Origin of the sequence: Streptomyces lydicus (assembly GCF_000717345.1) — a bacterium.
Lineage (GTDB): Bacteria > Actinomycetota > Actinomycetes > Streptomycetales > Streptomycetaceae > Streptomyces > Streptomyces lydicus.
Genome location: NZ_JNZA01000022.1, coordinates 1 through 57,671, shown reverse-complemented (window position 1 = coordinate 57,671; position 57,671 = coordinate 1). Strand labels below are relative to the sequence as shown.

Genomic DNA, 57,671 nt, shown 5'->3' with positions numbered 1-57,671 from the left:
ACCAGGCCCAGGCGGTCGGTGTGGGCCACCAGGTTGCCCTCGCCGTCCCACTCCCACGTCTCGGTCGCCCCGTCGGCGTACTCCCGCCACGCCGGCTTGCCCTCTGCGGTCCAGCCGAAGCGCTCGGTGCGCCCGCCGGCGTCGGTGAAGGCACTGACCCGGCCGAACGCGTCGCGCGCGACGACGGTGGTGTGGCCCAGCGGATCGGTGACCGCCAGCGGCAGGCCGGCCGGATCGCTCGCCACCCTGCGGGTGTGGCCCAGGGCGTCGGTGACCGCGGACAGCCGGCCCTGCTCGTAGGCGAAGGCGGTGACGGCGCCGGCCGGGTCCGTGGTGCGGATCTGGTTGCCGCGGGCGTCGTACTCGTGCCGCCAGGTCGCGCCGTCCACCTCGACGATCTCGACGGGCAGGCCCAGCGCGTTGTAGGCGGCGCGGGTCGTGCGGCCGTCCGGGCGGGTGACGGCGGTGAGGTTGCCGTCGTCGTCGTAGCCGTAGCTGCTGGTGTGCCCGAGCTCGTCGGTGACCGAGGCGAGCAGGTCCGGGCCGGTCCAGGTGCGGTGCGTGCGGTGGCCCTCGGCGTCGGTCCAGCCGGTGAGGCGCCGCTGCTCGTCGTAGTGGTAAACGGTGGTGCGACCGAGGGAGTTGGTGTAGCTGTTGGCGCGGTTGAGACGGTCGTAGGAGAGCGTGCAGGAGAGGTAGCCGTCCGAGCCGGTGCCCCGTACGCAGCGGTCCGCGCCGTCGTACTCCCAGCGGTACCAGCCGCCGTTGCGGTCGACGCGCTCGACGACGCGGCCCGACTCGTCGTACGCGAACTGCGTGGTGTGGCCGAGCGCGTCGGTGACCCCGGTGAGGCGGCCGTCGTCGTAGCCGTAGCGCCGCAGCACCGTGCCGGCCTCGCCGTCCTCGGTGCCGAGGAGGCGGAGTGCCACGACGCGGCCGCCGTCGGTGTCGACGGCGATGCGGTAGCCGCCGCTGTGCCGGATCTCGAACGGGGTGCCGTCGTCATCGCGCCAGATGTCGACCCGGTGGCCGTTGCGGTCGGATAACGCCTGGAGGGGGAGGGTGATCCGGCCGGCCGCGGCGTCCGCCGGGGTCACCGAGGCCGGCAGGAAGTGCAGGGTGTGCCCGGTACCGCGGTCGGTGACGAGGATCTCCCCGGCCGGCGTCCCGTCCCAGCGCAGCTCCCGGTGGGGGCCGTGGTGGGGGAGGACGGCGGCGTCCGGGGCCGGTACGTCGTAGGAGAGCAGCATGCCGTCGGCGGTGGCGAGGACGAGGCCCCGCTTGTCGGCCTCCAGGCGCTGGTCCAGGGTGGAGGCCCAGGAACCGCCGAACCACTGGCCGCACCGGTAGGACGACAGGTGGGTGCGCTCGACGACGAGATCGAGCAGGCCGGGCAGGCGCACGTCGGTCTCGGTGAGGATCATCTCGCCCGACACCAGGTCGATGGGGTCGCCGCCCTTGCAGCGGCCGCCCGCGGGCTTGGACGATCCCAGCCCGTCCCGGTTCACCCCGTCCCGCAGTGAGGGGTCGGAGGAATCCGGCCGGCCGGAACCCGGGCCCTTCAAGGGGCCCTTGGGGCCGCCGCCCTCCGGCCCGGACGAGGGGTGCGGTGACGAGGAGGGGGAGGTGTGCGGGGCCTTGGGCGTGTCACCGTGCCGGCCCTTGAGTATGTCGTCCAGGTGCGACGCGTGCTTGGCGTCGGTCTCGGCGTGGTTCTTCGCCACCTGCCGCAGGCGGTCGCCGGTGTCGTGGTAGAGGTTCTTGACGGCCTTGCCGGCGTCCTCGCCGAGCGTTCTGCCGAGCCGCAGGGCGCCGTCCTCCAGCGCCTTGACGATACGGTTCGTCACGCGAAACTCACCCCGCTCAGCTTGCTCTTGAAGTCCTCGGCGTGCGCCGCCACCGTCTCGGCGTGCTTGCTCAGCGCCTGCGAGCGTGCGTGCAGTTCCTCGGGGTGGACGGAGAAGTGCTCTCCCGCGCCACCGCCGGCGGGGACGCCCAGGGCCTTGGCGGTGTTCTGGAAGACGAGCCCGCTCACCGCCTTGCCCACCACTTCGACGAGCGGGGTGATGGCGGCCTCGATCACCTGGCCGATGACGTACTGCTCCAGCTGCTGTTCCAGATAGCTCGTCGCCTTGCGGGCCGCCGCGATGATGCCGGCCTCCGCGACCTCGGCGAGCCCGAAGGTGAAGGCCGCGGCGGCCTGGTCCGCGATGAACGTCAGGGCCAGCGCCACGAGTTCACCGATGGCCGCCGCCTTCATGCCCACGATGACTCCGGCCGCGGCGTCCAGGGCGGTCGCCACCGTGTGGCACGCGGTCACCAGTTCATTCATGTGACCCGACGACATCTGGCCCCACTTGGCCATCAGGGCGTCGTAGGAGGCCCCCTGGTAGATCTCGGACAGCTGCTCCACCGACGAGGTGGCGTCCTGGTGGCTCTGCTGGACGTTGTTCCCGAAGTCCCTGACGTGATCGGCGAATTCGCGGACCTTGTCCTCGTTGACGTTCGGCCAGTGGACGCCGATGAAGTCGAGGAACGACACCACCGCGTCGGGTAGTTCGAGTGCCACGGGTCCCCCCGGATGAGATCTCGTCAGCCCCGTCGTTGAAACGTAGCGCCACGGATCAAAGGGGAGGTCATCGGATAGTCAGGTTTCGTCCAGGGTCGCGTCTTTGCCCTGGCCGACTCGGGGCCCCCTTGCCGGAGGAGGATGCGGAGATCACCACCCTCCGCGCTGCCTCACGCGCTGACCTCGCCGGAGCTCAGTGCACGAAGAGCTCGGCGAATACGAGGGCGACGGGGAGGCCCACGAGCCCGGCAGCCATGAGCCAGCCGATCCTCTGTGACGACTTGGCGGCCACCTTGCGGCAGAACCAGGCAGCGGGCCCCAGGTAGACCACGAGGAAAAAGACGACAACGAAACCGGCCCCTGAACCCATCAGTTCCTACCTTCTGCCCGCCACCCACACGCGTCGCCATGTCGCCCTGATGCGGGGCGAGCGTGATTGCTCCGCTGTCGAACGACCCCGACACCGGGAGCGTTCCCGGGAACACCGCTACCCAGAAGCCCCAGAAATGCCGTCAGCCCCCTTCCGTCCCGCGTCGGTGCGGGTCAGAAGGGGGCTGGCGGTACGCGGTTCGTCAGATGTCGCGGAAGATCTCGATCTGGGCTCCGATGGAGTTCAGGCGTTCTGCCAGGTCCTCGTAGCCGCGGTTGATGACGTAGACGTTGCGCAGGACGGAGGTGCCCTCGGCGGCCATCATGGCGAGGAGGACGACGACCGCGGGGCGCAGGGCCGGGGGGCACATCATTTCCGAGGAGCGCCAGCGGGTGGGGCCGTCGACCAGGACGCGGTGCGGGTCGAGCAGTTTGACCTGGGCGCCGAGGCGGTTGAGGTCCGTGAGGTAGATGGCGCGGTTGTCGTAGACCCAGTCGTGGATGAGGGTCTGGCCCTGGGCGCTGCCCGCGATGGCCGCGAAGAAGGGGACGTTGTCGATGTTGAGGCCCGGGAAGGGCATGGGGTGGATCTTGTCGAGGGGGGCCTGGAGTTTGGAGGGGCGGACGGTCAGGTCGATCAGCCGGGTGCGGCCGTTGTCGGCGGCGTACTCCGTGCTGCGCTCGTGGTCCAGGCCCATCTCCTCCAGGACGGCCAGCTCGATCTCCAGGAACTCCACCGGTACGCGGCGGATCGTCAGTTCGGACTCGGTGACAACTGCCGCAGCCAGCAGGCTCATTGCCTCGACCGGGTCCTCGGAGGGCGCGAAGTCCACATCGCGTTCGATGTGTGCGGCGCCGTGGACGGTGAGGGTGGTGGTGCCGATGCCGTCGACGCGTACGCCCAGCTCCTCCAGGAAGAAGCACAGGTCCTGGACCATGTAGTTGGAGGAGGCGTTGCGGATGACGGTGACGCCGTCGTGCCGGGCGGCGGCCAGCAGCGCGTTCTCGGTGACGGTGTCGCCGCGTTCGGTCAGCACGATCGCGCGCTTGGGGGAGACCTCGCGGTCGACCTCGGCGAGGTAGGTGCCGTCGGTCGCGGTGATCTCCAGACCGAAGTGGCGCAGTGCCGTCATGTGCGGGGTCACGGTCCGGGTGCCGAGGTCGCAACCGCCCGCGTACGGCAGCTTGAAGTGGTCCATCCGGTGCAGCAGCGGACCGAGGAACATGATGACGCTGCGGGTGCGGCGGGCCGCCTCGGTGTCCATCGAGTCGAGGTCGAGCTCCGCGGGCGGGACGATCTCCAGGTCGTTGCCGTCGTTGATCCAGCGGGTGCGGACGCCGATGCTGCCCAGCACTTCGAGGATGCGGTAGACCTCTTCGATGCGGGCCACCCGGCGCAGGGTGGTGCGCCCCGCGTTCAGCAGCGTGGCGCACAGCAGCGCGACACAGGCGTTCTTGCTCGTCTTCACGTCGATGCTGCCCGACAGGCGCCGGCCGCCGACGACCCGCAGATGCATCGGCCCGGCATAGCCGAGGGACACGATCTCGCTGTCGAGTGCCTCACCGATTCGGGCGATCATCTCAAGGCTGATGTTTTGATTCCCGCGCTCGATGCGGTTGACGGCGCTCTGGCTGGTGCCCAGCGCCTCCGCGAGTTGGGATTGCGTCCAGCCACGGTGCTGGCGCGCGTCGCGGATGAGTCGGCCGATGCGTACGAGGTAGTCGTCTGCCATGCGGCGACCGTATCTCAGATATGAGATGGGTGCGCAATTGCCGGCAACCGGGTTGTTCTCCTACTATGCGAACAACTGAGAGGTGGTCACCCGGCTCATGAAGAGTTCTCCGCACCCCGCTCCACGGTCAACCGGCCGTCTGCGGCAGCTGATTGCCGCCGTCCCGTTCCTCGCCGCGCTTGCGGCGACGGTCGTGGTCTATGTATCGGTTTCCGCCCGTTTGCCCGATCCGCTCGCCACGCATTTCGGCGCGGATGGGCGAGCCAACGGGTTCACCTCCCCGCAGGGCTTTCTGACGGGATGCCTCGCCGTGCTCCTCGTGCTCGGCATCGGCTTCGGTCTGCCGGCCGGGCTGCGGGAGCCCTCGGCCGGCACGCCCTGGCTGATCGCCGGCGGCTTCGCCACGGCCGCCGCGCTCGGTTATCTCATATGTCTGACCCTGCTCGGCAACGCCGGTGCCCCCGACGGCGCGGCCGTCCGGCTGCCGCTGTGGCAGATGGCCGTGGCGCTCGGGCTCGCCGTGCCGGCCGGCGCGCTGGGGCGGTTGCTGGCCGGGCCCGCGCCCCGTCCCACCGAGCAGGCCGAGGGCGAGGCACCCCGGCTCGACCTTCCGGGTGCGACGGCCGCCGGCTGGTCACGCACCATCAGTTCACCGCCGCTGGTCGCGCTGGGCGTCCTGGTGTGCGGTGGCGGGCTCGTCAGCATCCTCGGCGGCGAGGTGCTCGCCGGCGTCATGCTCCTGCTGACCGGGGCGGTGGCCGTCGCCGTCACCTCCGTCCGGGTGACCGTCGACCGCCGGGGACTGACCCTGGCGCCTACGCTGCTGTCCGCCTCCCGGATCCGCTTCCGGCGCATCGCACCGGACCGGGTGGCCGAGGCCACCAGCCGCCGGATCGACGTCTTCGCGGAGTTCGGCGGCTGGGGCTACCGCGTCCGGCCGGAGCGCAGCGGCCTCGTCCTGCGCTCCGGCGACGGCCTCGTGCTGCGGCTCACCGGCAGCCGCCGCTTCATGGTGACGGTCGACGACGCGGCGACCGCCGCCGCACTGCTCAACACGTATGCGGACCGCGCGCGTACGCGGCAAGGAGGCTGACGTGCTCTTCCGGGTCGATCCCGGGTCGTCCGTACCGCTCGGCGACCAGATCGCGGCGTCGGTCCGCGGGGCCATCGCCGACGGCACGGTGCACACCGGGGAGCGGCTGCCGGCCGCCCGTGAACTCGCCGCGTCCCTCGGTGTGAATGTGCACACCGTGCTCCGCGGCTACCAGCGCCTCAAGGAGGAGGGCCTGATCGAGCTCCGCCGCGGGCGCGGCGCGGTGGTCACCGGCGCGGCCTCCCCGGCCCGCGCCCGCCTGGGCGAGACGGCCGAGCGGCTGATCGCGGAGGCCCGCCACCTGGGGCTGTCCGACGAGGAGATCGTGACGGTCGTACGGCTGGGGCTGGCCGGGCGCTGACCGGCGGCGCCGTGCGCCCCGTACCGTCCGTGTCAGTCCGGCGCGCGCAGACCGCGTACCTGGGGCGAGAGCAGCGCGGCGGCCGAGGCCAGCACGATCAGCGCCGCGCAGCCGGCCAGCGCGTGGCCGACGCCGATCCGCGCCGCGACCGGCCCGGCGACCAGCAGTCCGAGCGGCGCGAAGGCCAGGGAGCCGAACCAGTCGTACGAGCTGACGCGGGAGAGCGCCTCCTCCGGGACCTCCCGCTGGACGGTGGTCGCCCACAGCACGCCGAAGATGTCGGAGGCGACGCCCGCACCGCACATGGCCAGCGCGATCAGCGGCACCGGCGCGCGCGCCGCGAGCAGCGCGAGCGGCGCGGCGAGCGGGAACGTGGCGACCACGGCGACGAGTACCGGCCGGCGGACCCGGATGCGGGCGGCCAGCCCGGCGCCCGCCACGGTGCCCAGCGCCTGCGCGGCGACGATCAGGGACCAGGCGCGCGCCCCGCCCAGATCGCGTTCGGCCGCCAGCGGACCGAGCACCCCGGCGTTGGCATTGAGCGCGGCGACCACCACCGCGTACTGCGCCACCACCACCCACAGCCACTGGCGTCCGCTGAACTCCCGCCAGCCGTCGCGGAGTTCGGTCCACCCCGACGTCCCCGTACGGGCCCGCGGGGGCAGCCGGAGACCTCGGATGAGGGCCGCGCTCACCAGGAACGACGCGGCGTTGAGGGCCAGCGCCCAGCCGGCGCCGACGAGTGCGACGGTCACCCCGGAGAGCGCCAGCCCCAGCAGCATCGCGCCGTTCATCCCGACCCGCAGCAGCCCGTTCGCCTGCTGGAGCCGTCCGGCGGACACCAGGAGCGGAACGACGCCGTCCATCGCGGGGGAGAACAGCGCGGTGGCGGTGCCCGCGAGCACCGCCAGCAGACAGAGTGCCGACAGCGGCGCGTGCCCCGTCAGCACCATCGCGGCGAGCCCCGCGTAGGCGGCGGCGCCGACGAGATCGGCGACCACCATCAGCCGGGAGCGGGACATCCGGTCCGCGATCACCCCGCCGACGAGGACGAACGCCAGCTGTGGCACCGCCTGACACGCCAGCACCAGCGACAGCTGCCCCGGTCCGGCTCCCGGCAGCGCCAGCACCGCGAAGGACAACGCGACCCGGGCGAAGCCGTTCCCGAGGACGGAGAGGGTGCGGGCGGCGGCGAGCAGCACGAACCGGCGTTCGCGCCAGAGGCCGGGCGGGGCCGCGGACGGCGGGGGAGGCGTCCGGGACGAGGACGAGGACGAGGATGGGGAGGGGGGTGGGGACGGGGATGACGAGGACGGGGAGGCGGGCGCGGGTTCCGGTAAGGCCGTCACGGCCGTCAGCGTAGGAGCCGGTGCGTCGGTCGGCCAGACCGTGCCGGGGCGGTGGCCGCGGGCCGCGACCGGGCGGCAGCCGTCGTGGAGCGTTGGCCTAGATTGACCGGGTGACCAAGCGCCCTTCCCCCGACGCCTCCCCCCGCCCCCGCCTCCTCGCCCGCCCCCGCGCCCTCGCGCTCGGCGCCGTGCCCGCCGTCGCCCTGCTGGCCGTCGCGGCATTCGCGCCGCTGCCGTACTCCGTCGCGCAGCCCGGGCAGACCACCGACGTGCTCGGGGTGTACCGCGGCACCGAGGTCATCTCCGTCAGCGGCGCTCCGGTGCGCAGGACGAAGGGTCAGCTGCGGATGGCGGCGATCCGGGCCACCGGGCCGCATGTCGGTGCGAGCCTGGGGGAGTTGGCGGACGGCTGGTTCCGTACCGACCGTGCCGTGATGCCCAGGGAAGCGGTGTTCCCGTCCGGCAAGTCCGACGAGGCGGTCGCGCGGCACAACACCACCCAGATGAAGTCCTCGCAGCACGCCGCCACTTCGGCCGCGCTCCGGCTGCTGAAGCAGGACCCGCGGCGGGTGAAGGTGAAGCTGACGCTCGACGACGTGGGCGGCCCCAGCGCCGGCCTGATGTTCTCGCTCGGCATCGTCGACAAGCTGGCCGGCGACGGCAGCGGCGGCGATCTCACCGGCGGCCGCACCATCGCCGGGACGGGGACGATCGACGCCGACGGGACGGTCGGCCCGGTCGGCGGGGCGGCGCTGAAGACCCGGGCGGCCGAGCGGGACGGGGCGAGCGTCTTCCTCGTGCCGAAGGCGGAGTGCGCGCAGGTGCAGCCCGCCCCGGCGGGACTGCGGCTGGTGCCCGTCTCCACCCTCCGGGACGCGGTCCACGCCCTGCGCGCGCTGGCCGGGGGCGGCCGGGTCCCCAGCTGCTGACGAACCCGGGCCGGCCGCTCGCCCGTTGGCCGCCTCGTGCCCGCCCGCGGTGGCTCACTCGTCGAGGATCGTGAGGTCCACCCGACGCAGCCGCGCCGGGTCGGCCAGGATGTTGATCTCGACGATCCTGCCGTGCGCGACGGTGAAGCCCATCACCGAGAACGGCTGCCCGTCCTGCGTGGTGACCAGCCCCGGGCCGCCGTTGACCAGCGCCGGCCGCCCCGCCAGGGCGAACCGGGAGAAGGTCAGCGCCTGTTCGGCCACCGCCCGCGCCCCGCGCACCAGCTTGGTCAGCCCACCGGACGCGGCCCCGGCGTCGGCGCGCAGCAGCACGTCCGGGTCGAGGACCGCGAGCAGGGCCTCGAAGTCCCCGCCGCGCGAGGCGGCGAGGAAGGCGTCGACGACCTCCCGCCGGCGCGCCGGATCGGGGTCCGAGGCCGGGACGTTGCCCTGGACGCGGCGACGGGCCCGGCTGGCGAGCTGGCGGGCGGCGGCCGGTGTGCGGTCGACGATCGGCGCGATCTCGTCGAAGGGCATCGCGAACATGTCGTGCAGGACGAACGCGAGCCGTTCGGCGGGGGACAGCGTCTCCAGGACGACGAGCAGCGCCAGCCCGACCGAGTCGGCCAGCAGCGCCTGGTGCTCCGGGTCGGCAGGGTCCGCACGGAGCACCACCGGTTCGGGCACCCGCACCTCGAGCGGGTCCTCGCGCCGGGCCTTGCGCATCCGCAACTGGTCCAGGCACACCCGGCCGACGACCGTCGTCAGCCAGCCGCCCAGGTTCTCCACCTCGTCCGCACCGGACCGGTTCAGCCGCAGCCAGGCTTCCTGGACGGCGTCCTCGGCCTCGCTGAGCGAACCCAGCATCCGGTAGGCCACCGCCCGCAGATGGCTCCGGTTCTCCTCGAACCTCTCCGCCAGCCACTCGTGGTCGTTCATGTCTCTCCTGCTCCCCGTCGAGGTCCGTCACGGTATTGACGGCCGCCGGCGGCCCGATGTGACACGTCAGCCCGCCCAGCCGCTGACCGGGTAGTCGACGTAGCCGCCCGCCTCCCCGGTGTAGTACGTCGCCGGATCGCCGGTCGCCAGCTCGCGGCCCAGGGCGAAGCGGGTGACGAGGTCGGGGTTGGCGATGAAGTGGGTGGCGTACGAGACGGCGTCGGCGAGTCCCGCCTCGATGACGGCGTTGCCGGACTCCTGGTCGAAGCCGTTGTTCGCGATCAGCGGGCCGTGGAACCGCTCCCGGTAGCGGGCGATCGCCGCGAGGTCGGGCCCGGCGCCGGGAGCGGCGGGGTCGGGCCCCCGCAGGTGGAGGTACGCCACGGGGTGGTGGTTCAGCTCCGACACCAGGGCGTCGTGGTCGGCCGGCGCCGCGGCGTCGGCCCGGAAGAGCTCTCCCGCCGTCCAGTAAGGCGACAGCCGGACCCCCACGCGGCGACCCTCCCAGGGCGCGGCGACCGCCTCGACGATCTCCAGCAGCAGGCGATGCCGGCCGGCCCGGTCACCGCCGTAGGAGTCCGTACGCCGGTTCAGCCGTGGGCTGAGGAACTGCGCGATCAGGAACGAACCCAGCGCACCGATCTCCACCCCGTCGAACCCCGCGCGCCGGGCGCGGGCCGAGGCGGCACCGAAGTCCGCGATCGTGGCCGCGATGTCGGCCGGGGTCATCTCCCGCGGGGTGACGGTGTCCCGGAACCCGCTCGCGGTGTAGGACCGCTGCCGCGGGTTGACCGCCGACGGCCCGGCGGGCAGCTCGCCGCCCAGGTGGTCGGGGTGCGAGGCGGCACCGGTGTGCCACAGCTGCACCGCGATGCGCCCGCCGAGGGCGTGCACGACGTCGGTGACCCGCCGCCAGCCGGCGACCTGCTCCTCGCGGTAGAGGCCGGGGACGTTGACGAAGCCGATCGCCCGCTCGCTCACCCAGGTCCCCTCGGTGATGATCAGTCCCGCGCCGGCCCGCTGCGCGTAATAGGCGGCGTGCAGTTCCGTCGGCACCAGCCCCTCGTTGGTCGCCCGGCCCCGCGTGGTCGGGGCCATCACCACGCGGTTGGGCAGGCGGAGGTCCCCGAGCTCCGTGCCGCGCAGCAGCGGCTGGACGTGGGGGGTGGTCAGGGTCGCGGTCATCGTTGTCACCTCGGTCGGTTCGGGTACGTCATGCAGTCGACGGAACCCGACGAGGAAAGGTGACCGATGGACGAGCAGCAGGGGCTCGCGGCACGGTTCGAGGCCCAGCGGAGCCGGCTGCGCGCCGTCGCCTACCGCATGCTCGGCTCGCCCACCGAGGCGGAGGACGCCGTGCAGGAGACCTGGCTGCGGCTCGCCCGCACCGACGACGCCCGGGTCGACAACCTGCCCGCCTGGCTGACCACCGTCGTCTCCCGGGTCTGCCTCGACATGCTGCGCGCCCGCACCGCACGACGGGAGGAGCTGACCGGGCAGGAGCTGCCGGAGCGGGCCCCGGACGCCGGCGACGGGAGCGACCCCGAACACGAGGCGTTCCTGGTCGACGCGGTCGGCCGGGCGCTGCTGGTGGTCCTGGACACGCTGGCCCCGGCCGAGCGGGTCGCGTTCGTCCTGCACGACCTGTTCGCGGTGCCGTTCGACCGGATCGCCCCCATCGTGGAGCGCACGCCGGTCACCACCAAGAAGCTCGCCAGCCGCGCCCGCCACAAGGTGCGGGGCACCCCCGCGGTGCCCGCCGCCGAGCTGAACCGGCAGCGGAGGGTCGTCGAGGCGTTCCTCGCCGCCGCCCGCGGTGGCGATCTGGGCGAGCTGCTCGCGGTGCTCGCCCCCGACGTCGTACGCCGGGTCGATCCCGCCGCACTGCGGGCGGGCGGGGCCGCCGAACTCCGCGGGGCGCGGGCGGTGGCCGAGGAGACGGTGCTGCTCGCCCGCAACGCGCGGTTCGCCGCACCGGCGCTGGTCGACGGCACCGTGGGGCTGGTCGTGGCCCCGCACGGCCGGCTGCTGTTCGCGCTCACCGTCACCACCGAGGACGGGCGGGTCACCGCCTATGACGTGATCGCCGACCCCGCCCGCCTCCGGGGACTGGATCTCGCCGTCCTGGACGGGTGACCCGCTGCCCGGCCACCCGGCCGGACCGCAGCCTAGGCTCGGGGGCATGACTGCTTTTTTACCGCTGCTGCTCCTCGCCGGCGGCCTCGTCGTGGTGCTGGCCTGCCTGGCGTGGCTGGCGAGGTACGTGCGCCGGCGCGGGGCGGCCGGCGCCGGCATCGGGGCGGCCATGGCCGCGTACGACGAGGCGTTCCGGGTGACCGCGCACGAGTCCCACCACGAGATCCGGGCACAAGCCGAACGCAAGGCGCCGCTGCTGTCGCCCGACGATCACTGGCGGCCGGGCGACGGGCCGGCCGGCCGTCCGGGCGCGGGCCGGCGGCGGCCGCTGCCGGCGCCCCGGCGCGGCCGGGGAGGGCTTCGGCGCCTGGCGCGGCGGGTCCGGCGCGGCCGGTGAGCGGGCCGGGCGGGCGGCGCGGGAGTCCGGGTGTGACCTGACCGGGGAAGTCAGGGCATGACCCGGCCGCGACGATGTACTAGAGTTATCTCGACATCGAGATATCTGCCGAGGCGCACCGCAGCCGCGCTGCATCATCGGTCCGGCGGTAAGGGTTACCTAACTTAGCCTTACCTTAGCGGATCGGCGACCCGTCGTGGCGGCAGGATGTGGTGGAACGCGCACATATATGAAGGAGACTGTCGTGTCGGCGAACAGCTTCGACGCCCGCAGCACGCTGCGCGTGGGCGACGAGTCGTACGAGATCTTCAGGCTGGACAAGGTCGAGGGCTCTGCTCGCCTTCCCTACAGCCTCAAGGTTCTTCTGGAGAACCTGCTCCGCACCGAGGACGGCGCGAACATCACCGCCGACCACATCCGGGCACTCGGTGGCTGGGACTCGCAGGCCCAGCCCAGCCAGGAGATCCAGTTCACGCCGGCCCGCGTGATCATGCAGGACTTCACCGGTGTGCCGTGCGTCGTGGACCTCGCGACCATGCGTGAGGCCGTGAAGGAGCTGGGCGGCGACCCGGCGAAGATCAACCCGCTGGCGCCGGCCGAGCTGGTCATCGACCACTCCGTGATCGCCGACAAGTTCGGTACGAAGGACGCCTTCGGCCAGAACGTCGAGCTGGAGTACGGCCGCAACAAGGAGCGCTACCAGTTCCTGCGCTGGGGCCAGACCGCCTTCGACGAGTTCAAGGTCGTCCCCCCGGGCACCGGCATCGTCCACCAGGTGAACATCGAGCACCTGGCCCGCACCGTCATGGTGCGCAACGGCCAGGCGTACCCCGACACCCTCGTCGGCACCGACTCGCACACCACGATGGTCAACGGCCTGGGCGTGCTGGGCTGGGGCGTCGGCGGCATCGAGGCCGAGGCCGCGATGCTCGGCCAGCCGGTCTCCATGCTCATCCCGCGCGTCGTCGGCTTCAAGCTGACCGGTGAGCTCAAGCCGGGCACCACCGCCACCGACCTCGTGCTCACCATCACCGAGATGCTGCGCAAGCACGGCGTCGTCGGCAAGTTCGTCGAGTTCTACGGTGAGGGCGTCGCCGCCACCTCGCTCGCCAACCGCGCCACCATCGGCAACATGTCGCCGGAGTTCGGCTCCACCGCCGCGATCTTCCCGATCGACGACGAGACGCTGAAGTACCTGAAGCTGACGGGCCGCGACGAGCAGCAGGTCGCGCTGGTCGAGGCGTACGCCAAGGAGCAGGGTCTCTGGCTCGACCCGGCCGCCGAGCCCGACTTCTCCGAGAAGCTGGAGCTGGACCTGTCGACGGTCGTCCCGTCGATCGCCGGCCCGAAGCGTCCGCAGGACCGCATCGTCCTGGCCAACGCCGCCGAGCAGTTCAAGATCGACGTCCGCAACTACGTCGACTCGGTCGACGAGGCGGGCCAGGAGTCCTTCCCGGCCTCCGACTCCCCGGCCGTCGCCCCGAACGGCGCCCCGTCCAACCCGGTCACCGTGACCGCCCCCGACGGCTCGACGTACGAGCTCGACCACGGCGCCGTCACCGTCGCCGCGATCACCTCCTGCACCAACACGTCGAACCCGTACGTGATGGTCGCCGCCGCGCTCGTCGCGAAGAAGGCCGTCGAGAAGGGCCTGACCCGCAAGCCGTGGGTCAAGACCACGCTCGCCCCGGGCTCGAAGGTCGTCACCGACTACTTCGACAAGGCCGGTCTCACCCCGTACCTCGACAAGGTCGGCTTCAACCTCGTCGGCTACGGCTGCACCACCTGCATCGGCAACTCCGGCCCGCTGCCGGAGGAGGTCTCCAAGGCCGTCAACGACCACGACCTCGCCGTCACCTCGGTCCTCTCCGGCAACCGGAACTTCGAGGGTCGCATCAACCCCGACGTCAAGATGAACTACCTGGCGTCCCCGCCGCTGGTCGTCGCGTACGCCCTCGCCGGTTCGATGAAGGTCGACATCACCAAGGACGCCCTTGGCGTCGACCAGGACGGCAAGCCGGTCCACCTCGAGGACATCTGGCCGACCGAGGCCGAGGTCAACGACGTCGTGGCGAACGCCATCGGCGAGGACATGTTCAACAAGTCCTACCAGGACGTCTTCGCGGGCGACGCGCAGTGGCAGGCGCTGTCGATCCCGACCGGCAACACCTTCGAGTGGGACGCCGAGTCGACCTACGTCCGCAAGCCCCCGTACTTCGAGGGCATGCAGCACGAGCCGGCCCCGGTCTCCGACATCTCCGGCGCCCGCGTCCTCGCCAAGCTGGGCGACTCGGTCACCACCGACCACATCTCCCCGGCCGGTGCGATCAAGGCCGACACCCCGGCCGGCAAGTACCTCACCGAGCACGGTGTGGAGCGTCGTGACTTCAACTCCTACGGCTCGCGCCGAGGCAACCACGAGGTCATGATCCGCGGTACGTTCGCCAACATCCGCCTGCGCAACCAGATCGCGCCGGGCACCGAGGGCGGCTACACCCGCGACTTCACCCAGGCCGACGCTCCGGTGTCGTTCATCTACGACGCCTCGCGCAACTACATCGAGCAGGGCATCCCGCTGGTCGTCCTGGCCGGCAAGGAGTACGGCTCCGGCTCGTCCCGCGACTGGGCCGCCAAGGGCACCGCGCTCCTGGGCGTCAAGGCCGTCATCGCCGAGTCCTACGAGCGCATCCACCGCTCGAACCTCATCGGCATGGGCGTGCTCCCGCTCCAGTTCCCGGAGGGCGCCAGCGCCCAGGCCCTCGGCCTGACCGGCGAGGAGACCTTCTCCTTCACCGGCGTCGAGGAGCTGAACAACGGCACCACGCCGCGCACGGTCAAGGTCACCACCGACACCGGCGTCGAGTTCGACGCGGTCGTCCGCATCGACACCCCCGGTGAGGCGGACTACTACCGCAACGGCGGCATCATGCAGTACGTGCTGCGCAGCCTCATCCGCAAGTAAGTCGTCCCCGCGACGCCGGACGGGCCGCACTCCCTCGACCGAGGGGGTGCGGCCCGTCCGCGTACCGGTGGCCGGACGGCCCCGCCGTCAGAACATCAGGCGGTAGCTGCCGAACGAGCCGTGCGCCTTGACGGGCTTGGCGTACGGAGCGGACTCCTTGCCGGTGCCCCGGTAGATGTACAGGGTGCCGTTGCCGGCGCGGGCCAGCAGATCGGCGATGCCGTCACGGTTCACATCGCCGCTGGAGTGCAGGTAGTTGTAGCCGTTCCAGCCGCCGCCGATCTTCTTGCGGGCGGCGAACGGCGTCGTGGCGTTGCCGGTGCCCTTGTAGAGCCAGAGCACCCCGGCCTTGTCCCTGGCCACGAGGTCGGCACGGCCGTCACCGGTGAGGTCGCCCTGGCCGGCGAGTTGGGTGTAGCCGCCCCAGCCGGCGCCGACGCGCACCCGCGGGGTCACCGTGCCGTCGGGACGGGCCAGGTAGACCCAGAGCACGCCCGCCTTGTCGACGGCGAGGATGTCCGACTCCTTGGCGCCCGCGACGTTGCCGGGGGAGAGGACCTTGGAGTAGATCTGCCAACCGCCGCCGATCCGGCGGGTCTTCACCGTGCCGTCGGCGCCGGTGTAGGTGAACGACAGCTTGCCGTCGTTCATCCAGTAGTAGGTGGCGTCGCCGTAGCCGTCCTTGTCGTTGTCGACCTGGGCCGCGGCCTTGAGGTACTTGAAGTCCCCGATGTCGTCGCCGTCGAAGATCTTGTCGCGGGGGCCGAAGTCCCCCGTGCGGTCCGGCGCGTACATGAAGAGGCTGCCGTCCCTCTCCACGCCGTCCAGGACGAAGAAGAACGGGGTGTTGTACACCGTTCCGGACGCCGCCGTGCCCCGGTCGGGGGTCGCCACCGCCGCGAGGCGGGAGGCGTCGGACGGCGTGGGGCTGTCGGCCAGCGCGGTGGCCGCGGCGGAACCCGCCAATGTCGTGGCGAGCGCAACGGCCGTGAGGCGGGCAAGGACGCGTCCGCGCCGACGGCCGAAGGGAAGTATCACCTGATGTCTCCCAGTATTCAGACAAGAGACGTGACGCGCCCCCATAGGGGACGCGTCACGTGATCAGCTGAATAGTTCCACAGGAACTCCACCAGTCAATCGGTTTACGGCGTTCCGAGCAGCTCGATCTCCGCCAGGGTGCCCGACGGGCCGTCGCTCACCAGGCGGTAGTGCCGGTACCGGCCGGGGTGGGCGATGCCGAACACCCGGGTCTGCCGGTCCCAGGTGAACTTCTCGCCGGAGCGGCGGTCCAGTTCCTGCCAGTGCCGGCCGTCGGCGGAACCCTCCAGCCGCCAGGCGGCGGGGGACGCGGCGCGGTCGGCCGAGGTCAGGGTGTACGACGCGACCCGGGCGGGACCGGAGAGGTCGGCTGCGGCGGTGGTGAACGCGGCAGAGGTGTCCGAGGTGTTGTCGAAGAGCGGCCCGGCGGCCGGGTCGGACACATCGGCCGGCGGCGTGGGCACCTTGTCGTCCTTGGTGAGCGAGGTCGGGGCGGCGCCCGGGCCGCTGCCCCAGGCGGACGGCTCGGGGCCCATGGTGAATTCCAGGGTGCCGCCGCCGGCCAGCAGCCGGTGCGGCAGCGCGGTGGAATTCCACGGCTTTCCGTTGAACCGGAGCCCCTGGACGTAGATGTTCCGCGCGCTGTTGCGGGGCGCCTCGATGGTGAGGTCCCGGCCGTTCTCCAGGTGGACGGTGGCCTTCGTGAACAGCGGTGAACCGACCGCGTATTCACCCTGTCCCATCACCAGCGGGTAGAAGCCGAGCGAGCTGAAGACGTACCACGCGGACATCTCGCCGTTGTCCTCGTCGCCCGGATAGCCCTGGCCGATCTCGCTGCCGAGATAGAGCCGGGAGAGCGCCTCACGGACCTTCTCCTGGGTCTTCCAGGGCTGCCCCGCCGCGTCGTAGGTGTAGGCGATGTGGTGCGAGGGCTGGTTGCTGTGCCCGTACATGCCCATACGGGTGTCGCGCGCCTCGGTCATTTCATGGATCACACCGCCGTAGGAGCCGGCGAATTCCTTGGCGGCGGTTTCCGGCGTGGAGAAGTAGGCGTCCAGCTTCTTGGCCAGACCGGCCCGGCCGCCGTAGAGGTTGGCCAGCCCGCGGGTGTCCTGCGGCGCGGTGAAGGCGAAGGTCCAGGCGTTGGTCTCGGTGTAGTCGTTGCCCCAGACGCGCGGGTCGAACCGGTCCGGGGAAAGGCGCCAGTTGCCCCGGGCGTCCTTGCCCTGGAAGAAGCCGACCTTGTCGTCGAAGAGCTTGACGTAGTTCTGGGCCCGGCCCAGGAAATACGCCGACTCCTCCTTGTAACGGGGCTTTTTGGTCTTCTCGTACAGTGCCTGGCCCATACGGGCGATGCCGAAGTCGTTGAGATAGCCCTCCAGCGCCCATGACATGCCCTCATGGGTGTCGGTGCTGGTATAGCCGAGGAAGGGGGAGGTGGTCATGCCCTTACGGCCGACACCGGAGTTCGGCGGGGCGACGGTGGCGTTCTTGACGGCCGCGTCATAAGCCGCCTCCGCATCGAAGCGCACACCCTTGACATAGGCGTCGGCAAAGGCCACATCGGAGCTCGTACCGGTCATCAGGTCCGCATAGCCGGGCGACGACCAACGCGAGATCCAGCCGCCGTCCTTGTACTGCTGGACGAATCCGTCGACCATCTTCCCGGCCCGCTTCGGGGTGAGCAGCGAATAGGCGGGCCACGTCGTCCGGTAGGTGTCCCAGAAGCCGTTGTTGACGTAGATCTCCCCGTCGACGATCTTCGAACCGGTCCGCGTCGGGGTGTCCTCACCGGTCTGCGGCGAGAACGGGCTGGCGTAGCGGCCGCGCGAACCGACCTTCTCGAAGCCGGAGTTCGGGTAGAGGTAGAGCCGGTAGAGGTTGGAGTAGAGGGTGGTGAGCTGGTCGCGGCTCGCGCCCTCCACCTCGATCCGTCCCAGCAGGTCGTCCCACTGCGCCTGCGCCCGCTTCTCGACGCCGGCGAAGGTCGCCCCGGCCGGGATCTCCCGGGCGAGGTTCGCCTTCGCCTGGTCGACGCTGATCAGCGAGGTGGCGATCCGCATGGTCACCGTGCGGTCGGCGCCCGGCTTGAAGCGGAGGTAGCCGGTGACCCCCTCCCCGTCCCCGCCCCCGCCGCCGGTGACCGGCGCGTCGAAGACGCCGTAGACGAAGAGCCGGGTGGCGCCGACGGACAGCCCGCTGCGGACGTCCGAGAAGCCGGTGACGACGCCGCGCGTGGTGTCGAGGCTCAGGCCGCCCTTGTCGTTGACGTTGTCGAAGATCAGGCTCGCCCGGTCGCCGGGGAAGGTGAAGCGCATCAGCGCGGCGTGGTCGGTCGGGGTGATCTCCGTCTTGAGCCCGTTGTCGAAGGTCACGCCGTAGTAGTGCGGCTTCGCGATCTCGTTCGCGTGGTGGAACGGCAGCGCCCGGCCGGTGCGCGAGGTGTCCGGGGTGCCGTCCGCGACGGACGGCATGACCTGGAACGTCTGCCGGTCGCCCATCCACGGGCTGGGTTCATGGCTGGCGCTGAACGCCTGGAGGGTGGGGAGGTTGTCGGCGTTGTTCTTCCGCGCGTACTCGTAGAGCCAGTCGGCGGAGCCCGCGTTGGTCACCGGGGTCCAGAAGTTGAAACCGTTGGGGACGGCGGTGGCGGGGAAGGTGTTGCCGCGCGAGAAACCGCCGCTGGAGAGGGTGCCGCGGGTGGTGACGGCATAGTCGGAGAGGTGCGCGAGCGGCTTCTCCAGGGGCTTGGGGCCGATGGTGACGTCATCGAGCCAGCCGCGGAAGGCCGGTGCGGTCGCGGGGGCCTTGGGTGCGTCGTAGGCGAGCAGGATCCGGTCGATCGTCTTGCCGGCCGCGACCGCGCCGATCCGCGACTCGCGGTTGTTCCACTGGTTGACGTACAGCGTCTTCGACGCGGCCTGGCCCTGCGGGGTGAGCGGGGCGCCGTGCTGGTCCACGGCCGGCAGCTCGCTGAGGTAGGTGCCGTCGGTGAAGGCGAGGTCGACGGCGACGTGCGTCGCGGGATAGGCCAGATCGGTTTTGGCCATCTCCGGAAAGAGTTTGTACGAGAGCGAAGTCGACCCGGTGACCGGCGTGTTGACGTCGAAGATCTTGTTGTACGAGTAGCCCCGGCCGCCCGCGGTGTGGGTGCCGGCGTAGCGCAGCGCGTGGCCGCCGGTGAAACCCGCGTGCGCCTTGGCGGTGGGGGAGTCGGCGGGACCGGTGTCGGGCCGGGTGGTCATGCCCGGGGCCGCAGGGGTGGTTTCCGGGGTGACGCCGGAGGTCTTCGGCCTGCCGTCGGGGCCGGTTTCGACGGTGTCGGTCCAGTCCGGCCGCGGGTCGCCGGACTCGAAGGAGGAGCTGAACTCCGTCTCGCCGGAGGGCTTTTGGGGCGGGGCGGCCCGGGCCGGGCCGGGGGCGGTGAGGACGAGCAGAGCGGCCGCCACGAGGGCGGCCGGGCGGGTGATCCCCCGCAGTGGACTGTGCCGGTGTCTGAGCCGCACGCGGTCCCTCTCAACCAGATTGACATCGTTGTCAGTTGAATGACGCCACGATAAACAGAGATAAGTAAGGGGGGTGGGGACTTTGGTGTCAAGGGTGTCGCTGCGATCGATGGGCCGGCCGTGTCCCCGGGTGATCCGGCGGGGTGACGGCGGGTAGATCCCCCGCATGTCGGGGAGGTCTCAACTAGGGAAAGACTGCCGTCCAACCCTGCATTCGATCTTGCCCCTGCTACGGGAAGTGGACTATACCTGTCGGCGTCCGAGCGGCCGTACGACCCAGGTCGCGGGGAACCGGGGGGAAGATGCGGAACGCGTGAATCCGCCGCATTTCTCCAGCGCGCCCGGTGCACATCCCGTACAACTCAGCTTCATCTGACCCGCGGTGCCGGGGTGGCTCCGGTACACCGCCTGAGTCCTGAAGAAGGCGAGGACTTGAGCATGGGATCCACCTCAGAATTCAACCGTCGTGATCTGGTCAAGCGGGCCGCGGCCCTGGGCATCATCGCCGTACCGGCAATGGGAACGCTCTCGGCGTGTGCCACCGGAGGCGGCGGCGGGGACGCGGACAACGGCACCAAGAACAAGGGCGCGACCTCGGCGAAGAACCCGCTCGGTGTGAAAAAGGGCGTCGCGATGGAGGCGTTCATCTTCAAGGGCGGACTGGGGGACCAGTACGCGAAGGACGCCGAGGCCGACTACAACAAGACCTATGGCGTCACGGTCAAGCACACCGGTACCCAGCAGGTCGGCCCGAAGCTTCAGCCGCGTTTCGCCGGCGGCAATCCCCCGGACCTCATCGACAACTCCGGGGCCGATCACCTGGACATGAACAAGCTGTCCGCACAGGGCCAGTTGCAGGACCTGACGCCACTCCTCGATGCGCCGTCGCTGGACGACCCGAAGAAGAAGGTCCGGGACACGCTCTACCCCAGCACCCTGGAAAAGGGCAAGCACAAGGACGCGTTCGACGTTCTCTACTACGCGTTCACCGTCTACGGCTCCTGGTATTCCAACAAGCTGCTGAAGGACAAGGGCTGGGAGTACCCGGCCTCGCTGGACGACATGGTCAAGCTCTGCGCCGAGATCAAGAAGGCGGGCGTCGCGCCCTGGACCTACCCGGGCAAGTACCCCTACTACGTCCACTTCAATTTGTTCTCGCAGATCGCCAAGATCGGCGGGCTCGACAAGTGGATCGCCATCGACAATCTGGAACCCAAGGCGTGGACCTCGAACGACGCGGTCAAGCAGGTCGTCGAGCACTATGAGGAACTGGCCGCCAAGGGCTACTTCCTCCAGGGCAGCCAGGGCCTGACGCACATTCAGTCGCAGACCGCCTGGACCCGCGGCAAGGCCGTCTTCATCCCCAACGGCTCGTGGGTGGAGAACGAGGCCGCGCCGACCACGCCCAAGGACTTCGACATGGCCGTCGGCCCGCTGTTCAACGGCGGCAGCGGCGACAAGATGCCGCACGGCACCGTACGCGCGGAGCCCAGCGAGCCCTTCATCGTGGCCAAGGGCGGCAAGAACCCGGTCGGCGGAATGGAAATGCTGCGCATTCTGCTGTCCAAGAAGCACTCGCAGAATTTCGCGACGAAGGTCAAATCGCTCACCTCCGTGCAGGGCGCGACCGACGGAATGCAGCTCTCGCCCGGTCTCTCCTCGGCCGCCAAGGTCGTCAAGGAGGGTGGCCAGAACCTGCTCATGATCCAGTTGCAGGAGTGGTACCCGAAGCTGACGGACGAGAAGCTGGGCGGACTCACCAGTCAGCTGCTGACCGGTGACCTGAAGGCCGCGGAGTGGATCAAGAAGGCCCAGCAGTACGCGGACGAATTCGCCAAGGACGACTCCGTGACCAAGTTCCACCGCGAGGGCTGACCGAGCCGCCACCGCTCGACGAGGGAGGGCCGGGGAGCACCATGCGACACGGCAAGTACCGATTCATCGTGGGGTTCCTGGCCCTGCCTTTGCTGATCTACGCGATCTTCGTGATCTCACCGTTCGTCCAGGCATTCCAGATCTCGACCACGGAATGGAGTGGTCTGCGCGGCACCGCCAAGAGCATCGGTCTGGACAACTACGGAAAGCTGCTCCACAGCGACGAGTTCTGGAACGCCCTCAAGCACAACGTCATCATGCTGGTGCTGGTCCCGATCGCCACCCTGGCGCTGGGGCTGTTCTTCGCCTTCATGCTGAACGTCGGCGGACGGGCCCGCCGCGGCGCGGTCATCACCGGCGTCCGCGGGGCGTCCTTCTACAAATTCGTCTACTTCTTCCCGCAGGTCATCTCGATCACCATCATCTCGGTGATCTGGTTCAACATCTACAATCCCGACCCGCACGACGGCATGCTCAACTCGCTGCTCGGCTCCCTCGGTCTGGATTCGCTGCAGAGCTCCTGGCTCGGTGAGCGCAGCATCGCCCTGGCCTGCATCATGGTGGTGATGGTCTGGGCGAATGTCGGCTTCTACGTCGTGCTCTTCTCCGCCGCCATGGCCTCCATTCCCCGGGAGATCTACGAGGCGTCCCTGCTGGACGGCGCGAACCGCCTGCACACCTTCTTCCGGATCACCCTTCCGCTGCTGTGGGACACCGTGCAGACGGGCTGGGTCTATATGGGCATCATCGCGATGGACGCCTTCGCACTGGTGCAGATCATGTCGGTCAACATGGGCGGCCCGGACGGCGCCACCGACGTCGTACCGCTCCGGCTGTACCAAACCGCTTTCCGCGACAGCCAGTTCGGCTATGCGGCGGCGATGGGTGTCGCCATGCTCGTCGTCACGCTGTTGTTCGCCGTTCTCACGATGCGCTTCGCGCGCCGTGAGCGGATCGAGTTCTAGGGGCAGGGGCGCATGACGACACAAACCAACCCGGTGGAGAAGCTGCCGGCGGCCGGCGGGCAGCCCTCCGCCGGCCGGAAGAACGCCGGGACGTCCCGCGGGCGCGCCGAGGGCGGCGTACTCAATGTCTTCTCGCACGGCATGCTGGTCGTGTGGGCGCTGATGGTGGGCATGCCGCTGCTGTGGGTGCTGTGGAGCTCGTTCAAGAGCAGCGGCGACATTCTCACCACGCCCTGGTCGCTGCCGGACAAGCTGCACTTCGAGAACTGGGTCAATGCCTGGGACAAGGCGAACATCGGCAAGATGTTCCTCAACACCCTGATCGTGGTGGGTGGTTCGGTCACCGGCACGATGGTGCTCGGCTCCATGGCGGGTTACGTACTGGCGCGGTTCACCTTCCCCGGAAACCGCTTCATCTACTACCTGTTCGTCGCCGGCATGTCCTTCCCGGTCTTCATGCTGGTCATCCCGCTGTTCTTCGTGATGCGGGACTTCCCCGGCATTCCGCTGCTCGCCACGTACCAGGGCCTGATCGCGGTCTACATCGCCTATTCGCTGCCGTTCACCGTCTTCTTCATGACCTCCTTCTTCCGCACCCTGCCGAGCTCGGTGGCGGAGGCGGCGATGATCGACGGTGCCTCGCACGCCAGGACGTTCTTCCAGGTGATGCTGCCGATGGCCAAGCCCGGCCTGATCAGCGTCGGCATCTTCAACTTCCTGGGGCAGTGGAACCAGTACCTGCTCCCGATGGTCCTCAACCAGGACGAGGACAAGTACGTGTTGACCCAGGGCCTGGCCAACATCGCGCTCCAGCAGGGCTACGAGGGCGACTGGGGCGGGCTGATGGCCGGCATGATGATCGCGATGCTGCCGGTGCTGATCGTGTACTTCATCTTCCAGCGGCAGGTGCAGGCGGGACTGACGGCCGGCGCGATCAAGTAGGGCCGGGACCGCCGGCACGGGGCGCCGGTCGTCCCGCGCCGCCCCGGCACCTTCCTCCGGGCGCGTTCCACGCGTCCCCCGGGTCGGCTCCGCGGTGACGGAGCCGACCCGTCCCGGTTTCCCCACCGGCCGATCCGATCATGGGGGCTCAACGCCTTGACGAGACTTCCCGGCTGGCGTTCTGCTTAGAGTTCACATGTTGAATCGAGGGCCGCCCCCCGAAGGCGTGGGTGCGGCCGGTGGGCGGTCGTGGTACCTCCCCCAGCCGCTGCTGGGAGGTGCCCCGGGCCCCAGACGGGAGTGGATGAGTCGATGGAGACTCCGGGCTCGCAGTCCTCGCTGCACCGGGCCAATCTGGAGCGGGTCGTGCGCGCGGTGCGTATGGCGGGCTCACTCACACAGGCGGAGATCGCCCGGAGCACGGGGCTGTCCGCGGCCACCGTCTCCAATATCGTTCGCGAACTGAAGGACGGCGGGACCGTTGAGGTCACCCCGACCTCGGCCGGCGGACGGCGGGCGCGCAGCGTGTCGCTCTCCGGTGACGCGGGGATCGTCGTGGGCGTCGATTTCGGCCACTCCCACCTGCGGGTGGCGGTCGGCAACCTCGCCCACCAGGTGCTCGCCGAGGAGGCCGAGCCGATCGATGTGGACGCCTCGGCCGCCGAGGGCTTCGACCGGGCGGAAGTGCTGGTCAACCGGCTGATCGAGGCGATCGGCATCGGTCCGGGCAAGGTCATCGGCGTCGGCCTGGGCGTGCCGGGACCCATCGATGTGGAATCCGGGACGCTGGGCTCGACCGCGATCCTGCCGGGCTGGTCGGGGACGAACCCCGGCGAGGAGCTGTCCGGGCGCCTCGGGGTGCCGGTCCACGTCGACAACGACGCCAACCTCGGCGCGCTCGGCGAGCTGGTGTGGGGCGGCGGCCGCGGGGCCGCCGACCTGGCGTACATCAAGGTCGCCAGCGGTGTCGGCGCCGGCCTGGTGATCAGCGGGCAGATCTACCGCGGACCGGGCGGCACCGCGGGCGAGATCGGGCACATCACGCTGGACGAGTCCGGCCCGGTGTGCCGCTGCGGGAACCGCGGCTGCCTGGAGACCTTCACCGCGGCCCGGTACGTCCTGCCGCTGCTCCAGCCGAGTCACGGCCAGGACCTGACCATGGCGCGGGTGGTCCAGCTGGCCCGTGAGGGGGACCCGGGGTGCCGGCGAGTGATCGCGGACGTAGGACGTCATATCGGTAGCGGTGTGGCGAATCTGTGCAATCTGCTCAATCCCAGCCGAGTGGTGCTCGGCGGGGATCTCGCCGATGCCGGGGAGCTGGTGCTCGCGCCGATCCGGGAGTCGGTGTCGCGGTACGCGATCCCCAGCGCGGCACGGCAGTTGGGCATCGTCACCGGCACGCTCGGCGGCCGGGCCGAGGTGCTGGGCGCGCTGGCGCTGGTGCTGAGCGAGATGGGCGATTCGACCCTGCTCGGCGGCGTACAGGGCGTGGACGCACCCACCCCGGCATGAGCGCGCTGCGTTCACGCAGCTAACGCATGGCACCGTTGTCATCTCGTTAAGGATTTACTCCTTGACGGTCGGCTGGCGGCCGAGTTGACTTCCAGCCACCTCGGCCGCAACGACGCGGCCTCGTCAGGGAGGCAACCCCAATGAACGTTTGGACGCGTCGCGTCGTCATAGGCACCGCTGCTGTCTCGATGGCGCTCTCCGTGGCCGCCTGCGGCAAGGCCGGCGACGGAGCGAAGGCCGGCGGTGGCGACAACAAGACCATCGGCCTGCTCCTGCCGGAGAACAAGACCACGCGTTACGAGACCTTCGACCGTCCGCTGATGGAGGCGAAGATCAAGCAGCTGTGCAGCGACTGCACGGTCAAGTACAACAACGCGGCGCAGGAGACCGAGACCCAGAAGAAGCAGTTCGACGCGCTGATCACCCAGGGCGTGAAGGTGATCATTCTGGACGCGGTCGACTTCAAGGCGACCAAGTCGTGGGTGAACCAGGCCGCCAAGAAGGGCGTCAAGGTCATCGCCTACGACCGACTGGCCGAGGGCAATATTTCGGCCTATGTCTCCTACGACAACGAGAAGATCGGCCGCCTGCAGGGCCAGGCGCTGGTCAAGGCGCTCGGCGACAAGGCCAAGGACAGCAAGGTCGTCATGATCAACGGCTCGCCGACCGACCCGAACATGCCGTTCTTCAAGAAGGGCGCCCACAGCGTCCTCGACAAGCAGGTCAAGAAGATCGCGTACGAGCAGGACATCCCGGACTGGTCCTCGGACGAGGCCAACCGCAAGATGGGCGCGGCCCTCGACTCGCTCGGCAAGGACGGCTTCCAGGGCGTCTACTCCGGCAACGACGGCATGGCCGGCGGCATCATCACCGCCCTCAAGCAGAAGGGCGTCAAGGTCCCGGTCGGCGGCCAGGACGCCGAGCTGGCGGGCCTGCAGCGCCTCCTCAAGGGCGAGCAGGCGTTCACGATCTACAAGCAGATCAAGCCGCAGGCCGACTCCACCGCCGAGATCGCGGTCAAGCTGCTCAAGGGCGAGAAGATCGACTCCCTGACGTCCACCAAGGTCGACAGCCTCAGCGGCGAGGTCAAGGGCATCCCCGCGAAGCTCTACGACGCGCAGATCGTGACCAAGGACAACATCGCCTCCACGATCATCAAGGACAAGGTCTACACGGCGAGCCAGATCTGCACCGGCGACGTCAAGAAGGCATGCGAGGCGGCCGGCATCAAGTAAGGCCCCGGCCGCCGGCTCCCCGCCGCCGGCCCCCGGCCCCCCGGCCCCTTCCGGCCGCGGCCCGCGCCGCCCCGTCCCGGGCGCGGGCCGCCCGGCCACCCCACTTCGCAGAGCCCCCGCTCTTCGCACCACCATCCCCGCCGTTGTGACGGCGGCGAAGGAGATGATTCACGTGTCCGCTACGCCTGTGCTGGCGTTGCGCGGAGTCTCCAAGCGGTTCGGCGCCGTCCAAGCACTCACGGACGTCACCCTGGAGATCCACCCCGGTGAGGTGGTCGCCCTCGTGGGCGACAACGGCGCCGGCAAGTCCACCCTGGTCAAGACCATCTCGGGCGTCCACCCGGTCGACGACGGCACCCTCGAGTGGGAGGGCGAGGCGGTCCACATCAACAAGCCGCACGACGCCCAGCAGCTCGGCGTCGCCACCGTCTACCAGGACCTCGCGCTGTGCGACAACCTCGACGTGGTTGCCAACCTCTTCCTCGGCAACGAGACCCGCACCGTCGGTGTCCTGGACGAGATCGCCATGGAGAAGCGCGCCAAGGAGCTGCTGGACACGCTGTCCATCCGCATCCCCAGCGTCCGGATCCCGGTCGCCGCGCTCTCCGGAGGCCAGCGCCAGGTGGTGGCCATCGCCCGCGCGCTGATCGGTGACCCGAAGGTCGTCATCCTCGACGAGCCCACCGCCGCCCTCGGCGTCGAGCAGACCGCGCAGGTCCTCGACCTGGTCGAGCGGCTGCGGGAGCGCGGCCTGGGCGTCATCCTCATCAGCCACAACATGGCCGATGTGCAGGCCGTCGCGGACCGGGTCGCGGTGCTGCGGCTGGGCCGCAACAACGGTGTCTTCGACGTCGAGGGCACCTCCCACGAAGAGATCATCGCCGCGATCACCGGCGCCTCGGACAACGCCGTGACCCGCCGCAAGGCGCGCACGGACCAGGTGAAGAAGGAGGTCGGCGCGTGAGTGACCTCACCAAGCAGCCCGCCGACGAGGAGACCGCAGCGGCCGAAGGGGCCGCCGCCGACGCCCCTCAGCCCGCCGCCGACGCCACCCAGCCGGCCGCCGTCGACCCCCGGCTGCTCGTCCGCGAGCAGGGCTTCGCCGGCTACCTCAACGACTTCAAGCGCCGGGTGCGCGGCGGTGAGCTCGGCTCGCTGCCGGTCGTCATCGGCCTGATCGTCATCGCGGTCGTCTTCCAGCTCAAGAACAGCAGCTTCCTGTCCGCGGACAGCCTCGCGAACATCGGTGTCTACACCTCGGGCCTCGGCATCATGGCCGTCGGCATCGTGTTCGTACTGCTGCTCGGCGAGATCGACCTCTCCGTCGGTTCCGTCGCGGGCGTCGGCGCGGCCGTCTGGGCCGTGCTCAGCGTCACCCACGGCGTCAACGACTGGCTCGCGGTCCTGATCGCCGTCGTGGCGGGCGTGGCCATCGGCGCCCTGCACGGATTCTTTTTCGCCAAGATCGGTGTGCCGGCCTTCGTCGTCACCCTGGCCGGTTTCCTCGGCTGGAGCGGTCTGCAGATCTGGATGATGGGCAAGGAAGGCTCCATCAACACGCCCAGCGGCAGCGTGGTGGAGAACCTCACCGGCTACTACTTCGAGGACAAGGCCGCCGCGTACGGCCTCGCGCTGGTCGCGGTGCTCGCGTACGCCGCCTCCCAGCTGCTGGACAGCAAGCGCCGCAAGACCGCCGCGCTGCCCTCCCGGCCGATGAGCGAGATCCTGCTGCGCACCGGTGTGGTCGCGGTGCTCTCCTTCGTGGTCGCCTACGTCCTGAACGAGCCGGAAGGTGCCCGCGGCCTGCCGCTGGCGCTGGTCCTGTTCCTCGCGGTGCTGGTCATCGCCGATTTCGTGGTCCGCCGTACCTCCTACGGCCGGCAGATCTTCGCGGTCGGCGGCAACGCCGAGGCGGCCCGCCGGGCCGGCATCAACGTGAACAAGATCCGGATCAGCGTGTTCGCGATCTCCGGCATGCTCGCCGCCTTCGGCGGACTGTTCATCGCCAGCCTCTCCGGTGGCGCCACCAAGAACCTCGGTTCCGGCAACACCCTGATGAACGTCATCGCGGCGGCCGTCATCGGCGGCACCAGCCTCTTCGGCGGCCGCGGCAAGATCTGGTCCGCGCTGCTGGGCATGCTGGTCATCCAGTCCATCCAGCAGGGCCTCAACCTGCTCGGTATGGCCAGCGAGATCCAGTACATGATCACGGGCGCGGTGCTGCTCGCCGCCGTCGTGATCGACTCCGTGTCGCGGCGCACCCAGAAAACTGCTGGGCGCACCTGACCGCAGGCTGTCGTGCGACTGCGGCAGCGCCATGAGGCGCACCTGACCGCAGGCTGTCGTTCGGCTGCGGCAGCGCCATGGGGCGCACCTGACCGCAGGCTGTCGTGCGACTGCGGCAGCGCCGACGGACGACCTGACATCCCGGCCCCCGGGCGCGCCTGACCCGCGCCCGTAGCCCGTCCGACGGCACCGGCCCCCACCGGCTCGATCCGGTGGGGGCCGTCCGTGTGTGCGGCCGGGGCGCGGGCGGCCGAAAGCCGCTGTCACCCGAGTGACATACATCGCAAGGCCCGGGCGTCGCCGCAGCGGACGCAACATTAGACTCATCTGATCGGCAGGCTCGATCACAGCAGCAAGCTCGACGACACAGCAGCAAGGAGGCAGGGGTGGCGTTGCTTTCCCGCATCAGGGGACCGCGCGATCTGGACCGTCTGGGCCCGGAGCAGCTCGAGCAGCTGGCGGGGGAGATCCGTACCTTCCTTGTCGACGCGGTCTCCAAGACCGGCGGACACCTCGGGCCGAACCTCGGCGTGGTCGAGCTGACCATCGCCCTGCACCGGGTCTTCGACTCGCCCCACGACCGGGTCCTCTTCGACACCGGCCACCAGTCGTACGTGCACAAGCTGCTCACCGGCCGTCAGGACTTCTCCAGGCTGCGGGCCAAGGGCGGGCTGTCCGGCTACCCCTCGCGGGCGGAGTCGGCGCACGACGTCATCGAGAACAGTCATGCCTCGACGGTGCTGGGCTGGGCCGACGGTCTGGCGAAGGCGAACCAGGTGCGCGGCAAGGACGACCACGTCGTCGCCGTCATCGGTGACGGCGCGCTGACCGGCGGAATGGCCTGGGAGGCGCTGAACAACATCGCGGTCGCCAAGGACCGCCCGCTCGTCATCGTCGTCAACGACAACGAGCGCTCCTACGCGCCCACCATCGGCGGCCTGGCCAACCACCTCGCCACCCTGCGCACCACCGACGGCTACGAGCGCTTCCTCGCCCGCGGCAAGGACATCCTGGAGCGCACCCCAGTCGTCGGCAAACCCCTCTACGAGACGCTGCACGGCGCCAAGAAGGGCCTGAAGGACTTCATCGCCCCGCAGGGCATGTTCGAGGACCTGGGCCTGAAGTACGTCGGCCCGATCGACGGCCACGACCTGGTGGCCCTGGAGTCCGCGCTCCAGCGCGCCAAGCGCTTCGGCGGCCCGGTCATCGTGCACTGCCTCACCGAGAAGGGCCGCGGCTACAAGCCGGCCGAGCAGGACGAGGCGGACCGCTTCCACGGCATCGGGGTCATCCACCCGGACACCGGCCTTCCGGTGTCCGCCGGCGGCGCCAGCTGGACCTCCGTCTTCGGCGACGAGATGGTCAAGCTGGGCCAGGAGCGCGAGGACATCGTGGCGATCACCGCCGCGATGCTGCAGCCGGTGGGCCTGGGCAAGTTCGCCAAGGCGTTCCCGGACCGGGTCTACGACGTCGGCATCGCCGAGCAGCACGCGGCGACGTCCGCCGCGGGCCTGGCCACCGGCGGTCTGCACCCGGTCTTCGCGGTCTACGCCACCTTCCTCAACCGCGCCTTCGACCAGGTCCTCATGGACGTCGCGCTGCACAAGTGCGGCGTCACCTTCGTCCTCGACCGGGCCGGCGTGACCGGTGACGACGGCGCCTCGCACAACGGCATGTGGGACATGTCCCTCCTGCAGGTCGTCCCGGGGCTGCGGATCGCCGCGCCGCGCGACGCCGACCAGGTGCGCGCCCAGCTGCGCGAGGCCGTCGACGTCAAGGACGCGCCGACCGTCGTGCGCTACTCCAAGGGCAAGGTGGGGCCGGCCGTCGAGGCGGTGCGCCGGGTCGGCGGCATGGACGTGCTGCGCGAGCCCGCGGAGAGCGTCAAGCGGCCGGACGTGCTGCTGGTCTCCGTCGGCGCGCTCGCCCCGATGTGCCTGGAGATCGCCGGCCTCCTCGACAAGCAGGGCATCTCGACGACCGTCGTGGACCCGCGCTGGGTCAAGCCGGTCGACGAGGCGCTGCCCGGCCTGGCCGCCCGGCACCGCGTGGTGATCACCGTCGAGGACAACTCCCGTGCGGGTGGCGTCGGTTCGGCCGTCGCGCAGTCCCTGCGGGACGCCGGTGTGGACCTGCCGCTGCGTGACTTCGGCATCCCCGAGCGGTTCCTCGACCACGCCTCGCGCGCGGAGGTCATGGCGGAGATCGGGCTGACCGCCCCGGACATCGCCCGCCAGGTGACCGGCCTGGTCGCCAAGATCGACGGCCGGTACGACGACTCCGCGGACGCCTCCGGGACCGCCGACACCAAGGGCGCGGCGGAGCCGGCCGAGGTCGCCCGCGACTGATCGGCGCACGCCGGCGATGGGCCGGGCGGTCATCCGTACGGATGTTCCGCCCGGCCCATCGGCATACCGGTGACCACACTCCATCGGGTGAATCACCCCTGCCCGGAGGCCCGCCGAAGCTGACTGTTTCCCGACATTGCGGAGACTCGGTCAGTTCAGGAGAGTTGCGAGGGTCGTCCAGGCGGAGGTTCGCCCATGAGCACACAGCACGGCACACCACACCAATCACATCGCGATCGCGGTCTGTTCCGGACGAAAACGGTCGAACAGTCGATCCTGGACACCGAGGAACCGGAACACACACTCAAGAAGTCCCTGTCGGCGCTCGATCTCACCGTCTTCGGCGTCGGGGTCGTCATCGGCACCGGCATCTTCGTCCTCACCGGGAAGATCGCCAAGGAGCAGGCCGGGCCCGCCGTCGCGCTGGCCTTCGTCGTCGCCGGCGTGGTCTGCGCGCTGGCGGCGCTGTGCTACGCGGAGTTCGCCTCCACCGTTCCGGTCGCCGGATCGGCCTACACCTTCTCGTACGCCTCGCTGGGTGAACTGCCGGCCTGGATCATCGGCTGGGACCTCATCCTGGAACTCGCGCTGGGCTGCGCGGTGGTCGCCGTCGGCTGGTCCGGCTACATCCGCTCCCTGCTGGACACCGCCGGCTGGCACCTGCCGGGCGCCCTGGCCGGCACCCACGAGGGGCACGTCGGCTTCGACCTGCTCGCCTGCGTCCTGGTGCTGGCGCTGACCGCCATCCTCGTGCTCGGGATGAAGCTGTCCTCGCGGGTGACCGCGGTGGTCGTCGGGATCAAGGTCACCGTCGTCCTGCTGGTCATCATCGCCGGCTCCTTCCTGATCAGCGGAGCCAACTACGAGCCGTTCGTGCCGCCCAGCCGGCCCAGTGCGTCCGGCGGCGGGCTGGCCGCGCCACTCGCCGAGCTGATCTTCGGCTTCACCCCCTCCAACTTCGGCACCATGGGCATCTTCGCCGCGGCCGCCGTGGTGTTCTTCGCGTTCATCGGCTTCGACATCGTGGCCACCGCGGCCGAGGAGACCCGCAACCCGCAGCGCGACGTGCCGCGCGGCATCCTCGGCTCGCTGGCCATCTGCACGATCCTCTACGTCGCCGTGTCGATCGTCGTGACCGGCATGGAGAAGTACACCAGGCTCTCCACCGACGCGCCGCTCGCCGACGCCTTCAAGGACCTCGGGCACCCCTTCTTCGCGGATGTCATCAGCTTCGGCGCCGCCGTCGGACTGACCTCGGTCTGCATGATCCTGCTGCTCGGCCAGAGCCGGGTGTTCTTCGCGATGAGCCGGGACGGGCTGCTGCCGAGGGTCTTCTCGCGCGCCCACCCCACGTACGGCACGCCGTACCGGTCGACCATCGCACTGGGCGTCGTCGTTGCCGTGGTGTCCGGCTTCACCTCGATCGACGTACTGGCCGAACTGGTCAACATCGGCACGCTGTTCGCGTTCGTCGTGGTCGCCGTCGGCGTCATCCTGCTCCGCCGCTCCCGGCCCGATCTGCCGCGTTCCTTCCGCACCCCGTGGGTACCGGTGGTGCCGCTGCTGTCGGTGTGCGCGTCGGTGTGGCTGATGCTCAATCTGCCCGCCGAGACCTGGGTGCGGTTCGCGGTCTGGATGGTGGCCGGCTTCGGCGTCTACTTCGTGTACGGGCGGTCGCACAGCCGGCTCGGCCTCCGCGGCCGGCAGGCGGGCAAGGGCTGAGCCCGTACGCCCCCTCCGTTACACCCCTGACCGGCCCCGTACGCCATGGTGTGCGGGGCCGGCGCGTACCCGGGCGCCCTACGCCGTGTCGTCGCGCTGCCCGGCGCGCCCCTCGTGCCCGCCGCCCCCGCGCCCCCACACCGCCCGCGGCCCGGTCACCCGCGCGCCCAGCGCCTGCACCCGCTCGCGCAGCTCGCGGTCCGCGGTGACCACCAGGCAGTCCCGGTCGCGGCACTCCTGCGCCACCAGCTCCACGATCCGGTCGTCCCCGCTGCCGGCCGCCGGGACCACCCGTACGCCGTCGACGGACTGCACCGCGCGCGCCGCGCCCTCCACCACGAGCACCATCTCCAGGGGCGGTTCCACCAGGCCGGGAAGCCCGTCCGTGACGAAGCCGGGCAGCGCGTCGCGGAGTCGCTCCGCGGCGCCGTGCCGGTCCCGCCACCAGCCGTCGGGAACCGAGCCGACGACGTTCGCGGCATCGACGATGACCAAGGAATCCATGGCCCCACCCTGCCACGCCCGCGCACACGAAAAGCGCGGGCCGGCTCCTTCGAGCCGGCCCGCGCCTGGTGTCCGCAGTGGCGCCGCGTTACGCGGGCACGCTCGCCACGCCGGGGGCCAGGAACTTCTTGCCGGTCACCCGCTCCGACACGCCCTCACGGTCCAGGTACGGCGTGATGCCGCCCAGGTGGAAGGGCCAGCCGGCGCCGGTGATCAGGCACAGGTCGATGTCCTGCGCCTCGGCGACGACACCCTCGTCGAGCATCAGCCCGATCTCCTGGGCGACGGCGTCGAGCACGCGGTCGCGGACCTGCTCCTCGGTCAGGACGACATCGCCCTGCTTGAGGAGCGCGGCGACCTCCGGGTCCAGCTCCGGCTTGCCGGAGTCGTAGACGTAGAAGCCGCGCTTGCCCGCCTTGACGACGGCCGCGAGGTTCGGGGAGACCGTGAAGCGCTCCGGGAAGGCGCGGTTCAGGGTCTCCGAGACGTGCAGGCCGATCGCCGGGCCGACCAGCTCCAGCAGCACCAGCGGCGACATCGGCAGACCGAGCGGCTCGATGGCCTTCTCGGCGGTCTCGACCGGGGTGCCCTCGTCGATGACGTTCTGGATCTCGCCCATGAAGCGGGTCAGGATGCGGTTGACGACGAACGCCGGGGCGTCCTTGACCAGCACCGCGGTCTTCTTCAGCTTCTTGGCGACACCGAAGGCGGTGGCCAGAGAGGCGTCGTCGGTCTTCTCGCCGCGCACGATCTCCAGCAGCGGCAGGATCGCGACCGGGTTGAAGAAGTGGAAGCCCACGACCCGCTCGGGGTGCTTGAGCTTCGACGCCATCTCGCTGACGGACAGCGAGGAGGTGTTGGTGGCGAGGATCGCGTGCGCGGGCGCCACGGCCTCGACCTCGGCGAACACCTGCTGCTTGACGCCGATCTCCTCGAAGACCGCCTCGATGATGAAGTCCGCGTCGGAGAAGCCCTCGGCCTTGTCCAGCACACCGCTCACCAGGGCCTTGAGGCGGTTGGCCTTGTCCTGGTTGATGCGGCCCTTGCCGAGCAGCTTGTCGATCTCGGCCTGGACGTAGCCCACGCCCTTGTCGACGCGCTCCTGGTCGATGTCGGTCAGCACGACCGGCACCTCCAGGCGGCGCAGGAACAGCAGGGCGAGCTGAGAGGCCATCAGGCCGGCGCCGACGACGCCCACCTTGGTGACCGGGCGCGCCAGGTTCTTGTCCGGCGCACCGGCCGGCCGCTTGGCGCGCTTCTGCACCAGGTTGAACGCGTAGATACCGGCGCGCAGTTCGCCGCCCATGATCAGGTCGGCGAGCGCCTGGTCCTCGGCGTCGAACCCGGCCTGGAGGTCACCGCTCTTGGCGGCGGCGATGATGTCCAGCGCGCGGTACGCGGCCGGGGCGGCGCCGTGCACCTTGCCGTCGGCGATGAAGCGGCCCTTGGCGACGGCCTGGTCCCAGGACTCGCCACGGTCGATCTCGGGGCGCTCGACGGTCACGTCGCCCTTGAGGACGTTCGCCGTCCAGATCAGCGACTGCTCCAGGAAGTCCGCACCCTCGAAGAGCGCGTCCGCGATGCCGAGGTCGAAGACCTGCTGGCCCTTGAGCTGCTTGTTCTGGTTGAGCGAGTTCTCGATGATGACCGAGACGGCCTTGTCCGCGCCGATGAGGTTCGGCAGCAGCGCACAACCGCCCCAGCCCGGAACCAGACCGAGGAACACCTCGGGCAGCGAGAAGGCCGGCAGCGCCTTGGAGACCGTGCGGTACGAGCAGTGCAGACCGACCTCGACGCCACCGCCCATGGCGGCGCCGTTGTAGTACGCGAACGTCGGCACGGCCAGGCCCGAGAGGCGCTTGAAGACCTCGTGGCCGCCCTTGCCGATGGCCAGCGCGTCCTCGTGCCGCTTCAGCAGCTCGACGCCCTTGAGGTCGGCGCCGACCGCGAAGATGAACGGCTTGCCGGTGATGCCGACGCCGACGATGTCGCCGTCCGCGGCCTCCTTCTCGACCTGGTCGAGCGCGGTGTTGAGGTTCGCGAGCGAGCCCGGGCCGAAGGTGGTCGGCTTGGTGTGGTCGAAGCCGTTGTCCAGCGTGATCAGGGCGAACTTGCCCGCGCCGTACGGCAGGTCGAGGTGGCGGACGTGCGCCTGGGTGACGACCTCGTCGGGGAACAGCTCGGCCGCACCCTTCAGGAGTTCGGCGGTGGTGGTGGTGCTCACTTGTTGCCTCCGTCGAAGTGCGGGTTCTCCCAGATGACCGTCGCGCCCATGCCGAAGCCGACGCACATGGTGGTCAAGCCGTAGCGGACCTGCGGCTGCTCCTCGAACTGGCGGGCCAGCTGGGTCATCAGCCGGACACCGGAGGAGGCCAGCGGGTGACCGAAGGCGATGGCGCCGCCGTACTGGTTGACCCGCGCGTCGTCGTCGGCGATGCCGTAGTGGTCGAGGAAGGCGAGCACCTGCACGGCGAACGCCTCGTTGACCTCGAACAGGCCGATGTCGCCGATGCCCAGGCCGGCCTTGGCGAGCGCCTTCTCGGTCGCCGGGATCGGGCCGTAGCCCATGACCTCCGGCTCGACGCCGGCGAAGGCGTACGACACGAGGCGCATCTTGACGGGGAGGCCGTTCTCCCGGGCGAAGTCCTCGGAGGCGATGATCGAGGCGGTGGCGCCGTCGTTGAGCCCCGCGGCGTTACCGGCCGTGACCCGCCCGTGCGTGCGGAACGGGGTCTTCAGCCCGGCGAGGTTCTCCAGGGTGGTCCCCGGACGCATCGGCTCGTCAGCGGTCACCAGACCCCAACCGGTCTCGCCGACCTCGGCGTTGGTGTTGCGCACCGAGATCGGGACCAGGTCCTGCTGGATCTTCCCGTTCGCGTACGCCTTCGCCGCCTTCTCCTGCGAGCGCACGGCGTACTCGTCGGCGCGCTGCTTGGTGATGTGCGGGTAGCGGTCGTGGAGGTTCTCCGCGGTCATGCCCATGAACAGGGCCGACTCGTCGACGAGCTTCTCGGAGACGAACCGCGGGTTGGGGTCGACGCCCTCACCCATGGGGTGACGGCCCATGTGCTCGACACCGCCCGCGATGACGGCGTCGTACGCGCCGAAGGCGATGGAGCCCGCGGTGGTCGTCACGGCGGTCAGCGCGCCGGCGCACATGCGGTCGATGGAGTAGCCGGGCACGGACTGCGGCAGGCCCGCGAGGATGCCGGCGGTGCGGCCGATGGTCAGGCCCTGGTCGCCGATCTGCGTGGTGGCGGCGATGGCGACCTCGTCGATCTTCGCGGGGTCCAGATCCGGGTTGCGGCGCAGCAGCTCCCGGATGGCCTTCACGACGAGATCGTCGGCGCGGGTCTCGTGGTAGATGCCCTTCGGGCCCGCCTTGCCGAACGGGGTGCGGACGCCGTCGACGAAGACGACGTCCCTAGCGGTACGAGGCACGTTGGCTCTCCTCCAGGTGCGGGGTGGCACTGCTGCGTGGCGCCCCCAGGGACGCTTCACACCGACATGCTACTTACGGGTAACCAAGCTGCACACCCCCACCGGCCGGAGCGGTGAAGGTCACACCGGACGGAGGCGCGGACAGCCCCGTGGTGACGGCGTGAGCGACGAGCCCGGTCGATCGAAATGGGCCGAATACCGTCGGGTCTTGGCGTAAATGGCCCTATTCGCCACTTAAAGTGCCCGTATGGATACGAAGAGGAGTCGTGTGGCGGCGTTCCCCGGGCGGTCGGCGGCAGTCCGCGCGATCGGCCTGCTCTGCACGGTCACCGCCGCGAGCGCGCTGCTGACCGGCTGCGGAAGCGAGCGCGCCGACGAGACCGGAAGCCGCGGCAGCGCCGCGCCCCCACGGGCGGTGCCCGCCTCCGGCCACCCCCGGCCGAGCGCCTCGCTCACCGCCGACCAGGCGAAGCGGAGGGCGCTGATCCCGGCGGCGAAGGTGGACTACGCCAAGGCCCTGCGCGCGGCGGTGGCGGCCGTCCCGGCCTCCGAACCGATCGCCGCCGAACTCCGGGGCACGCCCGCCAAGCCCTACTGGGAGACCGCGGTGGCCACCGCGGACGGCACGGTGAGCCAGGTACGCGTCGACGCGGTCTCCGGCAAGGCGGCCCAGCCGCACGCCTCGTCGGACGACGCCGACGACAAGCAGCAGCTGGCCGACCGGCTGACCAAGGCCACCGTCACGGCCCAGGAGGCGGCCCAGACCGCCACCGACAAGACCAAGGGCACGGTCAGCGCCATCGAGCTGGGCAACGCCGACAACGGCAGCGACGCGGTGGCCTGGTCCGTGGACGTCGTCACCACCGACGACTGGAACAAGACGAACTACGAGATCGACGCGACCAACCGCAAGGTGCTGCGGATGCACGTCGACCAGGACTGACGGCACCGCGCAGTCCTGGCCGGGCACGCACCGTACGGGCGCCGGGCCGGCTGTGTCAGCCGGCGTCCGGGTCCGTGCGCAGGGCCTCGGTGAGGAGCGGGGCGACCTGCTCGATCTGCCAGAGGCGGGCACCGTGGCCGGCCAGGACCGCGGCGACCGACTCCTCGGTCGGCGCGGCCGGCGGCTCCCAGCACAGCCGGCGCACGGTGTCCGGGGTGATCAAGTTCTCCTGCGGGAGGTTCAGCCGCTCGGCGAGCGCGGTGACCGCCGCGCGGGCGGCCGACAGCCGGGCCGCGGCGACCGGGTCCTTGTCGGCCCAGGAGCGGGGCGGCGGCGGGCCGTTGAGCGGCTGACCGGGCTGCGGCAGCTCGCTCTCGGACAGCGCGCGGGCGCGGTCGACGGCGGCCTGCCACTGCTCCAGCTGGCGACGGCCCATGCGGTGGCCGAAGCCGGGCAGTCCGGCGAGGGCGTGGCTGTTCGGCGGCAGGGACAGCGCCGCCTCCACGATCGCGGAGTCGCTGAGTACCTTGCCGGGCGAGACGTCGCGCCGCTGGGCCACCTGGTCGCGGGCCGTCCACAACTCCCGTACGACGGCCATCTGGCGGCGCCGGCGGACCTTGTGCATGCCGGACGTACGGCGCCAGGGGTCCTTGCGGGGGGGCGGTGGGGGAGCGGCGGCGATCGCCGCGAACTCCTGCCGGGCCCACTCCAGCTTCCCCTGCTGCTCCAGCTCCTCCTCCAGCGCGTCGCGGAGGTCCACCAGCAGCTCGACGTCGAGCGCGGCATAGCGCAGCCACGGCTCGGGCAACGGGCGGGTGGACCAGTCGACGGCGGAGTGGCCCTTCTCCAGGGCGAAGCCGAGGACGTTCTCGACCATCGCGCCGAGTCCCACCCGGGCGAAGCCGGCCAGCCGGCCGGCCAGCTCGGTGTCGAACAGCCGGCTGGGGACCATCCCTATGTCACGCAGACACGGCAGGTCCTGGGTGGCGGCGTGCAGCACCCACTCGGCGTCGCCGATCGCCTCGCCCAGTGCCGACAGGTCGGGGCAGCCGACCGGGTCGATCAGCGCGCTGCCGGCGCCTTCCCGGCGCAGCTGGACGAGGTAAGCGCGCTGGCCGTAGCGGTAGCCCGAGGCCCGCTCGGCGTCGACGGCCACCGGGCCCGTACCGGCCGCGAACGCGGCCACGACCTCGGCGAGCGCCTCTTCCGTGGCGGTCACCGGGGGGATGCCCTCGCGGGGCTCCAGGAGAGGGACCGGCGCCGGTCGGGGATCCGGAGGCGATTCTCCGGCTGCTCGCAGTGTCGTGTCTGCTGCGGTCTTTTGGGCGTCGGTCACCAGTCAAGGGTATCTGTGTATGCACGTCGCCCGTCGAGGGAACGTTCCCTCGACGGGCGAGCGGGTCGTGCAAAGGGTCAGTGGATGATGCCGGTACGCAGGGCGACCGCGACCATTCCGGCCCGGTCGCCGGTGCCCAGCTTGCGGGCGATCCGGGCGAGATGGCTCTTCACGGTCAGCGCGGACAGCCCCATCGAGACGCCGATGGCCTTGTTCGACTGGCCCTCCGCCACCAGCCGCAACACCTCGACCTCGCGGCCCGACAGTTCGCGGTAGCCACCCGGGTGCCCGGGGGCGCCCGGCGGACGACGCTGCATGCGGGCCGCGTTGGCGCCGATCGGGGAGGTACCGGGGCGGCCGGGGATGCCCAGGTTCGTACGGGTACCGGTGACGACGTAGCCCTTGACGCCGCCGGCCAGGGCGTTGCGTACCGCGCCGATGTCGTCGGCCGCGGAGAGTGCGAGGCCGTTGGGCCAGCCGGCCGCCCGTGTCTCGGAGAGCAGGGTGAGGCCGGAGCCGTCGGGAAGGTGGACGTCGGCCACGCAGATGTCGCGCGGGTTGCCGACGCGGGGACGGGCCTCCGCGATGGACGACGCCTCGATCACGTCCCGTACTCCGAGCGCCCACAGGTGGCGGGTGACGGTGGAGCGGACGCGAGGGTCGGCCACGACGACCATGGCCGTCGGCTTGTTCGGGCGGTAGGCGACCAGGCTCGAAGGTTGCTCGAGGAGAACAGACACCGGGCCTCCTGGGGGGAGTGGCGGGGGGGGACGGAAGCCGGCTTGGGGGAGCCGGAATGATCCGTGTTTGAAGGGTCACTGACCTCTTCGGCAGCAATACGGCGGGACTTTAGACTTTGATCACGATTTAGTTAGGGGCAATTCGGGCAAATCGGATGGGTGATCGATCACGTCTGGGCACGGAGTGCATACCGAGGTGATCAGAGCCGTACGCGAAGGTGATCAAGGTGGGCGCGGCCCGACGGTGCGCCGCTCCGCTCAGCGCGGCTGCGCACCGCGCCGCTGCGGCAGCGGAACCACCCCGCCGCGCGGCGCCGTGTCGACCGTGGCCGGCGGCAGCCCCGCGACCTGGCACAGCAGATCGCACCACGCCGACAGGTGCGCGGCCATGTCCGGCACCCCGCCGGGGCCTTCGGCCGGTGTCCAGGACGCCCGGATCTCGATCTGGGTCGCCGGCTCGCGCGCCGCCAGCCCGCCGAAGTAGTAGGACCCGGCCCGGGTCACCGTGCCGCTCGGCGCGGCGTAGCGCACCCCGCGGGCGTCCAGCGCACCCGTCAGCCACGACCAGGACACCTCCGGCAGCAGCGGATCGGCGCCCATCTCGGGCTCCAGCTCCGCCCGCGCCAGGGTCACCACCCGGAACGTGCCGTGCCAGGCGTCGTCCCCGGCCGGGTTGTGCAGCAGCACCAGCCGCCCGTCCGCCAGGTCCTTGTCCTCGCCGTCCGGCCCCGCGCCGTGCTCGACGACCGCCGCCTCCAGCGCGTACGCGAACGGGGCGAGCCGCTTCGGCGCGGGCGTCGGGTCGATCTCGATCTCCGGCCGCAGTCGTGCCGTGCGGAGTGCCTCGACCGCCTGACGGAAGGGGATCGGCGCCTCGTCCGCGCTGTCCGTGAGGTGTTCATGAGCCGCAGCCATGCCCGGAAGATTAGGCGGAAGACGCCCCGCATACGGGGAGGACACCCGGTGCGCGCGTCGCCCATTCGGAGGTGCCCGGGGGCGCATGCGAAGATTTGGGCCGTGAGCGCCAACGACATCCCCCGAGCCGTCAGCCGCGATCGAGCAGGGGAGACCCCGATCGCGGGCCAGCAGCAGACCGGTACGTACGACTCGGCCTTCCTCAGGGCCTGCCGGCGCGAGCCGGTGCCGCACACCCCGGTGTGGTTCATGCGCCAGGCCGGGCGCTCGCTGCCCGAGTACCGCAAGGTCCGCGAGGGCATCGCGATGCTGGACTCCTGCATGCGGCCCGACCTCGTCACCGAGATCACCCTCCAGCCGGTACGCCGCCACGGTGTCGACGCCGCGATCTACTTCAGCGACATCGTCGTGCCGCTCAAGGCCATCGGCGTCGACCTCGACATCAAGCCCGGCATCGGCCCGGTCGTCGAGAACCCGATCCGCACCCGCGCCGACCTCGACCGGCTGCGCGCCCTGGACCCGGCCGACGTCCCGTACGTCACCGAGGCCATCGGCCTGCTCGTGCGCGAACTGGGCGCCACCCCGCTGATCGGCTTCGCCGGCGCGCCCTTCACGCTCGCCAGCTACCTCGTCGAGGGCGGCCCGTCCCGCAATCACGAGCGCACCAAGGCCCTCATGTACGGCGACCCGCAGCTGTGGGCCGACCTCCTGGACCGCCTCGCCGACATCACCGCGTCCTTCCTGAAGGTCCAGATCGACGCCGGCGCGAGCGCCGTCCAGCTCTTCGACTCCTGGGTCGGCGCGCTCTCGCCCGCCGACTACCGCCGCTCGGTGATGCCGGCCTCCGCGAAGGTCTTCCGGGCCGTCGAGGGCCGCGGCGTACCGCGCATCCACTTCGGCGTCGGCACCGGCGAGCTGCTCGGCCTGATGGGCGAGGCGGGCGCCGACGTGGTCGGCGTCGACTGGCGGGTCCCGATGGACGAGGCGGCCCGCCGCGTCGGCCCCGGCAAGGCGCTGCAGGGCAACATCGACCCCGCGGTCCTCTTCGCGCCCCGCGAGGCCGTCGAGACCAAGGCCCGCGAGGTGCTCGACGCCGCCGCCGGCCTGGAGGGCCACATCTTCAACCTCGGTCACGGCGTCCTGCCCAGCACCGACCCGGAGGCGCTCACCCGCCTCGTCGAGTACGTCCACACGCAGACGGCGCGCTGAGCGGAACTGCGCCCGACCCCCGGGGCGTCGTGGACAGCGTGAACGCCACCCCCGACGCCCCGATAGCGGAGCTCGCCGCCGCCTGGGAAGAGATCCGCACCGAGTACTACGCGGACCACGACACGGAACTCGTCCTGGCAGCCGCCCGTGCGCTCGCCGCCGACCCCGGTGGCGAGCGCGCCTGGCTGTGGACCCTCGGACTGCTGATGACGGCCGACTACGTCAGCCTCCAGGACGCTTCCGACGGCACCGCGGCGGCGGTCCTCGACGCCCTGCGCGCCACCGACCGCGCGCTCCGTGCGGGCCCCTGCGGGCATGACGCGCACCCGTACGAGGACGGTCTGGAGTTCCAGTTGGAGGGGCTCGCCGAGTACCTCCCGATGCTGGACGACGCCGCCGCGGCCGCCGCGTACCCGCAGCGGGACCTCTGGGATCCGCCGGAGGTGTGGCGTTGTCCGCGCAATGTGGCCGGGTACGCCCGGGTCGCCATCGACATCCTCGCGCCGGGGACCACCGACGGCATACCGGCCCGGCTGTCCACCGCCGAGCAGGAGGAGGTCCAGGACCTGGCCTCCGTCCTGCACGGCTTCCCGGCCCCGGGGGTCAGCGTCACCTGGACGCTGTCGCACTACGGCAAGGCCCTCGCCTGCGCCACCGGGGACGCCGAACGCGCCGGACTGGTGGTCATCGCCACCGCCCTGTCCTGGTACATCGCCACCTCCCCGCTCGCCTCTCCGGGACCGCTGGACGAGCTGAGCGCGGGGCTGGCGTCCGTGCCGGCGCCGCGCGGCCGGCCGGACTGCGGGCACGGCGCGGCCGGGCACCCCGTGCTCCCCACCGTCCCGGAGGACGCCCTCACGGCCGGGATGTGCCTGAAGAGCCCGCACGCCCGGCAGCTCCTCGCGGAGCACGGCGGCCGGTCCGCCGGGCTGCCGCTGGAGAACTGGCTGTGCCCGGCGTTCGTGGCGGGGCTGGCCCGGGACGCGCTGACGCGCGTGCGCGTGGCCCGCGAGCAGCAGTTCGGCCCGCGCCGGGCCGGCCACTAGGCCGTGTCTTTCGGATCAGGTCGGGTCAGCCGCCGGCGGCGCGTACCGCGCTCGATGCCTTGCGGGCGGCGACCAGGACGGGGTCCCAGACCGGGGAGAACGGCGGGGCGTAGCCGAGGTCGAGGGCGGTCATCTGCTCCACCGTCATGCCGGCCGTCAGCGCGACCGCCGCGATGTCCACCCGCTTGCCGGCGCCCTCGTGGCCGACGATCTGCACCCCGAGCAGCCGGCCGGTGCGGCGCTCGGCGAGCATCTTGACGTGCATCGGACGGGTGCCGGGGTAGTAGCCGGCCCGGCTGGTGGCCTCGACGGTGGCGGTGACGAAGCGCAGACCCGCGGCGTGTGCCTCACGTTCCAGCAGCCCGGTCCGGGCGATCTCCAGATCGCAGACCTTGCTGACGGCCGTGCCGACCACGCCGGGGAAGGTCGCATAGCCGCCGCCCACATTGGCGCCGATGACCTGGCCGTGCTTGTTGGCATGGGTGCCCAGCGCGATGTGGCGGGTGCGGCCGGAGACCAGGTCGAGGACCTCGACGCAGTCGCCGCCCGCCCAGATGCTGTCGTGGCCGCGGACCCGCATCGCCAGGTCGGTGAGCAGCCCGCCGGCGTCGCCCAGGGGCAGCCCGGCCGCGGCGGCCAGCGCGGTCTCCGGGCGCACGCCCATGCCCAGTACGACGACGTCCGCGGGGTACTCGGCGTCCTCGGTGGTCACCGCGCGGGCCCGTCCCTCGCCGTCGGTCAGCACACCGGTGACGGTCGCCCCGCGCACCGTCTCGATGCCCATCCCGCACATCGCCTCGTGGACCAGCGCGCCCATGTCCGGGTCCAGGGTGGTCATCGGCTGCGGGCTCTGCTCCAGGACGGTGACCTCGTAGTCGCGGCGGATCAGCGCCTCGGCCATCTCCACGCCGATGTAGCCGGCGCCGACCACCACCGCCCGGCGGCCCGCGGACTTCTCCAGGGTGTCCAGCAGCGCCTGACCGTCGTCGAGGTTCTGCACGCCGTGCACCCCCGGCGCGTCGATCCCCGGCAGGTCGGGCCGGCGCGGCCGGGCGCCGGTGGCCAGCACCAGCTTGTCGAAGCCGGTCCAGTACTCCCGGCCGCCGTCGTCCAGCGCCCGGGCCCGCACCCGGCCGCGGTCCAGGTCGAGTTCGGTGACCTCGGTGCGCATCCGCAGATCGATGTCGCGGCTGCGGTGCTCCTCGGCCGTACGGGCGATCAGCGCGTCCGGCCCGTCGACCACGCCGCCGACCCAGTACGGGATCCCGCACGCCGAGTACGAGGTGAAATGGCTGCGCTCGAACGCGGTGATCGTGAGCTCGTCGGGCTTCCTCAGCCGCCGCGCCTGCGAGGCTGCCGCCATTCCCGCCGCGTCGCCCCCGACGACCACCAGCCGCTCCGCCGTCATGCCGTACGCCCCTTCGCGAGGTGTGAGATGCCCTGTCGAAATGCCCTGTTGCCTTGAACTGTCGACATGTCTGTCCGTATGCCGTGCCGTGAAAAGCGGTGCTGTTCCCCGGGATTCTGCCCGCGGACGGTCGTGACGCCTCAGAACGGGTAGGCGGCCGGGGTGGCGCGCACCGTGGTCCAGCGGGTTTCGGTGAAGGCGTCGAGGTTGGCGTCGCCGCCGAAGCGGGACCCGGTGCCGGAGTCGGCGAGGCCGCCGAAGGGCGCGATCGGTTCGTCGTTGACCGTCTGGTCGTTGATGTGCAGGAGGCCGGTGGGGATGCGGTCGGCGAGGTCGAGGGCGCGGGCGGTGTCACGGGTGACGATGCCCAGCGCCAGGCCGTAGCCGGAGTCGCCGGCGAGGGCGACCGCCTCGTCCAGGGTGTGGAACGCGCGCACCGGCGCCACCGGGCCGAACACCTCCTCGCCGTAGGCGGCGCTGGCGCCCACCGAGCCCGCGCCGTAGCCGGCACCCGCGTCGGCCAGCACCGTCGGGCGGTAGAAGAGGTCGCGGTGCCGGCCGCCGGCCGCGACGCGTACGCCGGCCGCCGCGCTGCTGCGCACCAGCTCGTGGATCCTTTCGAGCTGGCCGCGGTCGATGACCGGGCCCAGGTGCACCTGCTCGCGGTAGGGGTCGCCGACCGCGAGGGAGTCGGCCTTGGCGGCCAGCCGCTCCACGTACTCGTCGTAGAGCGAGGCGTGCACGAGGTGCCGGCCAGCGGTCATGCAGACCTGGCCCTGGTGGAAGAACGACGCCCAGGCGGCGGTCGACATCGCGGCGTCCAGATCCGCGTCCTCCAGGACGAGGAAGGCGCTGTTGCCGCCCAACTCCAGGTGGGCGCGCTTGAGATGGCGGGCGGCCAGCTCGCCGACGCTGCGGCCAGCGGCGGTCGAGCCGGTGAAGGACACGACCCGGACCCGCGGGTCCTCGACCAGCGCCCGCCCGGCGTCCGCGCCGCCGGGCAGGACGTGCAGCAGCCCCTCGGGGAGCCCGGCCTCGGCGAAGAGCGCGGCGAGGGCGTGGCCGCCGCAGACCGCGGTGCGCGGATCGGGCTTGAGGACGACGGCGTTGCCCAGCGCCAGCGCGGGGGCGACCGAGCGCACGGCGAGGACGAGCGGGGCGTTGAAGGGAGAGATGACGCCGACGACGCCGGCCGGCACCCGGGTCGTGTACGACAGCCGCGGCGTCGCGGAGGGGAGCACCTGGCCTAGCGGGCGGTGGGCGAGCGCGGCGGCCTCGTAGCACTCCTCGGCCGCCGTACGGGTCTCGAAGTCGGCCTTGCCCCGGATGCTGCCGCCCTCCCGGATGATCCACTCGCCGATCTCCGGCTCGTGTTCCCGGATCAGGTCGCCGGCCCGGCGCAGCACCGCGGCCCGCTCCGCGTACGGGGCCCGGGCCCAGGCGCGCTGTGCGCCGGCGGCGGCGACCGTGGCCCGCTCGACGTCCACGGCCGCGGCGAGCGTGAAGCCGCCCAGCACCTCGCCCGTCGCGGGCTCGACCGCTTCGGCCGCACCGCCGTGCAGGGAGCGCCAGTTCGTCGGATCGAGCAGGGCCATGACGCCAACCTCCGGACCGGGACAGAAAGTTGATGGATGAACAAGTGTAGGGGCCCGGCATCCCGCCCCGCCGCGGGACTTCCGGAACCGGCCCCTCCGGTGCCGGCGCGGCGGCTCAGCGCTCCAGTACGAGCGCCAGCCCCTGCCCGACGCCGATGCAGAGCGCGGCGAGACCGGTGCCCGCGCCGAGTGCGGCGAGCTGGTGGGCGACCGCACCCGCCAGCCGGGCCCCGGACGCGCCCAGGGGGTGGCCGATGGCGAGCGCGCCGCCGCGCGGATTCACCACCCACGGGTCGAGCTCCGGCCACTGTCCGATGCAGCCCAGCGCCTGGGCCGCGAACGCCTCGTTCAGCTCGAACGTCGCGATGTCGGTGAAGCCGCGGCCGGCCCGTTCCAGCGCGCGCCGAACCGCCTCCACCGGGCCCAGGCCGAACAGCTGCGGCTCGACTCCGGTCACCGCACTCGCGCGGATCCGGGCCAGCGGCTCCCGCCCGGTGGCCCGCAGGCCCTCCTCGTCGACCAGCAGCAGGGCCGCGGCACCGTCGTTGAGCGGCGAGGAGTTGCCGGCGGTGACCGTGCCGCCGGCCGTACGGAAGACCGGCTTCAGCTTGGACAGCGACTCCAGCGAGGAGCCCTCACGGATCGTCTCGTCCCGGCCGAGATCGACACCGGGCACCGGCACCACCTCGGCGTCGTAGTGGCCCTCCCGCCAGGCCCGTACCGCCTTCTGGTGGCTGGCCAGCGCGAAGACGTCCTGCTGCTCCCGGGTGATGCCGTGCTGGTCGGCGATCAGCTCGGCGCCCTCGCCGAGCGCCACCGTCCACTCCGGGCGCATCTGCGGATTGACCATCCGCCAGCCCAGCGTCGAGGAGAACATCTCCTGATGGCCCGCGGGATAGGCCCGTTCGGGCTTGCGCAGCACGTACGGCGCGCGGCTCATCGACTCCACGCCGCCCGCGACCGCGATGTGCGCGTCGCCGTGCGCGACGGCGCGGGCCGCCTGGATGACCGCCTCCAGGCCGGAGCCGCACAGCCGGTTCACGGTCACCCCGGGGACGGTCACCGGCAGCCCCGCCAGCAGCACCGCCATCCGCGCCACGTTCCGGTTGTCCTCACCGGCGCCGTTCGCGTCGCCGAAGCAGACGTCGTCGATCCGCGCCGGGTCCAGGTCCGGGGTGCGGTCCACCAGGGCCTTCAGCACATGGGCGGCGAGATCGTCGGGCCGGACCCCGGCCAGGGCGCCGCCGTACTTGCCGACAGGCGTCCGTACCGCATCGACGATGTACACATCCCGCAGACGTGGGTCGGTCATCAGGCGCTGTCCTCGCTGTCCCGGCTCGGCGGTCGGCGGGCGGTACGAAGATCGCCACCCGTCGAACCGAGTCTTTGCCCGCCGGACTCCGCTGTCAACGGGGTCGCCGGTCATCCCCGTTCGCCGCGACGGTGCTGTCGGCGCCCTCGCCGCGGGCCTCGGGCCGCCCCGCGCGGAGCATGATCCGGCCACCGCCCGCGCGGGCCGCTCTGAGAGAGTGGGGGCATGAGCGAGTGCTGCCAGCGAGTCATCGAGGGGTGCGCGCCGCGCGCATGCGGCGCCGGGCGCGGCGAGGTACCGGCATGAGCGCGGCACACCCCGGCCCCGGACCCGCCCCCACCGGACACGTCGTCGTCATCGGCGCGGGCATCTCCGGGCTGGCGGCGGCGCACCGCCTGCTCGACGGCGGTGCCCGGGTGACCGTCCTGGAGGCCGCGGACCGGCCCGGCGGCAAGCTGCGCAGCGGCGAGATCGCGGGCGTACCGGTCGACCTCGGGGCCGAATCGATGCTGGCCCGGCGGCCCGAGGCGGTGGAGCTCGCGCGCGCCGTCGGCCTGGGCGACCGGCTGCAGCCGCCCACCACCGCCACCGCCTCGCTGTGGACCCGCGCGGCGCTGCGCCCGATGCCCAAGGGTCACGTCATGGGCGTGCCCGGGGACCTCGCCCCGCTCGCCGCCGCCGGCGTGCTCTCCCCGGCGGGGCTCGCCCGCATCGAGGAGGACGCCCGGCTGCCGCGCACCGAGGTCGGCGAGGACGTCGCCGTCGGCGAGTACGTCGCCCGGCGGCTGGGCCGCGAGGTCGTCGACCGGCTCGTCGAACCCCTGCTGGGCGGCGTGTACGCCGGCGACGCCTACAAGATCTCGCTGCGCGCCGCCGTGCCCCAGCTGTTCGAGGCCGCCCGCACGCACCGCTCGCTGCTCGACGGCGTACGGAGTATCCAGGCGCGCGCCGCCACCGCGGCCCCGCTGACCGGTGCCGCCGCGACCGGCCCGGTCTTCATGGGCATCGACGGCGGCATCGGGACGCTGCCGGGCGCGGTCGCCGACGCGGTACGGGCCAAGGGCGGCGAGATCCGCACCGGCACGCCCGCCACCGGACTCCGGCGCACCCCCGACGGCTGGCACCTCGACGTCGACGGCGGCCGGCTCACCGCCGACGCGGTCGTCCTCGCCGTCCCCGCGCCCGCCGCCGCCCGCCTCCTCGCGGACGTCAGCGCGCCCGCCGCCGGCGAGCTGGGCACCGTCGAGTACGCCTCGATGGCCCTGATCACCATGGCCTTCCGGCGCGCCGACCTCGACCGGCAGCTCACCGGCAGCGGTTTCCTCGTCCCGCCCGTCGACGGCCGCACGATCAAGGCGTCCACCTTCTCCGCCAACAAGTGGGGCTGGCTCGGCGACGCCGACCCGGACCTCTTCGTCCTGCGCACCTCCGTCGGGCGCCACGGCGAGGAACAGGACCTGGCCCGGGACGACTCCGAGCTGGTCGCCCTCTCGCTGGCCGACCTGCGCGAGGCGGTCGGGCTGACCGCCGCGCCGGTCGCCTCCCGGGTCACCCGCTGGGACGGCGGGCTGCCCCAGTACCCCGTAGGACACCTGGAGCGGGTGGCCCGTATCCAGGACGCCGTCGCCGGGCTGCCGGGTCTGCGGGTGTGCGGCGCGCTGTACGAGGGCGTCGGCATCCCGGCCTGCATCGCCTCCGCCCGCAGGGCCGCCGACGACATCCTCGGCACCCTGCGCCCGGCCACCGTCCCCGGCGAGTGAGAATGGACGACATGACAGACGCTTCCACTCCCGCTTCCGCGCCGCAGGCCCCCGCGGCGCCCGAGAAGGCTCCGAACGCCGGCAAGAAGGCCAAGGACCTCAACGAGGTCATCCGCTACACCCTGTGGTCGGTGTTCAAGCTGCGCGACGTCCTCCCCGAGGACCGCAGCGGCTACGCCGACGAGGTCGAGGAGCTGTTCGCGCAGCTCGCCGCCAAGGACGTGGTGGTCCGCGGCACGTACGACGTGTCCGGTCTGCGCGCCGACGCCGACCTCATGATCTGGTGGCACTCGGAGAGCTCGGACGCCCTCCAGGAGGCGTACAACCTCTTCCGCCGCACCCGGCTCGGCCGCGCGCTCGCGCCGGTGTGGTCCAACATGGCGCTGCACCGCCCCGCCGAGTTCAACAAGTCGCACATCCCGGCCTTCCTGGCCGATGAGCAGGCGCGCAACTACGTGAGCGTCTACCCCTTCGTGCGCTCCTACGAGTGGTACCTCCTCCCCGACGAGGACCGCCGCCGGATGCTCGCCGACCACGGCAAGATGGCCCGCGGCTTCCCGGACGTGCGCGCCAACACCGTGCCGTCGTTCTCGCTCGGCGACTACGAGTGGGTGCTCGCCTTCGAGGCCGACGAGCTGTACCGCATCGTCGACCTCATGCGTCATCTGCGCGGCTCCGAGGCGCGGATGCACGTCCGCGAGGAGGTCCCGTTCTACACCGGCCGGCGCAAGCCGGTGGCGGAGCTGGTGGCCGGCCTGGCCTGACCTGCGGGCACGGAAAACGGGCCGCCCCCGGGGGCGGCCCGTTTCCGGTCGTGCGGGCCCGTCGAGCCCGGCGGTTCCGTTGCCCGGCGGTCTACTTCCCCGGCCGCGCGAGCTGCGCCCGGATCGCCTTCTGACCCGGCACCGGCTCGGCGCGCGGGGCGCAGTACACCCGGTGCGACGGGATCTTGCCCTGCAGCAGGTACGCCTCGGCGTACCTGCTCACACAGGCGTTGTCGTTGAAGGCGACGCCGTGGGTGCCCGCCCCGTTCTCGGTGACCAGCGAGGAGCCCGGCAGCCGGTGCTGGAGCTCCACCGCGCCCTTGTACGGCGTCGCCGCGTCCCGCTCGGCCGCCAGCAGCAGCACCGGCGGCAGCGCGCCCGGCTCGGTGTGCACGTCGAGGGGGCCGCGCGGGCCGTGGAGGGCCCCGTCCAGGGCGGTCTGTGCGGCGTGGCCGGTGGCGTCCGCCAGCTCCTGCCCGTTGCCGTGTTCCGCCCGGCGGGCCGCCGCCTGCACACCGGCCTCGGCCGACTCCGACCGGTCGGGCCAGAAGGCGCACGGCAGATTCATCCAGGCGTTGTCCCAGGTCTCGAACGGGGCGATGCGGGCGACCTCGGTGTTGTCCCGGTCCCAGGTCTGCCACGAGCGGGGCCAGGGCCCGTCATTGCACTCCACGGCCGTGTAGACCGCATTGGCGTTCTCCTCGGCCCTGGCGCCGGACGACTGCGGCAGGGCCTGGGCGATCAGTTCCTTGGGGTCGCCGTGCAGGTAGCTGGAGAGCGCCTCGGCGCGCATCGGCCAGAAGGCGTCGTTGTAGCCGGTCTTGAGGAAGGCCGACTGCAGCTGACCGGGGCCGATCTTGCCGTCGAGGGGGTCGCGCCGCAGCTTGGCGGCGGCCCGGTCGTACGCCTGCTGCACCGCCTGCCGGGTCGTGCCGAGGTGGTAGTGGTCGTCGTGCTTGGCGACCCAGCGCAGCCAGTCGCCCCAGCGCCGTTCGAAGGCGATGTTCTGGTCGAGGTTGTTGCGGTACCAGATCTGCCGCGGCTCGGGGTTCACCACGCTGTCGAAGATCATCCGCCGGACGTGGCCGGGGAAGAGCGTCGCGTAGACCGCGCCGAAGTACGTCCCGTACGAGGCGCCCATGTACGTCAGCTTCTTCTCGCCCAGCGCGGCCCGCAGCATGTCCAGGTCGCGGGCGTTGTTGACCGAGTTGTAGAACGGCAGGTCCGCCCCGGCCCGGCGGGCGCAACCCTCGGCGTACGCCCTCGCCGCGGCCACCTTCTTGCGCTTGAAGGCCGCGTCCGGGTGCATCCGGCTGTCGGTCGGGACCTTGGCGAACTCCTTGGGGTCCTGGCACGACAGCGGAGCCGAACGGCCCACGCCGCGCGGCGCGTAGCCGACGAAGTCGTACGCGCGGGCCACCTTGCTCCACTTGGGGAGGCCGCCGTAGAGCGGGAACTCCAGGCTGGACGCGCCGGGCCCGCCGGGGTTGAAGACCAGCGAGCCCTGCCGTTCACCGGGCACGGTGGCGCGGATCCGGCTCACGGTGAGCTCGATCTTCTTCCCGTCGGGCCGCGCGTAGTCCATGGGGACGGCCAGTTTGCCGCACTCGACGGACGCCGGCAGATGCTCCACGGGAGCGCACCGTCCGAAGCCGATCCGGTGCGCCACGGGCGCGGGGGGCGCATCGGGCGCCTCCGTGGCACCGCCCGCCGGGGCGGTGGCGAGGGCGGTCACGATCAGCGACCCGATGGTGCCGTACAACGCAAGTGCTCTCACTGGCCGTCGTCCCTTCGTGTTGTACATACAAAAGGGATATTTGGGTCGGTGGTTGGCGATGTAAAGCACCTGATGCCGGTGTCGGACGCTATGCCCCGGATGAGTGGAGCGCCGCGCGCAGGGTGGGATCGGTGAGGGCTCTGGGGCCATGGAGGGCAAGAGTCATCAGGGAGGCGAGGGGCGCGACAGGGGCGGGGGAGCTGGGGGAGAACGCGGTAAAGCCAGGTCTGCCGGGCAGCCGCTCCTCGCCCGCGCCGGTGGCCCAGTCGCTGTACGGATGGAGCTCGAAGCGCGCCACCGCCAGCGTTCCCAGCGTGAGGATCAGCGGAAGCGTGAACCAGATCAGCAGCTGCCCCCGGTCCTCGCCGGCCGGCGCCGTCGCGTACGCCGCCGCGGCGCAGAGCAGCGCCAGCACCGTCGCGCCCTGAACCTGGCGGACGGCGTTGCGCAGTCCACGGGCCGCGGCGGGCAACGCGAGCCCGGCGGCCACCAGCCGGTCGCCGACCGCCCGCACCGCCTCGTCGGCCACCAGAGCCTCCCGTATCGCCGGTATCCGCCGCTGACCGTCCGGCCCTATGGCGCTGAGGGTGGCCCGCTCGACGGGGTCCAGGCCGACCGGATCGACGACGGTGGCCCAGCCGGTGTGGGCGAGCAGCAGCCGCCGCTGCTGCGCCATGAGCACCAGCACCACATCGGCCAGCCGGTGCGGGCCGCCGGAGAGATACGCCATCTCATACAGCGTCAGACCTGCCGCGGAGCCGTCCGCGGAGTCCGGATCCGGGGCGGGCGCCGGCCGCGGGGCCGGTCCGGTGGCGCGGGCGACGGCCACGGCAGCACGACAGAGCTGCGCACAGCTCAGCGCCGCCGCCACGCAGGCGACGAGGAGGAAGAGGAGCCACATGGCAGCTTTTTACGGGATGAGACATGACAACCGCCATTCGGTTTCTCACCATGCGGGCGCGGAATGGACAGGGCAGTCGGGGCGGGGGGTGTGGGCCTGCCCGGGGGAGGGGCGGTTGCCTGCTGCTGGGGCTTGTCCGGGGGTGGCTGTTGCCTGCCGCTGGGCTTGCCTGGGGTGTTGCCTGTTGCCGGGCCTGTCCGGCCGGCGGGAGGCGGCAACTGCGGCCGGATTCCAGCTCCGACGCGCAGCGTACGTAGCTGCCGTCTCCCGCCGGGCCGGCCCGGGGTCAGCTGCCGCCCCCGGGCCGGCCCCGGCGTCCGCTGCCGTCGTGGCCGGAAACCGCCCTCAGCTGCCGCCGCAGCCGCCCCCGCAGCTCGATCCGCCGCCGCACGACGATCCACCGCCGCAGGACGAGCCGCCCCCGCACGACGAACCGGCGCCGCAGGACGAACCTCCGCAGCTCGAACCGGACCCGCCGTCCGACGAGCCGCACCAGGAAGAGCCCCCGTCGCCCGACCCGCTACCGGAGTCGAAGCCGGACGACGAGCCGCCGGACGACGAGGACCCGCCACCCGAGGCGGCGGCCAGCGCGCTCGCCCGGTGTGCCTCCTCGAACTGCTCCCGCAGCAGCTCGTCCGCGAGCAGTGCGGTGCCGCCGAGCGCCACCACCAGCCCGGCGGCCTGCCACACCCCGCCCGCCTCCTCGGGGTGGGCCGCCCGCGCCGAGCGCAGCGCGGCGGAACCCGCCCTGGTGATCCGGCGCTTGAACGCCTTCCGGCACAGCGATCCCACCACCAGCCCCACGATCAGCGCCGGCAGGATCATGACGATCGTCTGCCCCTCGATCCCGTCGTCGCCGGACGCCGACAGCACCACGCCGACGACGAAGAGCACCCCGCACGCCGTCTGGTGCGCCCGCGCCCACAGGCGCCAGCCCCGGCCGAGCCGCGGGTGACGCATCAGGCCCCGCGCCGCCAGCCGGTCGCCGACGTCCTGGACGGCCGGGCTGCGCATCGCCTCGGCGCGCAGCGCGGCCAGCGCCCCACCGGGCGTGCGGGCGACCGCGTCCAGCACGGCCGCCTCGACCGCGTCCCGGGCGGTGGCCTGACGTACGGTCACCACGCCCGGGCCGCCCACCGCCAGCCGGCCGTCCTCGTGCATCCCGGCGACCGCCGCGTCGACCACCCGCGCCGGGCCCCCGGCGAGGAAGGCCGCCTCCCAGACGTCGTGCGCCAGCGCGTCCGCCCGGCGGACCGACGGCGTCCGCAGCCGGACCACGACCGTTCCGATCACGAGCACCAGCGACGAGAGGCCGAGCCCCACGTACACCCACAGGACGAAGAACATCCCGGTCACCTCCGCCGCAGAACGTTGTGCAGGACGCCGTCCAGGCCGTCACGCAGGGCGCGCGCCAGACGGGTGACCGGCCGGGCCGACGGCGGCCTGGGGCCCGCCCGGTCCCGCCACCAGTGCGTCAACTGCTGCCGTGCGGCCGCGTCCGCGGGCAGGTCCTGGGCGAGCAGGTGCGCCGCGAAGTCCAGGGCGTCCTGGCGGTAGCCACCGCTCATCGGACGGCACCGGGCATAGCCGAGGAACGCCGGCCGGTAGTCCGCGCCCAGGATCTCCGGCAGCTCGGGAGCGACCTTGGCGACCACCGAGGCCCGCTTGGCGGTCAGCGCCCGGCTCTGCACCTGAAGCCGGGTGTGGTCGAAGCCCTCGGGCGCCGGCGTCCCGGCGACCAGCGCGGACAGCAGCGCGGCCTGCGCCAGGGCGAGCCGCTGGCGGGCGGCGTCGGTGCCGGTGCCGGCACCGGGGTCTGCGCCGGAAGCGGGTATCGGGGAGGAGGGCGCCTCCCGTACGGACTCAAGCCGCGTACGCATGACCGGCCTCCTTCAGCACCGTGCGGATCGCGTCCAGTTCGCCGGCCAGCTCCGGGCCCTCCGGGAAATCGTCGTCCCGCTCCAGCAGCACCCCGGGCGGGGTGACGCGGGCACACAGCGCGGCGAGCACGTCCAGCACCGGCTGGGTCACCGGGTGGGCGTGGCTGTCGTGCCACACCCCGTCCCGCTCCACCCCGCCCGCGACATGGACGTACGCGATGGCCTCGACCGGCAGCTCGTCCAGCGCGACGGCCGGGTCCTCGCCGCGGTTGACGTGGTTGGTGTGGAGGTTGGCGACATCGATGAGCAGCCGTACGCCGGTCCGTTCGACCAGCTCGGACAGGAACTGCCCCTCGGTCATCTCCTCGCCGGGCCAGTTGATCAGGGCGGCGATGTTCTCCAGGGCCAGCGGCACCGGCAGCGCGTCCTGGGCGATCCGTACGTTCTCGCAGAGCACGTCCAGCGCGTCACGGGTCCGCGGTACGGGCAGCAGATGCCCGGCCTCCATCACCGGTGAGGCGGTGAGCGGCCCGCCGGCCCGTACGAACGCGATGTGCTCGGTGACCAGGGGCGCGCCCAGTGCCTCGGCGCGCTCCGCGAGGGCGGTCAGCCGGCCGCGGTCCGGGCGGTCCGCGCCGCCGAGGCCGAGCGAGACCCCGTGCGGAACGACGGTCGTGCCCCGCTCACGCAACTGCTGCAGGGCGGGCGGGAGATGGCCCGGGCAGAGGTTCTCCGCCACCACCTCGACCCAGTCCACCCCCGGCAGCTCAGCGATGTCTGCGGCGATTTCCGGCCGCCAGCCGATTCCCGTCCCCAGGCGCTCCATGCCTCCCCCTCTCGCTCTGTGGTCGGGGTACTCATCGCCCCGTCGCGACGGGGCGAACCCTGCACCGGCCGGGTTCAGAGGTTGATTTGAGCTTCCCCCGCGGTGCCGCACACCGCCGCGGGCCGTCAGCGGGCGGTCTCGAATCCCACCGCGGCGCCCAGCGCGAGCAGCACTCCGCCGGTGGCCTGATCGAGCCGCTGGCGGACCCTCGGGCGCTGGAAGACGGCCCGCGCACGGTGCACCGCGACGGCGATCCCGCCCAGCCACAGCACACCCAGCGCGGCATGCACGGCGACCAGCAGGAGCGTGGTCGCGACGACCGGCGCGCCGTGCGGGATGAACTGCGGCAGCAGCGAGATGTAGACCACCCCGACCTTGGGGTTGAGCACGTTGGTCAGCAGGCCGGTGCGGAACGCGCGCAGCGGCGTGACCCGGCCGGCGGACGAGTCCGGCTCCACGGTGCTCTCGTGGGCGGCGCGACCGGGGGCCGAGGTGGCGCTGCCGGCGCCCGCGGGGCGGATCCGCCGGGCGCTGCGCAACGCCTGTACCCCGAGCCACATCAGATACAGCGCACCGGCCACCCGCAGGGCGTGGTACGCCGCCTCCGACGCCGACAGCATCGCCGTCAGCCCGACCGCCCCGGCCAGCCCCCAGACGAAGCACCCGGCGGCTATGCCGAGCGCACTGCACAGCGCGGCGCGCCGTCCCGAGCTGAGCGCGGTCCGCAGCACCACGGCGAAATCGGGGCCGGGGGAGACGGTCAGCAGGGCGGCCACGGCGGTGAAGCCGATGAGTGAGGTGAGCATGGCGCAACGGTATGCGCAGCGGCGAGCGCCGCGGAGAGCGCCTCGGGACGAGGATGAGCCGGACGCGGATCCCGGACGGGGGAGTGGACGCGCCGCGCCGGGGCCGTCGCCTCCGGGCCGGGCGTCGCTCAGCCGCCCTGTGGCTCCTCGTACGGCAGTGCCTTGCGCAGCGCGGGGTGATCCGCGACGACCGTGCACGACCCCGGTGCGATCTCGGTGAACCCCGCGTCCCGCACCACGGGCAGCCCGCTGCGGGTCAGCGCCGCCCACTCCGAAGGCTCCGCCGAACGGACCGCCAGCGCGAAACCCGTGCCGCGCCAGGCCGCCCGTTCCTCCTCGGACAGCTCCCACCACGCCAGCTGCGCACCGTGGCCGACCTGCGCCATCTCCTTGCCCGCGGACATCTCCAGCTCCGGATTGAGCCACAGCACCGGAAGTCCGTCGGCGGGCGCCTCGGGCGGCAGGGGATCGTCCAGCTCCGTGCCCGAGACCTGGAGCCGCGCCAGTTCCTTCGGCCAGCCGTCCAGCGGCACCGGGGGGAAGACCCGCACTTCGGCGTCGCGGCCGCCGACCGTGATCCCCGGGAGCGCCTCGGCCCGCCGCCACTCCGCGCCGCGCGCCCGGCGCACCACCTTCCGGATCCGGGCGTCCTGCCAGTCCCGTACCGCCTCGGCCCACTCACCGTCACCGGCCGACCGCTCGTCCGCCAGCAGCACCAGCACCGCCCGCGCGGCCGTCTCCAGCGCATCCGTACGCGACGGCGGCTCGGCCCGCTCGATGCGCGCGACGAGCGGCAGCACGAACTGGGGCGCCGCGTCCCGGTCGGTCGCTTCGTGCCGGAACGGGCTGCTGGAGCTGTTGCCGGGCTGCTGCCCGGCGGTCTCGGTGCTGGTCACCCGCCCAGTTTGCCAGCCGCCACCGACAACGCCGGGCCGGGACCGGTGCCGGCCCCTGGCCGCCGGCCTGCCCCTTCCGCCCGGCCGGTGGCTCCCGTCCGCCCGGCGCCCTCCGCCGGTAGGCGTCTTCCGTGCGGCCCGTGAGCAACTGAGCGCATCCGCCGTGACGTTGGCGTGGTGGCCGTGCGATGCGCGCTCCCACCGCGTGCCCCTGCGGGGGATGTCGCAGCACGCGTGCCCCGGGCGGGCGCCGCCCCGCCCTCCCGGCTACCGTCAGCGCCGGGACGCCAGGAGACGCCGGGGGCGCCAGGAGACGGGCTGGGGAGGTGCCGGAGTGCCGGAGGTGGCGCAGGGCATGAGGCTGAACGGGGTGGGGCGGCGCTACGGGGTGCGCGGCCCCTGGGTGCTGCGGGACGTGCACCTGGAGGTGCCCCCAGGGGCGCTGCTGCGCGTCGAGGGGACCAACGGCAGCGGGAAGTCCACCCTGCTGCGGCTGCTCGCCGGCATCGACCACCCCAGCACCGGCCGCATCACCGGACGCCCGCGCAGCGCGTACGTCCCCGAACGCTTCCCCGCGGCGCTGCCGTTCACCGCCGCCGGCTACCTCACCCACCTCGGCCGCATCCACGGTCTGCGCGGCCCCGAAGCCGCCCGCCGCGCCGCCGAGTGGCTCGAACGCTTCGGCGCGGCCGGACACGCCCGTACGCGGCTGGCCGAGCTGTCGAAGGGCACCAGCCAGAAGGTCGCCGTCGCGCAGGCCCTGCTCGCCGAGCCCGCGCTCCTCGTGCTGGACGAGGCATGGACCGGGCTGGACCGCGGTGCGCGCGAGGTACTGGACCGGGCGGTCGCCGAACGGGTCGCGGACGGCGGCACCGTCGTCTTCGTCGACCACGATCCGCAGCGGCTGGCCGGCGCGGCCGACGCTCGCTACCGGGTGGCGGACGGGCGGCTGCTGTCCCACGAGACGGCCCGGTCGGCGGCCGGACCAGTGGCCCCGGCCGGCCCCCGCGTGGTCATCGAGGCCGAGGGCGCCCCGGGCGCCGTACCGCCCGCCTTCGCCGGAGCGCCGGGGCTGCCCGGCGGCCCGGAGATCACTCCGGGACCGGACGGTACGACCCGGCTGACCGTCGCGGCCGTCCACTCCGACGCGTTGCTGCGCACCCTGCTCGCGGCCCGCCCGCCCTGGCACATCCGCTCACTCACCCCTGCCCCACCACACACTCCGCCCCCTCCGGATGCCGCTCCCACTCCCGCTCCTACGCCGGGCTCCCACCCCGATCCCGGCCCCCGCCCTGTCTCTTATACACATCTCCGAGCCCACGAGACTCCTGAGCATCTCGTATGCC

Annotated in this window: 43 protein-coding genes and 1 pseudogene (1 of these 44 running past the window's edge); 21 read left to right on the top strand and 23 right to left on the bottom strand. The window is 71.8% G+C overall.

Going from position 1 to position 57,671, the window contains the following annotated elements:
- From OO62_RS21540 to OO62_RS21530, 3 genes are all read right to left on the bottom strand, one after another.
- On the bottom strand, positions 1-1,847 hold the 5' end (the start) of the coding sequence (locus OO62_RS21540; protein WP_051733492.1) for a DUF6531 domain-containing protein. 2,050 nt of this gene lie to the left of the window's left edge; the window shows 1,847 of its 3,897 coding nt (coding positions 1-1,847); its start codon is at positions 1,845-1,847; its stop codon lies off the left edge, out of view.
- Positions 1,844-2,569, bottom strand: a complete 726-nt coding sequence (locus OO62_RS21535) for a WXG100-like domain-containing protein (protein WP_033269151.1) — start codon at positions 2,567-2,569, stop codon at positions 1,844-1,846. Before OO62_RS21535 ends, OO62_RS21540 begins: the two co-directional genes overlap by 4 nt.
- A 572-nt stretch (positions 2,570-3,141) precedes the next feature.
- Positions 3,142-4,671, bottom strand: a complete 1,530-nt coding sequence (locus tag OO62_RS21530) for a helix-turn-helix domain-containing protein (RefSeq protein WP_033269150.1) — start codon at positions 4,669-4,671, stop codon at positions 3,142-3,144.
- A gap of 97 nt (positions 4,672-4,768) precedes the next feature.
- Between OO62_RS21530 and OO62_RS21525 the strand changes: the two genes are divergently transcribed.
- A complete protein-coding gene (locus OO62_RS21525; protein ID WP_033269203.1) occupies positions 4,769-5,764 on the top strand; it encodes a DUF1648 domain-containing protein in 996 nt (331 codons plus the stop codon).
- A gap of 1 nt (position 5,765) precedes the next feature.
- The gene (locus OO62_RS21520; RefSeq protein ID WP_033269149.1) at positions 5,766-6,125 is read left to right on the top strand and encodes a GntR family transcriptional regulator; all 360 of its coding nucleotides are present in this window, start codon (positions 5,766-5,768) and stop codon (positions 6,123-6,125) included.
- 32 nt (positions 6,126-6,157) lie between these two features.
- Here the strand turns inward: OO62_RS21520 and OO62_RS21515 are convergent, their stop codons facing one another.
- Positions 6,158-7,474 (bottom strand): MFS transporter, encoded by a 1,317-nt coding sequence (locus OO62_RS21515; protein WP_206738436.1) that lies wholly within the window; start codon positions 7,472-7,474, stop codon positions 6,158-6,160.
- 110 nt (positions 7,475-7,584) lie between these two features.
- Between OO62_RS21515 and OO62_RS21510 the strand changes: the two genes are divergently transcribed.
- Positions 7,585-8,403 carry a S16 family serine protease gene (locus tag OO62_RS21510; RefSeq protein WP_033269148.1) on the top strand — a complete coding sequence of 273 codons (819 nt, stop codon included), beginning with the start codon at positions 7,585-7,587 and terminating at the stop codon, positions 8,401-8,403.
- A gap of 54 nt (positions 8,404-8,457) precedes the next feature.
- Here the strand turns inward: OO62_RS21510 and sigJ are convergent, their stop codons facing one another.
- Together sigJ and OO62_RS21500 are read right to left on the bottom strand one after the other, a co-directional pair.
- Entirely contained in the window at positions 8,458-9,342 is an 885-nt protein-coding gene (gene sigJ, locus OO62_RS21505) for an RNA polymerase sigma factor SigJ (protein WP_033269147.1), read from the bottom strand.
- 66 nt (positions 9,343-9,408) lie between these two features.
- Entirely contained in the window at positions 9,409-10,527 is a 1,119-nt protein-coding gene (locus OO62_RS21500) for an alkene reductase (RefSeq protein ID WP_033269146.1), read from the bottom strand.
- Between the two features lie 66 nt (positions 10,528-10,593).
- On the opposite strand from OO62_RS21500, the gene OO62_RS21495 reads away from it, so the two are divergent.
- From OO62_RS21495 to acnA, 3 genes are all read left to right on the top strand, one after another.
- The gene (locus OO62_RS21495) at positions 10,594-11,478 is read left to right on the top strand and encodes a sigma-70 family RNA polymerase sigma factor (protein ID WP_033269145.1); all 885 of its coding nucleotides are present in this window, start codon (positions 10,594-10,596) and stop codon (positions 11,476-11,478) included.
- A 46-nt stretch (positions 11,479-11,524) separates the two neighbouring features.
- Positions 11,525-11,875: a hypothetical protein gene (locus tag OO62_RS21490; RefSeq protein ID WP_033269144.1), complete on the top strand. Its 351-nt coding sequence runs from the start codon at positions 11,525-11,527 to the stop codon at positions 11,873-11,875.
- Between the two features lie 244 nt (positions 11,876-12,119).
- The gene (gene acnA, locus OO62_RS21485) at positions 12,120-14,837 is read left to right on the top strand and encodes an aconitate hydratase AcnA (protein ID WP_033269201.1); all 2,718 of its coding nucleotides are present in this window, start codon (positions 12,120-12,122) and stop codon (positions 14,835-14,837) included.
- 87 nt (positions 14,838-14,924) lie between these two features.
- Here acnA and OO62_RS21480 read toward each other — a convergent pair whose 3' ends face one another.
- Positions 14,925-15,875: an FG-GAP repeat domain-containing protein gene (locus tag OO62_RS21480; protein WP_033269143.1), complete on the bottom strand. Its 951-nt coding sequence runs from the start codon at positions 15,873-15,875 to the stop codon at positions 14,925-14,927.
- Between the two features lie 104 nt (positions 15,876-15,979).
- Positions 15,980-19,381 carry a GH92 family glycosyl hydrolase gene (locus OO62_RS21475; RefSeq protein WP_078617300.1) on the bottom strand — a complete coding sequence of 1,134 codons (3,402 nt, stop codon included), beginning with the start codon at positions 19,379-19,381 and terminating at the stop codon, positions 15,980-15,982.
- 438 nt (positions 19,382-19,819) lie between these two features.
- On the opposite strand from OO62_RS21475, the gene ngcE reads away from it, so the two are divergent.
- The 9 genes from ngcE to OO62_RS21430 all read left to right on the top strand — a co-directional run bounded on the left by ngcE (position 19,820) and on the right by OO62_RS21430 (position 32,266).
- On the top strand, positions 19,820-21,256 hold the full coding sequence (gene ngcE, locus OO62_RS21470) for an N-acetylglucosamine/diacetylchitobiose ABC transporter substrate-binding protein (protein ID WP_033269142.1): 1,437 nt from the start codon (positions 19,820-19,822) through the stop codon (positions 21,254-21,256).
- Positions 21,257-21,297: 41 nt separating this feature from the next.
- Positions 21,298-22,221: a carbohydrate ABC transporter permease gene (locus tag OO62_RS21465; protein WP_033269141.1), complete on the top strand. Its 924-nt coding sequence runs from the start codon at positions 21,298-21,300 to the stop codon at positions 22,219-22,221.
- A 12-nt stretch (positions 22,222-22,233) separates the two neighbouring features.
- Complete coding sequence (locus OO62_RS21460; protein ID WP_033269140.1) at positions 22,234-23,163, top strand: carbohydrate ABC transporter permease; 930 nt, start codon at positions 22,234-22,236, stop codon at positions 23,161-23,163.
- A gap of 312 nt (positions 23,164-23,475) precedes the next feature.
- Positions 23,476-24,675 carry an ROK family transcriptional regulator gene (locus tag OO62_RS21455; protein WP_033269139.1) on the top strand — a complete coding sequence of 400 codons (1,200 nt, stop codon included), beginning with the start codon at positions 23,476-23,478 and terminating at the stop codon, positions 24,673-24,675.
- A gap of 140 nt (positions 24,676-24,815) precedes the next feature.
- Entirely contained in the window at positions 24,816-25,910 is a 1,095-nt protein-coding gene (locus tag OO62_RS21450; protein WP_033269138.1) for a substrate-binding domain-containing protein, read from the top strand.
- A gap of 163 nt (positions 25,911-26,073) precedes the next feature.
- Entirely contained in the window at positions 26,074-26,874 is an 801-nt protein-coding gene (locus OO62_RS21445; protein WP_077193766.1) for an ATP-binding cassette domain-containing protein, read from the top strand.
- Positions 26,871-28,196, top strand: coding sequence for a sugar ABC transporter permease (locus OO62_RS21440; protein WP_033269136.1), 1,326 nt, complete (start codon positions 26,871-26,873; stop codon positions 28,194-28,196). The genes OO62_RS21445 and OO62_RS21440 overlap by 4 nt, the downstream gene beginning before the upstream one ends.
- A gap of 386 nt (positions 28,197-28,582) precedes the next feature.
- Entirely contained in the window at positions 28,583-30,544 is a 1,962-nt protein-coding gene (gene dxs, locus OO62_RS21435) for a 1-deoxy-D-xylulose-5-phosphate synthase (RefSeq protein WP_033269135.1), read from the top strand.
- Positions 30,545-30,739: 195 nt separating this feature from the next.
- Positions 30,740-32,266, top strand: coding sequence for an amino acid permease (locus tag OO62_RS21430; RefSeq protein WP_051733488.1), 1,527 nt, complete (start codon positions 30,740-30,742; stop codon positions 32,264-32,266).
- Between the two features lie 78 nt (positions 32,267-32,344).
- Here OO62_RS21430 and OO62_RS21425 read toward each other — a convergent pair whose 3' ends face one another.
- The 3 genes from OO62_RS21425 to OO62_RS21415 form a co-directional block, all read right to left on the bottom strand.
- Entirely contained in the window at positions 32,345-32,770 is a 426-nt protein-coding gene (locus tag OO62_RS21425) for a PIN domain-containing protein (RefSeq protein ID WP_033269134.1), read from the bottom strand.
- Positions 32,771-32,858: 88 nt separating this feature from the next.
- Positions 32,859-34,994 (bottom strand): 3-hydroxyacyl-CoA dehydrogenase NAD-binding domain-containing protein, encoded by a 2,136-nt coding sequence (locus tag OO62_RS21420; protein ID WP_033269133.1) that lies wholly within the window; start codon positions 34,992-34,994, stop codon positions 32,859-32,861.
- The gene (locus OO62_RS21415; protein WP_033269132.1) at positions 34,991-36,211 is read right to left on the bottom strand and encodes a thiolase family protein; all 1,221 of its coding nucleotides are present in this window, start codon (positions 36,209-36,211) and stop codon (positions 34,991-34,993) included. The genes OO62_RS21420 and OO62_RS21415 overlap by 4 nt, the downstream gene beginning before the upstream one ends.
- Before the next feature lie 247 nt (positions 36,212-36,458).
- Between OO62_RS21415 and OO62_RS21410 the strand changes: the two genes are divergently transcribed.
- Positions 36,459-37,154 carry a PepSY domain-containing protein gene (locus OO62_RS21410; RefSeq protein WP_078617298.1) on the top strand — a complete coding sequence of 232 codons (696 nt, stop codon included), beginning with the start codon at positions 36,459-36,461 and terminating at the stop codon, positions 37,152-37,154.
- A gap of 55 nt (positions 37,155-37,209) precedes the next feature.
- On the opposite strand, the gene OO62_RS21405 is transcribed toward OO62_RS21410, so the two are convergent.
- The 3 genes from OO62_RS21405 to OO62_RS21395 form a co-directional block, all read right to left on the bottom strand.
- Complete coding sequence (locus OO62_RS21405; RefSeq protein ID WP_077193769.1) at positions 37,210-38,490, bottom strand: ribonuclease D; 1,281 nt, start codon at positions 38,488-38,490, stop codon at positions 37,210-37,212.
- 77 nt (positions 38,491-38,567) lie between these two features.
- On the bottom strand, positions 38,568-39,230 hold the full coding sequence (locus tag OO62_RS21400) for a response regulator transcription factor (RefSeq protein WP_006602452.1): 663 nt from the start codon (positions 39,228-39,230) through the stop codon (positions 38,568-38,570).
- A gap of 258 nt (positions 39,231-39,488) precedes the next feature.
- Positions 39,489-40,145 carry a DUF3000 domain-containing protein gene (locus tag OO62_RS21395; RefSeq protein ID WP_033269130.1) on the bottom strand — a complete coding sequence of 219 codons (657 nt, stop codon included), beginning with the start codon at positions 40,143-40,145 and terminating at the stop codon, positions 39,489-39,491.
- Between the two features lie 102 nt (positions 40,146-40,247).
- On the opposite strand from OO62_RS21395, the gene hemE reads away from it, so the two are divergent.
- Positions 40,248-41,354, top strand: coding sequence for a uroporphyrinogen decarboxylase (gene hemE / locus OO62_RS21390; RefSeq protein ID WP_051733487.1), 1,107 nt, complete (start codon positions 40,248-40,250; stop codon positions 41,352-41,354).
- 38 nt (positions 41,355-41,392) lie between these two features.
- Positions 41,393-42,400 (top strand): hypothetical protein, encoded by a 1,008-nt coding sequence (locus OO62_RS21385; RefSeq protein WP_129322880.1) that lies wholly within the window; start codon positions 41,393-41,395, stop codon positions 42,398-42,400.
- Between the two features lie 25 nt (positions 42,401-42,425).
- Here the strand turns inward: OO62_RS21385 and OO62_RS21380 are convergent, their stop codons facing one another.
- The 3 genes from OO62_RS21380 to OO62_RS21370 form a co-directional block, all read right to left on the bottom strand.
- Positions 42,426-43,808 carry an FAD-dependent oxidoreductase gene (locus tag OO62_RS21380; protein ID WP_033269129.1) on the bottom strand — a complete coding sequence of 461 codons (1,383 nt, stop codon included), beginning with the start codon at positions 43,806-43,808 and terminating at the stop codon, positions 42,426-42,428.
- A gap of 140 nt (positions 43,809-43,948) precedes the next feature.
- Positions 43,949-45,403: an aldehyde dehydrogenase family protein gene (locus OO62_RS21375; protein WP_033269128.1), complete on the bottom strand. Its 1,455-nt coding sequence runs from the start codon at positions 45,401-45,403 to the stop codon at positions 43,949-43,951.
- 115 nt (positions 45,404-45,518) lie between these two features.
- Positions 45,519-46,715 (bottom strand): thiolase family protein, encoded by a 1,197-nt coding sequence (locus OO62_RS21370; RefSeq protein ID WP_033269127.1) that lies wholly within the window; start codon positions 46,713-46,715, stop codon positions 45,519-45,521.
- 302 nt (positions 46,716-47,017) lie between these two features.
- Here OO62_RS21370 and hemG point away from each other — a divergent pair, with 302 nt between their 5' ends.
- On the top strand, positions 47,018-48,475 hold the full coding sequence (gene hemG, locus OO62_RS21365) for a protoporphyrinogen oxidase (protein WP_033269126.1): 1,458 nt from the start codon (positions 47,018-47,020) through the stop codon (positions 48,473-48,475).
- Between the two features lie 11 nt (positions 48,476-48,486).
- Positions 48,487-49,239 (top strand): hydrogen peroxide-dependent heme synthase, encoded by a 753-nt coding sequence (gene hemQ / locus OO62_RS21360; protein WP_033269195.1) that lies wholly within the window; start codon positions 48,487-48,489, stop codon positions 49,237-49,239.
- A 91-nt stretch (positions 49,240-49,330) separates the two neighbouring features.
- Here hemQ and OO62_RS21355 read toward each other — a convergent pair whose 3' ends face one another.
- The 6 genes and pseudogenes from OO62_RS21355 to OO62_RS21325 form a co-directional block, all read right to left on the bottom strand.
- Complete coding sequence (locus OO62_RS21355; RefSeq protein WP_398742077.1) at positions 49,331-51,043, bottom strand: alpha/beta hydrolase; 1,713 nt, start codon at positions 51,041-51,043, stop codon at positions 49,331-49,333.
- Positions 51,044-51,104: 61 nt separating this feature from the next.
- On the bottom strand, positions 51,105-51,917 hold the full coding sequence (locus OO62_RS21350) for a TIGR04222 domain-containing membrane protein (protein WP_033269124.1): 813 nt from the start codon (positions 51,915-51,917) through the stop codon (positions 51,105-51,107).
- Positions 51,918-52,262: 345 nt separating this feature from the next.
- On the bottom strand, positions 52,263-53,264 hold the full coding sequence (locus OO62_RS21345; protein WP_033269123.1) for a TIGR04222 domain-containing membrane protein: 1,002 nt from the start codon (positions 53,262-53,264) through the stop codon (positions 52,263-52,265).
- Positions 53,265-53,269: 5 nt separating this feature from the next.
- Positions 53,270-54,623: pseudogene (locus OO62_RS37460) on the bottom strand (MbnB/TglH/ChrH family RiPP precursor modification enzyme).
- Between the two features lie 125 nt (positions 54,624-54,748).
- The gene (locus OO62_RS21330) at positions 54,749-55,429 is read right to left on the bottom strand and encodes a LysE family translocator (RefSeq protein ID WP_033269120.1); all 681 of its coding nucleotides are present in this window, start codon (positions 55,427-55,429) and stop codon (positions 54,749-54,751) included.
- Between the two features lie 128 nt (positions 55,430-55,557).
- On the bottom strand, positions 55,558-56,325 hold the full coding sequence (locus tag OO62_RS21325) for an aminoacyl-tRNA hydrolase (RefSeq protein WP_033269119.1): 768 nt from the start codon (positions 56,323-56,325) through the stop codon (positions 55,558-55,560).
- 355 nt (positions 56,326-56,680) lie between these two features.
- On the opposite strand from OO62_RS21325, the gene OO62_RS21320 reads away from it, so the two are divergent.
- Positions 56,681-57,671 (top strand): ATP-binding cassette domain-containing protein (locus OO62_RS21320; protein ID WP_106974883.1); only part of this gene is annotated, 991 nt, incomplete at its 3' end.

Excerpts from the sequence above, each read along its gene's own strand:
- OO62_RS21395 (WP_033269130.1), bottom strand. The coding sequence starts at position 40,145 with ATGGCTGCGGCTCATGAACACCTCACGGACAGCGCGGACGAGGCGCCG.
- hemG (WP_033269126.1), top strand. The coding sequence starts at position 47,018 with ATGAGCGCGGCACACCCCGGCCCCGGACCCGCCCCCACCGGACACGTC.
- hemQ (WP_033269195.1), top strand. The coding sequence starts at position 48,487 with ATGACAGACGCTTCCACTCCCGCTTCCGCGCCGCAGGCCCCCGCGGCG.
- OO62_RS21355 (WP_398742077.1), bottom strand. The coding sequence starts at position 51,043 with ATGTACAACACGAAGGGACGACGGCCAGTGAGAGCACTTGCGTTGTAC.
- OO62_RS21525 (WP_033269203.1), top strand. The coding sequence starts at position 4,769 with ATGAAGAGTTCTCCGCACCCCGCTCCACGGTCAACCGGCCGTCTGCGG.
- OO62_RS21445 (WP_077193766.1), top strand. The coding sequence starts at position 26,074 with ATGATTCACGTGTCCGCTACGCCTGTGCTGGCGTTGCGCGGAGTCTCC.
- OO62_RS21490 (WP_033269144.1), top strand. The coding sequence starts at position 11,525 with ATGACTGCTTTTTTACCGCTGCTGCTCCTCGCCGGCGGCCTCGTCGTG.
- OO62_RS21460 (WP_033269140.1), top strand. The coding sequence starts at position 22,234 with ATGACGACACAAACCAACCCGGTGGAGAAGCTGCCGGCGGCCGGCGGG.
- OO62_RS21450 (WP_033269138.1), top strand. The coding sequence starts at position 24,816 with ATGAACGTTTGGACGCGTCGCGTCGTCATAGGCACCGCTGCTGTCTCG.
- ngcE (WP_033269142.1), top strand. The coding sequence starts at position 19,820 with ATGGGATCCACCTCAGAATTCAACCGTCGTGATCTGGTCAAGCGGGCC.
- OO62_RS21410 (WP_078617298.1), top strand. The coding sequence starts at position 36,459 with ATGGATACGAAGAGGAGTCGTGTGGCGGCGTTCCCCGGGCGGTCGGCG.
- OO62_RS21330 (WP_033269120.1), bottom strand. The coding sequence starts at position 55,429 with ATGCTCACCTCACTCATCGGCTTCACCGCCGTGGCCGCCCTGCTGACC.
- OO62_RS21375 (WP_033269128.1), bottom strand. The coding sequence starts at position 45,403 with ATGGCCCTGCTCGATCCGACGAACTGGCGCTCCCTGCACGGCGGTGCG.
- OO62_RS21530 (WP_033269150.1), bottom strand. The coding sequence starts at position 4,671 with ATGGCAGACGACTACCTCGTACGCATCGGCCGACTCATCCGCGACGCG.
- OO62_RS21430 (WP_051733488.1), top strand. The coding sequence starts at position 30,740 with ATGAGCACACAGCACGGCACACCACACCAATCACATCGCGATCGCGGT.
- OO62_RS21350 (WP_033269124.1), bottom strand. The coding sequence starts at position 51,917 with ATGTGGCTCCTCTTCCTCCTCGTCGCCTGCGTGGCGGCGGCGCTGAGC.
- OO62_RS21345 (WP_033269123.1), bottom strand. The coding sequence starts at position 53,264 with ATGTTCTTCGTCCTGTGGGTGTACGTGGGGCTCGGCCTCTCGTCGCTG.
- OO62_RS21425 (WP_033269134.1), bottom strand. The coding sequence starts at position 32,770 with ATGGATTCCTTGGTCATCGTCGATGCCGCGAACGTCGTCGGCTCGGTT.
- OO62_RS21495 (WP_033269145.1), top strand. The coding sequence starts at position 10,594 with ATGGACGAGCAGCAGGGGCTCGCGGCACGGTTCGAGGCCCAGCGGAGC.
- OO62_RS21380 (WP_033269129.1), bottom strand. The coding sequence starts at position 43,808 with ATGACGGCGGAGCGGCTGGTGGTCGTCGGGGGCGACGCGGCGGGAATG.
- OO62_RS21370 (WP_033269127.1), bottom strand. The coding sequence starts at position 46,715 with ATGACCGACCCACGTCTGCGGGATGTGTACATCGTCGATGCGGTACGG.
- OO62_RS21465 (WP_033269141.1), top strand. The coding sequence starts at position 21,298 with ATGCGACACGGCAAGTACCGATTCATCGTGGGGTTCCTGGCCCTGCCT.
- OO62_RS21455 (WP_033269139.1), top strand. The coding sequence starts at position 23,476 with ATGGAGACTCCGGGCTCGCAGTCCTCGCTGCACCGGGCCAATCTGGAG.
- OO62_RS21500 (WP_033269146.1), bottom strand. The coding sequence starts at position 10,527 with ATGACCGCGACCCTGACCACCCCCCACGTCCAGCCGCTGCTGCGCGGC.
- sigJ (WP_033269147.1), bottom strand. The coding sequence starts at position 9,342 with ATGAACGACCACGAGTGGCTGGCGGAGAGGTTCGAGGAGAACCGGAGC.